This is a genomic window from Bacillus sp. WC2507, from assembly GCF_052656125.1.
On sequence record NZ_JBQXPN010000001.1, the window covers coordinates 4,942,672 to 5,000,342 of the forward strand.

50 protein-coding genes (2 of these 50 only partly in view) are annotated in these 57,671 nt (G+C 35.6%); 15 read left to right on the top strand and 35 right to left on the bottom strand.

Annotated elements, in window-relative coordinates:
• The 7 genes from ACUN28_RS26115 to ACUN28_RS26145 all read right to left on the bottom strand — a co-directional run.
• A protein-coding gene (locus tag ACUN28_RS26115) for an ABC transporter permease subunit (protein WP_016089290.1) crosses the window boundary here: on the bottom strand, positions 1-888 show its 5' portion. The gene continues 48 nt to the left of window position 1, outside the view; the window shows 888 of its 936 coding nt (coding positions 1-888); the start codon lies at positions 886-888; its stop codon lies beyond the left edge, outside the window.
• 2 nt (positions 889-890) lie between these two features.
• Positions 891-2,375: a ribose ABC transporter ATP-binding protein RbsA gene (gene rbsA, locus ACUN28_RS26120; RefSeq protein ID WP_016089291.1), complete on the bottom strand. Its 1,485-nt coding sequence runs from the start codon at positions 2,373-2,375 to the stop codon at positions 891-893.
• Positions 2,376-2,393: 18 nt separating this feature from the next.
• On the bottom strand, positions 2,394-2,789 hold the full coding sequence (gene rbsD / locus ACUN28_RS26125; protein WP_016089292.1) for a D-ribose pyranase: 396 nt from the start codon (positions 2,787-2,789) through the stop codon (positions 2,394-2,396).
• A complete protein-coding gene (gene rbsK / locus ACUN28_RS26130) occupies positions 2,786-3,682 on the bottom strand; it encodes a ribokinase (RefSeq protein WP_016089293.1) in 897 nt (298 codons plus the stop codon). Before rbsK ends, rbsD begins: the two co-directional genes overlap by 4 nt.
• Positions 3,683-3,695: 13 nt before the next feature.
• Positions 3,696-4,667 (bottom strand): ribose operon transcriptional repressor RbsR, encoded by a 972-nt coding sequence (rbsR, locus tag ACUN28_RS26135; protein ID WP_016089294.1) that lies wholly within the window; start codon positions 4,665-4,667, stop codon positions 3,696-3,698.
• Between the two features lie 141 nt (positions 4,668-4,808).
• Positions 4,809-6,422 carry an MDR family MFS transporter gene (locus ACUN28_RS26140; protein WP_016089295.1) on the bottom strand — a complete coding sequence of 538 codons (1,614 nt, stop codon included), beginning with the start codon at positions 6,420-6,422 and terminating at the stop codon, positions 4,809-4,811.
• A gap of 19 nt (positions 6,423-6,441) precedes the next feature.
• The gene (locus ACUN28_RS26145) at positions 6,442-6,900 is read right to left on the bottom strand and encodes a MarR family winged helix-turn-helix transcriptional regulator (protein WP_016089296.1); all 459 of its coding nucleotides are present in this window, start codon (positions 6,898-6,900) and stop codon (positions 6,442-6,444) included.
• Positions 6,901-7,171: 271 nt separating this feature from the next.
• Here ACUN28_RS26145 and glpT point away from each other — a divergent pair, with 271 nt between their 5' ends.
• The 6 genes from glpT to opp4A all read left to right on the top strand — a co-directional run bounded on the left by glpT (position 7,172) and on the right by opp4A (position 14,429).
• The gene (glpT, locus tag ACUN28_RS26150) at positions 7,172-8,521 is read left to right on the top strand and encodes a glycerol-3-phosphate transporter (RefSeq protein WP_016089297.1); all 1,350 of its coding nucleotides are present in this window, start codon (positions 7,172-7,174) and stop codon (positions 8,519-8,521) included.
• 283 nt (positions 8,522-8,804) lie between these two features.
• A complete protein-coding gene (locus ACUN28_RS26155; RefSeq protein WP_016089298.1) occupies positions 8,805-9,824 on the top strand; it encodes an ABC transporter ATP-binding protein in 1,020 nt (339 codons plus the stop codon).
• Positions 9,811-10,737, top strand: a complete 927-nt coding sequence (locus ACUN28_RS26160; RefSeq protein WP_016089299.1) for an ABC transporter ATP-binding protein — start codon at positions 9,811-9,813, stop codon at positions 10,735-10,737. The genes ACUN28_RS26155 and ACUN28_RS26160 overlap by 14 nt, the downstream gene beginning before the upstream one ends.
• A gap of 14 nt (positions 10,738-10,751) precedes the next feature.
• Positions 10,752-11,717, top strand: coding sequence for an oligopeptide ABC transporter permease (gene opp4B / locus ACUN28_RS26165; protein ID WP_033659623.1), 966 nt, complete (start codon positions 10,752-10,754; stop codon positions 11,715-11,717).
• A gap of 18 nt (positions 11,718-11,735) precedes the next feature.
• The gene (locus ACUN28_RS26170) at positions 11,736-12,641 is read left to right on the top strand and encodes an ABC transporter permease (protein ID WP_016089301.1); all 906 of its coding nucleotides are present in this window, start codon (positions 11,736-11,738) and stop codon (positions 12,639-12,641) included.
• 12 nt (positions 12,642-12,653) lie between these two features.
• Entirely contained in the window at positions 12,654-14,429 is a 1,776-nt protein-coding gene (opp4A, locus tag ACUN28_RS26175) for an oligopeptide ABC transporter substrate-binding protein (protein ID WP_016089302.1), read from the top strand.
• Between the two features lie 100 nt (positions 14,430-14,529).
• On the opposite strand, the gene ACUN28_RS26180 is transcribed toward opp4A, so the two are convergent.
• The 4 genes from ACUN28_RS26180 to ACUN28_RS26195 form a co-directional block, all read right to left on the bottom strand.
• The gene (locus tag ACUN28_RS26180; RefSeq protein ID WP_080118098.1) at positions 14,530-14,655 is read right to left on the bottom strand and encodes a DUF4027 family protein; all 126 of its coding nucleotides are present in this window, start codon (positions 14,653-14,655) and stop codon (positions 14,530-14,532) included.
• A 199-nt stretch (positions 14,656-14,854) separates the two neighbouring features.
• Complete coding sequence (locus ACUN28_RS26185) at positions 14,855-15,277, bottom strand: universal stress protein (protein WP_016089304.1); 423 nt, start codon at positions 15,275-15,277, stop codon at positions 14,855-14,857.
• 65 nt (positions 15,278-15,342) lie between these two features.
• Positions 15,343-16,794 (bottom strand): SulP family inorganic anion transporter, encoded by a 1,452-nt coding sequence (locus tag ACUN28_RS26190; RefSeq protein ID WP_016089305.1) that lies wholly within the window; start codon positions 16,792-16,794, stop codon positions 15,343-15,345.
• A gap of 305 nt (positions 16,795-17,099) precedes the next feature.
• Positions 17,100-18,353 (bottom strand): cell wall-binding repeat-containing protein, encoded by a 1,254-nt coding sequence (locus ACUN28_RS26195; RefSeq protein WP_016089306.1) that lies wholly within the window; start codon positions 18,351-18,353, stop codon positions 17,100-17,102.
• Positions 18,354-18,527: 174 nt separating this feature from the next.
• On the opposite strand from ACUN28_RS26195, the gene ACUN28_RS26200 reads away from it, so the two are divergent.
• Both ACUN28_RS26200 and ACUN28_RS26205 read left to right on the top strand, forming a co-directional pair.
• Complete coding sequence (locus tag ACUN28_RS26200; protein ID WP_016089307.1) at positions 18,528-19,205, top strand: response regulator transcription factor; 678 nt, start codon at positions 18,528-18,530, stop codon at positions 19,203-19,205.
• An 11-nt stretch (positions 19,206-19,216) separates the two neighbouring features.
• Positions 19,217-20,587, top strand: coding sequence for a sensor histidine kinase (locus ACUN28_RS26205; protein ID WP_016089308.1), 1,371 nt, complete (start codon positions 19,217-19,219; stop codon positions 20,585-20,587).
• Positions 20,588-20,809: 222 nt separating this feature from the next.
• Here the strand turns inward: ACUN28_RS26205 and ACUN28_RS26210 are convergent, their stop codons facing one another.
• Both ACUN28_RS26210 and ACUN28_RS26215 read right to left on the bottom strand, forming a co-directional pair.
• Entirely contained in the window at positions 20,810-21,232 is a 423-nt protein-coding gene (locus ACUN28_RS26210) for a hypothetical protein (RefSeq protein ID WP_016089309.1), read from the bottom strand.
• A 206-nt stretch (positions 21,233-21,438) separates the two neighbouring features.
• Positions 21,439-21,960, bottom strand: coding sequence for a dihydrofolate reductase family protein (locus ACUN28_RS26215; RefSeq protein WP_016089310.1), 522 nt, complete (start codon positions 21,958-21,960; stop codon positions 21,439-21,441).
• A gap of 105 nt (positions 21,961-22,065) precedes the next feature.
• Between ACUN28_RS26215 and ACUN28_RS26220 the strand changes: the two genes are divergently transcribed.
• Entirely contained in the window at positions 22,066-23,019 is a 954-nt protein-coding gene (locus ACUN28_RS26220; protein WP_016089311.1) for a helix-turn-helix transcriptional regulator, read from the top strand.
• 28 nt (positions 23,020-23,047) lie between these two features.
• Here the strand turns inward: ACUN28_RS26220 and ACUN28_RS26225 are convergent, their stop codons facing one another.
• From ACUN28_RS26225 to ACUN28_RS26300, 16 genes are all read right to left on the bottom strand, one after another.
• Positions 23,048-24,493, bottom strand: coding sequence for a DUF4367 domain-containing protein (locus tag ACUN28_RS26225; protein ID WP_016089312.1), 1,446 nt, complete (start codon positions 24,491-24,493; stop codon positions 23,048-23,050).
• Positions 24,459-25,016 carry an RNA polymerase sigma factor gene (locus ACUN28_RS26230; protein ID WP_016089313.1) on the bottom strand — a complete coding sequence of 186 codons (558 nt, stop codon included), beginning with the start codon at positions 25,014-25,016 and terminating at the stop codon, positions 24,459-24,461. The genes ACUN28_RS26225 and ACUN28_RS26230 overlap by 35 nt, the downstream gene beginning before the upstream one ends.
• Before the next feature lie 181 nt (positions 25,017-25,197).
• Positions 25,198-25,632: an HIT family protein gene (locus tag ACUN28_RS26235; protein ID WP_000388965.1), complete on the bottom strand. Its 435-nt coding sequence runs from the start codon at positions 25,630-25,632 to the stop codon at positions 25,198-25,200.
• A gap of 62 nt (positions 25,633-25,694) precedes the next feature.
• Positions 25,695-26,072, bottom strand: a complete 378-nt coding sequence (locus tag ACUN28_RS26240) for an OsmC family protein (protein WP_016089314.1) — start codon at positions 26,070-26,072, stop codon at positions 25,695-25,697.
• Positions 26,047-27,474 carry an amino acid permease gene (locus ACUN28_RS26245; RefSeq protein WP_016089315.1) on the bottom strand — a complete coding sequence of 476 codons (1,428 nt, stop codon included), beginning with the start codon at positions 27,472-27,474 and terminating at the stop codon, positions 26,047-26,049. The genes ACUN28_RS26240 and ACUN28_RS26245 overlap by 26 nt, the downstream gene beginning before the upstream one ends.
• Before the next feature lie 204 nt (positions 27,475-27,678).
• Positions 27,679-28,323: an amino acid ABC transporter permease gene (locus ACUN28_RS26250; RefSeq protein WP_000345969.1), complete on the bottom strand. Its 645-nt coding sequence runs from the start codon at positions 28,321-28,323 to the stop codon at positions 27,679-27,681.
• A complete protein-coding gene (locus ACUN28_RS26255; protein WP_016089316.1) occupies positions 28,324-28,980 on the bottom strand; it encodes an amino acid ABC transporter permease in 657 nt (218 codons plus the stop codon).
• A 100-nt stretch (positions 28,981-29,080) separates the two neighbouring features.
• Entirely contained in the window at positions 29,081-29,911 is an 831-nt protein-coding gene (glnH, locus tag ACUN28_RS26260; RefSeq protein ID WP_016089317.1) for a glutamine ABC transporter substrate-binding protein GlnH, read from the bottom strand.
• 12 nt (positions 29,912-29,923) lie between these two features.
• Positions 29,924-30,652 carry an amino acid ABC transporter ATP-binding protein gene (locus ACUN28_RS26265; protein ID WP_016089318.1) on the bottom strand — a complete coding sequence of 243 codons (729 nt, stop codon included), beginning with the start codon at positions 30,650-30,652 and terminating at the stop codon, positions 29,924-29,926.
• A 136-nt stretch (positions 30,653-30,788) separates the two neighbouring features.
• Positions 30,789-32,249: an alanine/glycine:cation symporter family protein gene (locus ACUN28_RS26270; RefSeq protein WP_016089319.1), complete on the bottom strand. Its 1,461-nt coding sequence runs from the start codon at positions 32,247-32,249 to the stop codon at positions 30,789-30,791.
• 158 nt (positions 32,250-32,407) lie between these two features.
• A complete protein-coding gene (locus ACUN28_RS26275) occupies positions 32,408-33,379 on the bottom strand; it encodes a phosphotransferase enzyme family protein (RefSeq protein WP_016089320.1) in 972 nt (323 codons plus the stop codon).
• 23 nt (positions 33,380-33,402) lie between these two features.
• Positions 33,403-34,089, bottom strand: coding sequence for a CPBP family intramembrane glutamic endopeptidase (locus ACUN28_RS26280; RefSeq protein ID WP_016089321.1), 687 nt, complete (start codon positions 34,087-34,089; stop codon positions 33,403-33,405).
• Between the two features lie 197 nt (positions 34,090-34,286).
• Complete coding sequence (locus ACUN28_RS26285; protein WP_016089322.1) at positions 34,287-34,886, bottom strand: TasA family protein; 600 nt, start codon at positions 34,884-34,886, stop codon at positions 34,287-34,289.
• Between the two features lie 258 nt (positions 34,887-35,144).
• Complete coding sequence (locus ACUN28_RS26290) at positions 35,145-39,386, bottom strand: S8 family serine peptidase (RefSeq protein WP_016137024.1); 4,242 nt, start codon at positions 39,384-39,386, stop codon at positions 35,145-35,147.
• A 403-nt stretch (positions 39,387-39,789) separates the two neighbouring features.
• On the bottom strand, positions 39,790-40,431 hold the full coding sequence (locus ACUN28_RS26295; protein WP_016089324.1) for a response regulator: 642 nt from the start codon (positions 40,429-40,431) through the stop codon (positions 39,790-39,792).
• A 1-nt stretch (position 40,432) separates the two neighbouring features.
• Positions 40,433-42,265: a GAF domain-containing sensor histidine kinase gene (locus tag ACUN28_RS26300; RefSeq protein ID WP_016089325.1), complete on the bottom strand. Its 1,833-nt coding sequence runs from the start codon at positions 42,263-42,265 to the stop codon at positions 40,433-40,435.
• A 352-nt stretch (positions 42,266-42,617) separates the two neighbouring features.
• Here ACUN28_RS26300 and gerKA point away from each other — a divergent pair, with 352 nt between their 5' ends.
• Genes gerKA through ACUN28_RS26315 form a run of 3 tightly spaced genes read left to right on the top strand, consistent with a single transcriptional unit; the run spans position 42,618 to position 46,312 of the window.
• A complete protein-coding gene (gene gerKA / locus ACUN28_RS26305) occupies positions 42,618-44,120 on the top strand; it encodes a spore germination protein GerKA (RefSeq protein ID WP_016089326.1) in 1,503 nt (500 codons plus the stop codon).
• Positions 44,101-45,207, top strand: a complete 1,107-nt coding sequence (locus ACUN28_RS26310; RefSeq protein ID WP_016089327.1) for a GerAB/ArcD/ProY family transporter — start codon at positions 44,101-44,103, stop codon at positions 45,205-45,207. Before gerKA ends, ACUN28_RS26310 begins: the two co-directional genes overlap by 20 nt.
• On the top strand, positions 45,188-46,312 hold the full coding sequence (locus ACUN28_RS26315) for a Ger(x)C family spore germination protein (RefSeq protein ID WP_016089328.1): 1,125 nt from the start codon (positions 45,188-45,190) through the stop codon (positions 46,310-46,312). Before ACUN28_RS26310 ends, ACUN28_RS26315 begins: the two co-directional genes overlap by 20 nt.
• Positions 46,313-46,344: 32 nt before the next feature.
• Here the strand turns inward: ACUN28_RS26315 and treC are convergent, their stop codons facing one another.
• The 3 genes from treC to treR form a co-directional block, all read right to left on the bottom strand.
• Entirely contained in the window at positions 46,345-48,006 is a 1,662-nt protein-coding gene (gene treC / locus ACUN28_RS26320) for an alpha,alpha-phosphotrehalase (RefSeq protein WP_016089329.1), read from the bottom strand.
• A gap of 13 nt (positions 48,007-48,019) precedes the next feature.
• Positions 48,020-49,447, bottom strand: coding sequence for a PTS system trehalose-specific EIIBC component (gene treP / locus ACUN28_RS26325; RefSeq protein WP_016137023.1), 1,428 nt, complete (start codon positions 49,445-49,447; stop codon positions 48,020-48,022).
• Positions 49,448-49,587: 140 nt separating this feature from the next.
• Positions 49,588-50,298 (bottom strand): trehalose operon repressor, encoded by a 711-nt coding sequence (treR, locus tag ACUN28_RS26330; RefSeq protein ID WP_000987247.1) that lies wholly within the window; start codon positions 50,296-50,298, stop codon positions 49,588-49,590.
• A gap of 446 nt (positions 50,299-50,744) precedes the next feature.
• Between treR and ACUN28_RS26335 the strand changes: the two genes are divergently transcribed.
• Positions 50,745-52,142 (top strand): amino acid permease, encoded by a 1,398-nt coding sequence (locus ACUN28_RS26335; RefSeq protein WP_016137022.1) that lies wholly within the window; start codon positions 50,745-50,747, stop codon positions 52,140-52,142.
• A gap of 31 nt (positions 52,143-52,173) precedes the next feature.
• Here ACUN28_RS26335 and ACUN28_RS26340 read toward each other — a convergent pair whose 3' ends face one another.
• The 3 genes from ACUN28_RS26340 to ACUN28_RS26350 all read right to left on the bottom strand — a co-directional run bounded on the left by ACUN28_RS26340 (position 52,174) and on the right by ACUN28_RS26350 (position 54,963).
• Entirely contained in the window at positions 52,174-53,877 is a 1,704-nt protein-coding gene (locus ACUN28_RS26340; protein ID WP_016089332.1) for a putative bifunctional diguanylate cyclase/phosphodiesterase, read from the bottom strand.
• Positions 53,878-54,372: 495 nt separating this feature from the next.
• Complete coding sequence (locus ACUN28_RS26345; protein ID WP_016089333.1) at positions 54,373-54,714, bottom strand: hypothetical protein; 342 nt, start codon at positions 54,712-54,714, stop codon at positions 54,373-54,375.
• 30 nt (positions 54,715-54,744) lie between these two features.
• Entirely contained in the window at positions 54,745-54,963 is a 219-nt protein-coding gene (locus ACUN28_RS26350) for a hypothetical protein (protein ID WP_016089334.1), read from the bottom strand.
• A 183-nt stretch (positions 54,964-55,146) separates the two neighbouring features.
• Here ACUN28_RS26350 and ACUN28_RS26355 point away from each other — a divergent pair, with 183 nt between their 5' ends.
• Complete coding sequence (locus tag ACUN28_RS26355) at positions 55,147-56,676, top strand: cardiolipin synthase (RefSeq protein ID WP_016089335.1); 1,530 nt, start codon at positions 55,147-55,149, stop codon at positions 56,674-56,676.
• 127 nt (positions 56,677-56,803) lie between these two features.
• Positions 56,804-57,671, top strand: partial view of an ATP-binding protein gene (locus tag ACUN28_RS26360; RefSeq protein ID WP_016089336.1) — the 5' portion only. 26 nt of this gene lie beyond the right edge of the window; only the first 868 of its 894 coding nucleotides appear in the window; the start codon lies at positions 56,804-56,806; its stop codon lies beyond the right edge, outside the window.

Below are 57,671 nucleotides of genomic sequence, written 5' to 3' on the forward strand. Positions count from 1 at the left end.
TCCTTTTACAACTTGTTGGAAGAAAGAAGATACGCCTAATAAATTTAAACCATTATTTAGTACACCGATAATAAGTACACCGATGAATGTACCAACAATCCATCCTCTTCCCCCAGAAAGACTTGTTCCGCCTAATACAACTGCTGCAATTGCATCTAATTCGTAAGAAGTACCTGCAGTCGGCTGTGCAGAATCTAGTCGTGATGTTAAGACAATACCTGCAAGCGCTGCCAAAATTCCGGAAAGACAGTAAATCATTACTTTAATTCTCGTAACATTAATACCTGATAGTGCTGCTGCTTCTTCATTTCCACCAATTGCAAATGTACGGCGACCAAATGTCGTTTTCTTCAAAATAAAGTACAGTACTGCGAAAGCGATCATCATTGTAACAGCTGGTACCGGAATACCGAGAAAATAACCGCGACCAAACATTTGGAACATTAAATGATCCCCAAGACCAGTGATCGGACGTCCGTCCATATAAACAAGCGTCAACCCACGAAAAATAGTCATTGTTGCTAAAGTTGCAATAAATGGAGCTACTTTTCCCTTCGCTATGATGATACCGTTTACAATTCCCATTACAAGACCAGCTAATAATCCAACTGCCATCGCAAGGAACGGGTCCATGCCACTTGCCATCATTCCAGCAACAAGTGCACTTGATAATGCTAAAATAGAACCTACCGATAAGTCAATACCCCCTGTTAAAATTACAAAGGTCATTCCGAATGCAATAAGCGCATTAATCGATACTTGACGCAGTATATTAAATAAATTTGGAATTTCAATAAATGCTGGATTTAAAGCTGTAATTACTACAATAATTAATACTAGTCCAATTAAAGACCCAAGTTGTTGTAATACATTCCCCTTCTTAGCCATCCTTACTCTCCCCCTGTAGCTAGTGCCATAATAGACTCTTGTGATGCCTCATCTTTCTCTAAAATGCCGCCGACTTTTCCTTCATGAATAACAAGAACGCGATCACTCATCCCTAAAACTTCTGGAAGCTCAGATGATACCATAATAACGGCATCTCCTTGCTCAGTAAGCTTATTCATAATAGAGTAAATTTCTTTTTTCGCTCCAACATCAACACCCCTTGTTGGCTCATCTAAAATAAGTAGCTGCGGGTGGATACCTAACCATTTTGCAATAACTATCTTTTGCTGATTTCCACCAGAAAGAGATTTCACCGCTTGCTCTCCACTAGCTGCTTTCACATTAAGAAGTTTCATCATGTCCGCTGTAAACTGTTGTTCTAGTTCGTTACTTAAGACACTTCCCTTTGAAAGACTTTCTAAATTCGGTAAGGCTAAATTTTCTCGAATTGAGAAATCTAACACTAACCCTTCAGATTTTCTATCCTCTGTAATGAATGCTATTCTTTGTCTAATCGCATCTATCGGACTATCAATCTTTACTTCTTGTCCATTTATAAGAATTTGGCCAGAATCTAAAGGTTCGTATCCAAATATTGCTTTCATAATATCTGTACGGCCAGCTCCCATCAAACCAGCAACACCAAGGATTTCACCTTTTCTAACTTGAAACGAAACATTTTCAAACTTCCCTTTTTTCGTTCCGTTACGCATTTCAAAAATAACATCGCCAATTTGACTATTTCGTTCTGGGTAACGTTCACCAATGCTGCGCCCCACCATCATACTCACTACTTCATCAAACGATGTTTCTGGAATTAACCTCTTTCCTACGTATTCCCCATCACGTAAAATCGTAATAGCATCACATATTGAAAAAATTTCTTCCATTCGGTGTGAAATATAAACGAACGAAACGCCTTCTTTACGTAATTTATTAATAACAGTAAACAACGTTTCAATTTCACGATCTGTTAATGCAGCTGTAGGTTCATCCATAATAATAACGCTCGCGTTTGTCATTAGCGCTTTCGCAATTTCGATAATTTGCTGTTGTCCAACCGATAACTCTCCTGCCAACATCGCGCCTTTTACATGTAAACCTAACTCCGCTAGTTGCTGCTGCGCAATCGCGTTCATTTGACGCGTACGTAAAATACCTGTCTTCCCATACATTAACTCTTTACCGAGAAACATATTTTCAGCTACTGTTAAGTTCGATAATATGTTCAATTCTTGATGTATAAATGCAATACCGTACTCTTCAGCTTCTTTCGCATTTTTAAAAGTTCGTTCTTGTCCATCAATCTTGATTGTTCCACCATCTTTTTTGTATACACCTGTTAAAATCTTCATGAGCGTTGATTTACCCGCTCCATTTTCCCCCATCAATGCATGGACTTCCCCTGTTTCAATCATAAACTGTGCATTCTTCAAAACAGGATTGCCATTGAACGCCTTTGAAATATTTTTCATTTCAATACGCATTCCCATCACTTCCCTTTATTAAAAAATCACGCCTGCATGTAAAATTACATTGGCATAAGGCGTAGCCTCTCCTGTACGAATAATCGCCTTCGCTTTCTTCGTGTGCTCTTTAAATTGTTCATGCGATACATATTCAAATGCTGGTTCTATTAATTTCAGCTCGATCTCTTGATTTACTTCCGCATTATTATTAATGACTTCTTCTGCTAACGTTACTTTTTCAATTGCCATATCATCAGCTACCACTTGCAATACGTCTAAAAAGCTAGGTTTTCCAATCTCAACAGCTAAATCAATTCGTTTTACTCCGTCAGGAATTGGTAACCCGCAGTCTGCGATTACAATCGTATCTGTATGCCCAAGTGAAGCAAGGACTGATGCAATCTCACTGTTTAATACACCGTGCTTTTTCATCCGACAATCACCTGCACTTCACGTACTCTATCTCTCGTTGGCATACCGCCCTGTGCTCCAAGTTTCGTTACAGAAAGACCACCAGCAACATTCGCAAAACGAATTGCTTTTTGAAGTGTTCCTCCTTCAGAAAGCGCAACTGCTAATGCACCATTGAATGTATCACCAGCTCCAGTCGTATCTACTACATCAACAGCGATGCTAGGAACATGTACAATCTCCGTACCATTATGGAAACGAACACCTTTAGAACCTTCTGTCATCAATAGTTTATTTGGATATTTAGCCAATAAATCTTCAATTGGTGATATGAAATCATCTAATACGATGCGGCACTCATGTTCATTTGGTGTAATATAAGTTGCCTTTTCTAAAATATCTTCTGATAACACTTGTGCTGGCGCTGGATTTAACATAACTGGAATATTATGCTCCTCACAAATAGCCAATACATATTTTACTGTTTCAAGTGGAATCTCTAGTTGAAGAACAACCATATCTGCTTTTATAAGAAGATCTTTTGAACGATCTACAACCGACTCATTTACAAGAGCATTCGCCCCTTGCACGACAACAATACTGTTATCCTCTTCTGCTAAAACGATATGAGCAATTCCTGTCGCCGTATCTGTAACCGGTACCACATAGTCGATAAAAACGCGTTCGTTCTCTAAATTGTTCCTAACTACAGTTCCATAATTATCGTTTCCAACTGCTCCAACCATCGCTACATTTGCACCTAATCTAGCTGCCGCAACCGCTTGGTTGGCTCCTTTCCCTCCTGGAATTGTATGAAATGCTTCACCAATTACTGTTTCTCCTGCTTTCGGACGTTTTTTTGAAACAGCCACTAAGTCCATTGAAATGCTACCTACTACTGCAATATTTGGCATCTGTTTCATCTCCTTACTTCGTTGTATTTCGTTCTATAATTTCAATCGGTAAACGATAGTGTTTCTCTTCTAATGCGTTCCCTTCCATCTGCTCTAATAACAGCTCTGTTGCAATTTTCCCCATTTCATAAATTGGCTGTGCAACAGTTGTAATAGATGGATACATCATTTCTGTTAAAGAAATTCCATCGAATCCGATAATTTGTAAATCATCTGGAATAGAAATCCCCTTTTGAAGTGCAGCCTTTACAATACCTATTGCAATTAAATCATTCCCTGCAACAATTCCATCAATATGTGGGTATTCTTCTAATAATTCCACCGCTACACGCTCACTATTAGCTGGATCAAATGTACTCTCTGCAATCATATAAGAAAGATTATTTTTCGTAATAACGTCTACAAAACCTTCAAAACGTTCATTCGCTGTACTCACATCACGTGGTCCACGAATATGTGCAATATGTTTGCAACCTTTGTCTAATAATAACTTTGTAGCAGCCTGACTTCCCGCATAGTTATCTGCATATACAGTAGGAATACGCTCATTAAACATACGGTCAATCGCAACGACTGGTACTGACAAACTCATGTAATTAACACTATTTTGTGGATTTGTGGCTACAATAAATCCATCCACATTATTTTGCCTAAGTACATCAATATATTGCTTTTCTTTCTCTAAACTCTCATCAGAGTTACAAAGTACAACTGTGTATCCTTGCTTATGCGCTACATCTTCTACGGCACGTGCAACTTCTGGAAAGAATGGATTCACGATATTTGGAACAACTAAGCCAATTAAACGAGATTTTTTATTATACAGTGAACGCGCTACTGTACTAGGTTTATAATCTAGCATCTCAATCGCTCGTTCTACTTTCTTTAATGTATCTTCATGAACATATCCATTTTTATTTAACACTCTGGAAACGGTCGCAACAGATACTCCCGCTAATTTTGCAACGTCTTTAATCGTACTCATTCTCTTCCCTCTCCGTTTCATGTAACCGTTTACAGAAAATAATATAACGTATTTCTAGAAATACGTCAATCATTTCTCACAAAAAAGCTTTTAAGGTTATACTCAAAAAAAAAAGCACCGCCATAAGGCGATGCTTTTTCATTACGAATATGATACCGTTTGTTCTTTTTCCTGTGCAGCAGGCTCTTCAGCGCCTTTTTTACGATCTGATAGTTTAATCTTCTGTAAGAAAATCGTAAAGATGGCACCCACTACTATGAATACTAATCCTGTTAAGAATACAGTATGAAGCGAGTCTACTAAAGAGTTTTTCAAAATTGGTACAATGCTGTTAGCGAATGCTTCTGGCATTTGTTTTAATGCCTCTGGACTAAATAACATCGAATATAAACCTTGTGGATCTGTATGAATCATATCTTTAAATTTTGTTACCATTTGTCCCGCTTCTTTCGGGAATGTATCTAATACAGGTACTAAATTCTTTGTTAATGTTGTACCTGAAGTATTATTCATGATTGATCCTAAAATTGTAATACCAAATGTTCCACCGATTTGACGGAAGAACTGACTTGATGATGTTACGACACCAAGATCTTTTTTCGGGAAGCTTTCTTGTAACGCTAATGTTAATGTTGGCATTACAAGACCCATTCCTAAACCGATAACCATCATATAAGAAGTAGCAGTTAGTTTAGTTGTGTGCATATCCATCGTTGTTAATAACCAGAATCCTCCAGCCATAATAAGCATTCCTGTAATAATTTGTGGTTTTACACCAACTTTTAATACAAGTTGCCCGCCGATAATACTCATCACAATCATTGTAATCATCATTGGCGTCATAATTGTACCTGATTCAGCAGCACTTACTCCTACAATTCCTTGCATGAAGAATGGTACGAACATAATAGCACCGAACATTCCAATACTCATAAAGAATCCAATCGCATTTAGTAATGTAAATGTGCGATTTTTAAAGAAATGCATCGGTAAAATTGGTTCTTCTGCTTTCGTCTCAACGATAATAAAGCTAACGATACCAATTACAGCTAATGCAAATAACCCGATAATTTGCCAAGAATCCCATGGGTAATCTTTTCCACCAAACGTTAATGCAAGTAATAAACTTACAACACCGAGAATCATCGTAAAGATTCCAGCGATATCAATTTTAATTGGTCCCGTTTGTTTATGTGATTTTAATCCCATTGCGATAAAGATTGTTGCTAAAATACCAACTGGTAAGTTAATGTAAAATACCCATCTCCAGTTCACTGCGTCTACAATCCAACCACCAACTTGTGGTCCAATTACAGAAGCAAGACCGTATAACGCACCAAAAATACCTTGCCATTTCGCACGTTCTTTTCCCGTGAACATGTCTCCAATAATAATCATAGCCATTGGCATCATAATACCGCCACCAAGACCTTGAATACCACGGAAAATGATTAATTCTGTCATACCATTTGCCATACCACATAACGCCGAACCAACCATAAAGATAACTAGCCCTGTTATATATACGTTACGACGACCAAGTAAATCCGCTAATTTACCTGCAATTGGTACAACTGTCGTTGATGTTAACATATAAGCTGTTGTTAACCACGTCATTAAGCTTAATCCGCCTAGTTCACCGACGATACGCGGCATTGCTGTACCAACAATTGTTCCATCTAATGCAGCAAATAGCATCGCGATTATTAAACCGATTAACAGCAACTTTCTATTTATATTTTCTTGTTGCTCCATGTAATCTCCTCAATTCCTCTTAGTTATTCTCTTTTTTCTCTTGTGTCCCGCAAATAATTGTTTCTAACTTCTCAAAAAGACGTAATAAATCTTCTCTTTCTTGTAACTCTAAGTGTGAAAAATATTTTGCAATATGCTCATTACGAGCAGTCATTGCCTCTTCTACTCTAGCTTTCCCCTTTTTTGTTAACTCAATGACGACAACACGACGGTCATCTTTGTCGTGATAGCGTTCTACAAGCTCTTGATCAATTAGACGATCGATCATCACTGTAATTGCACTAGGCTTTACATACATCTTTTTTGCTAATTTTGTCGCTCTTGAAGCTCCATAATGATCTAAAATCTTTAAAATATAAAACTGTGGTGGTGTAAGTCCTGTTGCTTGCATTTGTTCTAATAACTCTGTCTGCATTTTCTTTCCAATCGAAAAGGCAAGAGCTTGAATTTTATCGATATGCGTCATATCATTTGGCATGTTATCCACCTCTTATTTAAACAATAAAATATTTAACGTATTTAAATATTAATCCCGCGAACAAAATCCGTCAACACTTTTTATTTATAAAAACGTTTACATTTTTATCACAAAGTTGTATAATTTTCGTCGAAGTTAATATTGACAGTCACGGAGAATCGGAGTACAAGGCTATGAATCATAAAAAAGGGAACTTTTTTATATTTCATGGCCTTTTTATATTCTTCTGAACCACAACACTTCGAATTAATTAGGGGAGGATTTTCATTTTATGTTTTTCACACAATTATTTAAACCTGCGCCCCACGCGGAACGCTTACCAGCTGATCGCGTTGATAGCGAATACCGTAAATTACGTTTACAAGTATTCTTAGGTATCTTCATCGGGTATGCAGGTTACTACTTTGTTCGAAAAAACTTTTCACTAGCAATGCCATACTTAATCGAACAAGGCTTTAGTAAAGGAGAACTTGGGGTTATCCTTTCAGCAGTATCTATCGCTTACGGATTAAGTAAATTTCTTATGGGTATCGTATCCGACCGTTGTAATCCTCGCTACTTTTTAGCAGCTGGGCTATTTTTATCAGGTATCATTAATATTATTTTCGGCTCATTTTCTTTCATTACAACGAGCATCATACTTATGTTTGTCCTTCAGTTTTTAAATGGATGGGTACAAGGTATGGGCTGGCCTCCTTGTGGCCGTACGATGGTTCACTGGTTCTCTATTAGTGAACGTGGTACAAAAATGTCTATTTGGAACGTCGCTCATAACGTCGGCGGCGCACTTATGCCTTCACTCGTTACATTAGGCCTATATTTCTTTGCAAATGACTGGAAGAGTATTTTTTACTTCCCAGGTATTCTTTCAATTTTAGTTGGTATTTATGTGTTAATTACGATGAGAGATACACCTCAATCTTGCGGATTACCTTCTATAGAGGAACATACTGGGGAATATCCATCAGATGAAAAAGTAAAAGATCGAGAACGTGAACTTTCAGTAAAAGAAATTTTATTTACATACGTACTAAACAATAAATTTTTATGGTACATCGCTATTGCGAACGTTTTCGTTTATTTCGTACGTTACGGCGTTGTAGACTGGGCTCCTACTTATTTAGTAGAGGAAAAAAGTTTTACTCATAGTAGCTCTCGCACAGCTTACGCTTTATATGAATGGGCTGGTATTCCAGGTACACTTCTTTGCGGATGGATGAGTGATAAACTGTTTAAAGGGCGCCGCGCACCTGCTGGTATTTTATTTATGGTCGGTGTATTCATTGCCGTTCTCGTTTATTGGCTAAATCCTGCCGGTCACCCAATCATTGATAGTATCGCACTTGTTTCCATTGGATTTTTAATTTATGGGCCTGTTATGTTAATCGGCCTACACGCATTAGACTTAGCACCGAAAAAAGCTGCTGGAACTGCAGCTGGTTTAACTGGGTTCTTTGGTTACCTAGGTGGCGCTACTTTTGCTAGCGCAGCTATGGGCTTTATTGTAGACGCATTTGGATGGGATGGCGGATTCATTTTACTCCTTGCTTCTTGTGTGCTCGCAATGTTCTTCCTTGCCCTTACTTTAAACACAGGATCTGCAAAACAAAAACAAGCTTAAGTACTAATATTATTCTTATCAAAAAAAGAGAGGCTGTTCTTTCCAGAACACCTCTCTTTTTTCTACATATAAATCTTTTTTCTTACAAAAGATTTATTCTCCTCTTTTTATATGTTAGCGTTTTCAACTAACTTCAATCCCCTATATAACAGCATTCAATCTCTGTATAAAAAGATTTTTGAATATTTTCTCAACTTATGCTTGTCAAACATTGTCAATTTATATTAAAATAACAACAACATACAAAATATTTAGTCTTTTCAGAAAAGATGGAGGGATAGCCATGAAGAATCCACTTCTTCGCATTGAAAACTTACAGACTTCCTTTCGCATACAAGATCACTATCATGCAGCAGTTGATAATGTTTCGTTAACTGTCCATGAAAATGAAATTGTCGCGATAGTTGGTGAATCGGGTTGCGGAAAAAGTGCACTTGCCCTTTCTATTATGCGACTGCATAATGAAGCAAATACAAAATTACAAGGGCAGCTTAACTATAGAGATAAGGATTTACTAACTATGTCGACCGCAGAAATGAATAAAGTACGCGGATCAAACATCGGTATGATTTTCCAAGAACCTCTTACAGCACTCGATCCTCTTATGACAGTTGGAAAACAAATCGAAGAAAACTTAGACTACCACACAAGCCTTTCAAAAGCAGAAAAGAAAGAACGCACCTTAGAACTACTCCATCAAGTTGGTATTCCAAAACCAGAACTTACATATAAACAATACCCACATGAATTATCTGGCGGAATGAGACAAAGAATTGTTATCGCAATTGCAATTGCTTGTAACCCAGCACTCATTATTGCGGATGAGCCAACAACGGCACTTGACGTAACCATCCAAGCACAAATTTTAGACTTACTAAAGTCTATTCAAGAACAAACAAAAATGGGCATCATTTTAATTACACATGATTTAAGTGTTGTTGCAGAAACAGCTGATCGTATCGTCGTTATGTACGCTGGACAAGTTGTAGAGACAGGAAAAGTTGAAGAGATTTTTAACAACCCTCTTCATCCATATACTCGTTCTCTATTAAACTCAATTCCATCTGCATATGCTGAAAAAGAAAAATTACATGTAATTCAAGGCGTGGTTCCTTCGTTAGCGAAGCTTCCTCGTACAGGCTGCCGCTTCCAAGCTAGAATTCCATGGATTAGACCTGATCAACACGAGGAAAATCCAATTTTACATGAAGTAAAACCAGACCATTGGGTACGTTGCACTTGCTACAAGCATTTCAACTTCCAAGATAAGAAAGGAGATGACGTAACTCATGGCACTGCTTAAAGTAGAAGATTTAAAAGTACATTTCCCAATTAAAGGTGGTTTCTTCGGACGCACATTAGATTACGTACGTGCTGTAGATGGTGTAAGTTTTGAATTACAACCGGGTGAAACATACGGAATCGTTGGTGAATCAGGAAGTGGAAAATCAACAACAGGTAAAGCGATTATGCATTTAACGAAAGCAACAGAGGGTAGCATTCATTTTAATAATAGAGATTTAACAAAATTAAATCGCTCAGAACTAAGAGAACAACGAAAAGATATTCAAATGATTTTCCAAGATCCATATTCATCATTAAATCCCAAAAAACGTGTTCTCGACATTATCGCTGAGCCTCTTCGAAATTTTGAGAAACTCTCACCTGATGAAGAACGTAGAGCGGTTCAAGAATATCTTGATAAAGTTGGTCTAAATCCAGAGTCAATTTATAAATATCCACATGAATTTTCCGGTGGGCAAAGGCAACGGATTGGTATTGCACGCGCTCTTACATTAAAACCAAAGCTTATTATTGCTGATGAGCCAGTATCTGCGCTTGACGTGTCTGTACAGGCACAAGTATTAAACTTCTTGCAAGATTTACAAGCTGAGCTCGGACTAACATACTTATTCATTAGTCATGATTTAGGTGTCATTCGTCATATGTGTGACCGCATCGGTGTTATGTACCGCGGACGAATTGTCGAAGAAGCAACTAGTACAGAAATTTATAATAATCCGCAACATATTTATACGAAACGCCTAATATCAGCCATTCCTGATATTCGTCCTGAAAACAGAGAACAACAACGTAAGCTCCGTCAACAAGTAAGCTCTGAGTATGAGAAATCATACGAAAATTATTTCAATGAAAACGGTCGGGCTTATGACTTAAAAGCAATCTCGCCAACGCACCGGGTGGCATTACCATAAGGGAGTGATAAAACATGTGGAAGTTTATATTACGGAGATTTTTAGTAATGATCCCGCAATTATTCGTGTTAAGTGTACTTGTCTTTCTACTAGCTAAAGCAATGCCAGGCGATGCCTTAACTGGCAAAGCAATGAATCCAAAAGCGGATCCAAAAGTGATTGAAGAACAACGTGAAAAGCTTGGATTAAATGACCCAGTTACAACACAATATGTTCGCTGGATTAAAAATGCAGTTCAAGGTGACTTCGGTATTTCCTATGCACACAAAATGAAAGTAACCGAGTTAATTGGAGAACGACTTGGAAATACAGTATCTTTAGCACTTGTCATTCTTATTCTTACTTATTTAATTGCCATACCACTGGGAGTTATAAGTGGGCGGTGGAATGATACATGGGCTGATCGACTCATTACCATTTACAACTATCTAGGTTTTGCTACGCCATTATTTATATTTGCACTCGTTATGCTCTTCCTATTCGGATTTAAGTTTGCAATATTCCCAACCGGCGGTAGCGTAGATCCTCAAGTTGCAACAGGTACATTTGCTTACTATTTAAGCAAATTGAATCACATGCTACTACCAGCTTTATCCGGAGCATTAATTGCAACAGTTGGTACTGTTCAATATTTACGAAGCGAAATTATTGATACGAAACATAAAGATTTTGTGCGTACAGTAAGAGCAAAAGGTGTTCCAGAATCAAAAATCTATTCTAGACATATTTTACGAAATTCATTCTTACCAATTGCAGCCTTCTTAGGCTATGAAATTACAGGATTAGTTGGCGGTGCCATCTTTTTAGAAAGTATTTTTAGCTATCCAGGAATTGGACAACTATTTATACAATCTATCTCTCAACGTGATTTTAGTGTAATAACTGCACTCGTTATGTTTACTGGATTTGCAACGTTACTTGGAACTCTTCTTTCAGATATTATTCTAAGCATCGTCGATCCACGTATTCGTATTGATTAATGGAGGTGAAGAAACATTATGTTAGCAAAACCCGAAAAACAAACTGAAGTTATTCATTACGAAAAAAGCCCTTCCGGTTTCTCTATTATGTGGCGAGAACTTCGTAAAGATAAATTAGCAATGTTTTCACTTTTTTTCCTAGCAATCTTATTACTAGCAGTCTACGCAACATCTTTTATTATGAAACAAGAAGATATTGTACGAGTTGATTTATTCGCTATTTATGCTCCTCCCTCTGCTGAACATTTGTTAGGAACAGATTACGGAGGACGCGATATTTTCGGTCAACTTATTATTGGTACACGTAACTCATTTACAATTGGATTAGCAATTACTATTCTTTCTTGTTTAATTGGTCTTTCAATTGGATTAATTGCCGGTTATTTCGGAGGAACTATTGATAATATCATTATGCGCGTTATCGACTTTGTTATGGTTTTACCATTTTTAATGCTTGTAATTGTATTTATTACACTTGTTCCTACGTTCAATATTTTCACTTTCATTTTAATTATGAGCGTGTTCTTATGGACAGGAAAAGCTAGATTAATTCGCTCAAAAGTATTAACTGAAAAAGAACTCGATTATGTCTCTGCATCTAAAACTTTAGGAACACCAAACTGGAGAATCATTCTTTTCCAAGTACTACCTAACTTAAGTTCAATTATCATTGTTAGCGTTACATTAAATCTTGCTGGAAACATCGGTATTGAATCTGGTCTAACTTTCTTAGGATTTGGTCTACCAGAAAGTACACCAAGCCTTGGTACACTTGTTAGTTATGCTAGAAATCCAGATGTATTACAAGAGAAATGGTGGATTTGGTTACCCGCATCAATCATGATTTTAACATTGATGCTGTGTATAAATTTTATTGGTCAAGCGCTACGTCGTTCGGCCGACGCAAGACAAAGAAAAGGATAAGGGGTGGAAGAAATGACAAATAAGCCAAAGTTTTTCAAAGTATTAAGTACACTTGCGGTTTCAACATTACTACTTTCAGCATGTGGGGGCAGTGGTGGTAGTGAAAAAACGAGCAGTACAAAAAAAGTAGATACAAATAAATTTAGTGCATCTGTTAAAAATGATAAAAAGGAAATTAAAGATGGTTCATTAACATATGGTCTTGTTTCTAACACACCATTTGAAGGTCTTTTGAACTTCGCTGTATATGAAGGGGATCCTGATAACCAAGTCATTACAATTTTCGATGAATCTTTATTATCAAATGACGAAAACTGGGAATACACGAATGATGGTGCTGCTACATATGAAATTTCTAAAGATAAAAAGACAATTACACTAAAAATCAAAGATAATGTAAAATGGCATGATGGAAACCCTGTTACTGCTGAAGATTTAGAATACTCTTATCTAGTGATTGGTAGTAAAAAATATGCCGGTTCTCGCTATGACACTCAAATGCAAATGATTGAAGGTATGGAAGATTACCACAATGGAAAAGCCGAAAAAATTTCAGGTATTAAGGTAACGGATCCGAAAACAATCTCGATTACATTTAAAACACCGAACCCTTCAGTGAAAACTGGGCTTTGGACATACCCTCTTCATAAGAAATATTTAGGAGATGTACCAATTGAAAAATTAGCGGAATCTGACAAAATCCGTAAAAATCCAATTGGTTTCGGACCTTTTAAAGTGAAGAAAATTACGCCAGGAGAATCTGTTGAATTTGAACGTTTTGATGATTATTATGGTGGAAAACCAAAACTGAAAAGTATGGTTTTAAAAGTTGTTAACCCTTCCGTTGTTAACGCGTCCTTAAAAAATGGTGATATTGACATTGCTGAAGTAAGTGCAGATCAGTATCCAAATGTAAGTAAATTAAAAAATGCACAATTAGTCGGTAAAACCGATTTATACTATAGCTATATCGGTTTTAAATTAGGCCATATGGATAAAGAAAAAGAAGAAGTAGTGATGGATAAGGAGAAATTTAAAGATGTTCGTGTACGTCAAGCAATGGCGTATGCTATTGATCGAAAAGAAATTGGTGAAAAATTATATCACGGCCTACGTTATCCGGCTAACTCACCAATCCCACCATCTCTACCAAAATATCATAACAATAAAGCTGGTGCCTATGATAAAGATGTAGAGAAAGCTAAAAAATTATTAGATGAAGCTGGCTATAAAGATACGAACGGAGATGGATTCCGTGAAGATCCGAATGGTAAAGAATTTAAAGCTAATTTCTTATCAATGAGTGGTAGCGATGTAAGTGAACCACTTGCAAAATTCTTTATTCAATCTTGGAAAGACATCGGCCTAAAAGTAGAGCTTCTTGATGGTCGCTTACATGAATTTAACTCATTCTACGATATGATTAAAAAAGATGATCCAAAAGTTGATCTTTTCGCGGCAGCTTGGGGAACTGGATCTGACCCAGACCCTTCTGGTATTTGGGCTAAAGATGCAGCATTCAATTACCCACGTTGGGCTACTGACAAAAACACAGAATTATTAAAACAAGGTATTTCTCCAGAAGCTGCTGATGAGAAGTACCGTAAAGATGTCTACGACAAATGGCAAAAATTAGTTCATGATGAAGTACCATTAATTCCACTTCATTATAAATTTGACTTAAAAGGTGTAAATAATCGCGTAAAAGATTATAAATATACACCAGAAGATCAATACAAGTGGGGCAAAGTTAGCGTAACAAGCGATAAAGCAGAAACAGAGAAATAAGAAAATAGCTCCTGGCACTGAGATATATGCCGGGAGCTATTTTTTATTTATAATCCTTCTCTTGCTATTTATAACAACCAATTCCTTCCCTACTCTAAGATTAAAAGATTTGATGAATCATCTTTATTACAACAGCTAACGTAACAGATACCGCAAATCCCCCTAAACAAATTAAGCTTACCCCTTGACTATATGATAAATTTTGAAATGATTTCATTGCTTCCATCCTCCCTATCTCCCCTTTGATACTCTTATTTTACCAATGGGAAAAATTTCATAACATCGATTTTTCTGACAACAAACTTACAAATTTGTAAGTTAATATTTTTTTAAACTTATATATCTAGTATGCCCACCCACTCTCCCTTTATACGGCAAAAAAGACCCCGAATTATATCAAGGTCTTAGTTACGTTCTATTTCGTTTTACTTTATTATCATCACCGGACATTTCACACGCTTTGCTATTTTATGACTGACACTACCAAGTACCATTTCTTGTAATGTATTTAATCCTCTGCTTCCAGCAATTACAAGATCTATATCCCCTGTATTTACATATTGAACAATCGTATCTCCTGGATCGCCATGTAATATCGTAATTTTATAAGAAATGTTCTCTTTCTTTAATAAACCTTCAATCTCTTTTAATTTATCTTTTCGACTAGCCGATATTGTTTCTAGATCTGTTTGACCTTGTATAATATCTGATTTTGCCGTTCTATTATCTACTACGTACACAACTTCAATATTTGTTTCTTCGCTACATTTCGCAATATATGTTGCATGTTCCGCTGCTCGAAGTGCATGTTCAGAACCGTCACATGCTAATATAATTTGTTTGTACATATGCTGAATCCCCTTTTCGTTATCCTACCCGTATTATATAATAAAGCCCCCTAAAAAGGAGGCTTCTAACTAGCAATTCTTTTATTATAAGTAGCTAAATTTGAAATAATCTTCGAGCTTCGTTCATTTAATCCCGTTATACTTACTTTCACACCACTTTGTTCATACTTCATGATAACTTTATCAATTGCAGCTACTGCTGAATCATCCCATACGTGTGCGTGAGTAAAATTCAACTCAATTTCTTTTACATCTTCCTCAAATGTAAAATTATTTATAAAGTCTGCTGTAGATGCAAAGAAAAGTTGACCATGAATTTCGTATATTTTCTTATTTTCAATATATAAATGTTTCACGTGAATCTTTGCCATATTGAGTGCAAATAAAACCGCACTAATTACTGTTCCGATAATTACACCTAATGCTAAATTATGTGTAATTAAGACAATCACAACTGTTACGATCATAACAAATGCGTTTCCTTTTGGTACTTTATGAATCGTTGTTACAGAGTTCCAATCAAATGTTCCAATTGAAACCATAATCATAACTGCAACTAAAGCTGCCATCGGAATATGAACGACATAATCACCTAAAACGAATAGTAATACGATTAAAAACCCGCCTGCTACAAATGTCGATAAACGACCGCGTCCACCTGATTTAATATTAATAACAGATTGTCCAATCATTGCACAGCCTGCCATTCCTCCGAAGAATCCAGCGACAATATTTGCAAGACCTTGTCCACGTGCTTCTTTATGTTTATTACTTTCTGTATGCGTCATATCATCCAAAACTGAAGCTGTTAATAATGACTCTAGTAAACCGATAATTGCAAGCATAACTGCGTACGGTAAAATGATCCCTAATGTCTCAAGTGTAAAAGGCACGTCAGGAATGCTAAAGAACGGTAATTCTTTCGGCAGGCTTCCCATATCTCCTACTGTTTTCAACTGTAATCCGCTCATAAGTGCAATACTTGTCACAATAATAATGGAAATAAGTGTAGACGGGACAGCCGTCGTAATACGTGGAAATACATATATAATTATAAGTCCTAATGCGACAAGTGCATACATTTGCCAAGTTGCATTTTTAAAATGTGGCAATTGCGCTGTAAAAACTAAAATTCCAAGTGAATTTAAAAAACCACTCATAACAGATTTCGGAACAAACTTCATAAATGAGCTCAGTTTGAACACACCAAAAATAATTTGGACAATACCTGTTAATATTGTTGTAGCAAATAAATATTGCAAACCGTGATCTTTAACAAGCGTTACCATTAGTAATGCCATCGCACCTGTTGCAGCTGAAATCATCCCAGTTCTTCCGCCAACAAATGAAATGGTAACTGCAATACAGAAGGCTGCGTATAACCCAACGGTCGGATCCACACCTGCAATAACAGAGAAAGCAATCGCTTCAGGGATTAACGCTAAAGCAACAACAATTCCTGATAGTACGTCCCCTCTCACATTGGAGAACCAATCATTTTTTATCGTTTGAAACAAAATACCACTCCTCTACTCTTTTATCCCGCATTAACGGGCAGTAAGACCCCCACCTCAAAATTCAGCGGAAGCAAAGAAGTTAGGTGGGGATCAACTGCCCATAAAAGCCCGATTGGTTCAACTAATAATCAGTGGGGGATGAACAAAACCCCCACTGATTAAAGTTTCACTTTATCATTTAATTTTCTCCATAAGAAAATCTAAGCCGACTGCACGAAGGCTATTATATAACGAGTAGAGGATTTTGCGCTATGTAAAAGTTTCCTAAAAAAAGACGCTACCTTCTAGCGTCTTTTCTCATTTCATTAATGTCCACCGTGCCCTTGGCCACTTTCCTGAACAATCTCTAACCTCTCATCCAATATACCTTGTGTTTCAAATGAAATATCACTCGTACTTCCTAATAAGAAGCCGTGGTTATATGGTCCCAGCGTTGGGTCATCTTTAAACTTCGGCTGAATACTAGCAAGGAATTCATACACTGGTTGTGAAGCTTTCCCTTCTTCTAACAATACAACAGGTGCGTGTTTACCCATATGTGAAAATGGTGCCCCTGCAACTGCTAAGTCTGGTGTTTTGCTTGAAACAAATGATAAACCGTGACCTGGTTTTGTAAACCCCCATCCAAATTTTGTTTTTTCATCTTTAAATTTCGCAAATGCAATAGAATTCTCTACTGGAGTCTCTCCACTAATACGCGTTACTTTCCCGTATTTACTTAACTCTTTTTCTACTTCTTTTGAAACGATTTTTTCTGGTCCTAGTAAATATATATTTGCTTTATCTTTTCTCATCTTTAATGCCACTATCGTCGCTTCTGGCACTTTATTTTTTTCTGTATAGAGTAATGGTTCTGGCATATGAGAAATCCAGTTTACAGCCGGTGTTGTATATAAACGCCCTTCTTCTTCCGATGAACCGATAATAACACTATTTGGATAACTTCCTGTTATATCGGCATATTCTTTATCCACATCTTTAGCAAATGTAGCTGGATCCGTTTCTTTTATTTGCTTTACTTGATAATCTTTTAATTGCTCAAGGATTGATGCACCTACATCCCCCATCACCATAATTTGTGTTCCATCTTTCGTTCCGATCGGATTTAATCGTTTTATTTCTTTTAGCGTCATTTCAGGTACCTTTTCTTTTTCTATAAATAAAATCGGCCCGTTATTCGGATGGTGAATAAGATCCGCACTTGCAATACCTAATTGCCACTCGTTTACTGGTACTAAAATAATAGCGCCTGGCTGATTCTCTTTATGCGTTGCTGGCCATATCGTTTGCGAAGTTAATACTGCCATTTGCATAGGGTCATTTGTATTTAATCTCGTTACATTTTTTAAACTCGTCGTTAATACATCATTCGATGCCCCCTTATTCATTTCTTTCGGCGCACTTACCTCCTGCTTCATTTTCATTTTCATTTCCTTTTGCTCTGTTTTCTTCTCTTCTTTAGATTCATGATTTTTATGATCTGTGTTCGTTTGCCCACACGCCGCAAGACCAGCCGCCGCAATTATTGTTATCCCTAAAATTCGGGTCATCTTTTTCACTATACCGCCTCCGTATGAATCGTTTTCGAGCCAATATGATTACCTAAATTAGAATTTCACCTTTACAATAACAAGCAATTCTGAAGAAATTATGCAGATGCATTATAATCTGCACCATTTCTTCATGATTTTGACTTACAATTTAAATAATAACTACAAATGCGGAGGTACTCTATGGTCGATATACTACTCGTAGATGATGAGCCGAGAATGCTTGAATTATTAACACTTTATCTTACTCCAATCGGATACAACTGCATATGTGCAGTATCCGGTGAAGAAGCTATTTCACATATAGAAAATCGAAACTTCAAGTTTGTTTTACTTGATATTATGATGCCAAAGATGGACGGATGGGAAACGTGCAAAAGAATTCGATCATTTAGTAACGTTCCTATCATTATGGTAACTGCTCGTGATCAAACGGTAGATGTCATCCAAGGATTAAAACTTGGCGCAGATGATTACGTGACGAAACCGTTCCATGAAGAGGAGCTTTTCGCAAGAATTGAAGCTGTTTTAAGGCGAACGAATCAACACGCACAAATCCAATATCACGGCATTTTATGGGATGAGGCAAAGCATTTCGCTTCTGTCCATAATGAAGAACTTCTTCTCACTCCAATCGAATTCTCTTTACTCGGATTATTTTTACGTCATGTGAACTACGTATTAAGCCGCGATCAGCTCATTGAACGAATTTGGGGATTAAATACAAATACAGAAGATAGAACAGTCGATTCACATATTCGTAATTTGCGTGATAAATTACGAAAAGTAAATTTTCCTATTGATCATCATTTAAAAACTGTTTACGGAGTCGGGTATCGATGGATTGATACTCTAGATTAAGGAGCAAAACGATGAAGCGAATATCTATTCAACTCGGATTTTATTTTTTAATTGTTACACTTTTAATCGAAAGTGTTCTATTTGTCTTGCTTTATTATAGCCTTGTCAACAATAGAGTAAATGAAGAAATGACAGCTTTATTAAAGCGCGGAAATAGTCACCGAGATGTCCTTGAAAAGTATTTTGATAAGCAAACAATCTCCCATGTTGCCCTAATGGAATCCGAAGCTGAAACCACTGTTGTTATTACAAATGCAAATAAGGATGTACTAGCTAAATCCAATGAAATAAATACTACTATAAAAAAGCATATTGAAAAGATGCAAACACGGACAGATCATGAGGGAGCAATTATAGAGAATCATTGGAAAACATCTAATTATATATGTACAATTAGCCCAATTATAGTGGCAGGAAAAACAGAAGGCTACGTATATATGTTTCTCGGAACGAAATCAATCGAGGAAATGGTTAACGGGCTAACAAGACAATTCATTATTGCTGGAGTCATTACTTTTCTATTAACAGCCATCACCATCTTTCTATTATCACGGTTGTTAACAAAACCATTGTTACACATGAAACATGCCACTGAAAAAATGAGTAAAGGCGACTTATCTGTTTCATTAACAACTACTCGAAATGATGAAATCGGTGAACTAGCATCATCAATTCAAACGCTCGCAAATGATTTACATTATATGAAAACAGAGCGAAGTGAATTTCTAGCAAGTGTTGCTCACGAATTACGAACACCGTTAACATACGTAAGAGGTTATGCTGACATTGCTTTAAAAGAAACCACATCTCCTGAGCAACGTTTGCGATATTTATCTATTATAAAAGATGAGTCTGATTACATTACAAACTTAGTTCAAGATTTATTTTCACTTGCACAAATAGAACAACATAACTTCTCTATTCAAGTAAAAGAAGTACATTTACACACCTTCCTTACTCGCATAGCCGAAAAAGTAAACGCCATGTATAAAGAAAGACATATTAAAGTTTCTTTCTTTTGTCCTCCTACACTGGTAGTAAGCTTAGATGAACAGCGATTTGAACAAGTTATAGTGAACATTTTAAATAACGCTTATAGACATTCAAACGAACATTCTCATATAAACATTTCTGTTACAGAAGAAAATAAATGTATTTCCATTACAATTGAAGATGAAGGTGAAGGTATTCCGCCTGAAGACCTCCCTCACATTTTCGACCGCTTTTATCGAGTTGACAAAGCTAGATCACGCTCTACAGGCGGAACTGGTTTAGGACTATCTATCGTGAAAGAAATTGTAGAACTACACGGCGGGAATATTACTGTAACGAGCGAAGTCGATCATGGGTCTTGTTTTATCATTTCATTATCATCTATATAGAAATACAACTATCATTAATTAACCTACAAAATTACATCATAATTGACATATGAAAACGCCCAGAGCAGAAAAAACTCTGAGCGTCTTTTATTGTCTTATTGAATTAAATTCTCCTTTAACTTAAATAAAATTAAAGACAAAACTTAAATAAATTTCTAAACATATTCATTTCACACTCTTTATTCTAAAAAGAATCTTTAATTCTACTTAAAGTAACACACTTTATATTTGTAATGGTTTATAAGCCAATGCTTTATCTATAATTTCTCTGGCAGTTAATTCTTCATCATTCCAAAAAATATAATCACTTATTTTAGGGTCAATAACAGACGATATAACCATGTCCAACCAAATTGCCAGCTCCCATTCTTCTCCTTCTGTATCCATAAGTTTTTGAACCAAGGTAACTAACTCTTCTCTATTTAACTCTCCTAACTTTATATTTTTATGATTAATAGCTCTTTTTACAATGTATTCTGCACCGTAATCAGCAAAAAATAATTCTTTTGCACGTGGATAAGGAACACTCTTTTCAAATACAGTCAGTTTATGTTCAAAATCTTCTCCAAAATCTTGTAGCTCTTGAATTTCTAAAACTAATTTTAATAGTTTCTTTTCATCCAATTCCTCACTCCCTTTATTCAAGACAACCACCTCAGTAATCTAATTACATTTCTTCATAATTTCCATATTCATTTCAACATAAAATTACAATTTCCCTTTTGAATTATCGAAATTAATATGTTATCCCTTATGTTAATTGATATGTTAAAGACAGATAAATATTGATATAACTAGGAATAAGAATAGACCAAATCAGATGTGATTTGGTCTATTCATTGGTAGGTTATTCACTTTACCTCATAATATAAATTTACAAATTGCCCAAAACGTTTCGTATCCGTCAAAGTTAAATTAATTTCTGGATTCTTTTCTTTAAATAATGGAACACCAGAGCCTAATATATGCGGTGTAATCGTAACAACATATTCATCAATTAGGTTATTCTTAAAGAATTCTCTCAGTAGCTCTCCTCCACCAACCATCCATATTTTAGATCCTTCTTGTGCTTTTAACCTTTTAGTAAACTCCACTACATCTTCATTTACGAACTCAACGTTTCCGTCTGAGCCTTTTTCTGAACGAGAAAAAACATAACATGCTTTATCTAAGTACGGGAATGTTTCCGTATGCTCTACTACATAATCGTACGTTCTTTTTCCCATAATTATTGTATCAATCGTTTCATACATTTCCGTATAACCGTTATCTCCCTCTCCTTCTGTTTCCATTAACCACTCTAAATCATCATTTTCTTTCGCAATATATCCATCTAAGCTCGCCGCAATAAATAAAACTATTTCACGTGACATATTTTTTCCTCCTTATATCTCATCTTGATAACATATGATGTAAACAATATACTAACAATAAAACATGACACTTTATGTCATGTTAAAAAGAAAAAGGTGATACATTTGTCAAAAGCTAAACGCTTATTAGATATTCTTATATTTGCTTCTGCCAAAAAGACATTTACAGCTCAAGAAATAGCTGATGAATTTAATATTTCCGTTCGTACGGTTCATAGATACATTTTAGATTTAAGTGATATGGGATTACCCATTTATGCTGAACAAGGTCGTAATGGAGGATATAAAGTATTAACAAATAGGGTCATTCCACCTATCTTATTTACGGAAGAAGAAGCGGTCTCCATCTTTTTTGCCTTTCAATCTTTAAGCTACTACCGAGACCTGCCTTTTAATACAGAGATCAATTCTGTTACACATAAACTGTATAGCTCTCTACAACATGATGCGAAGACGAAAGTTGATAAAATACGTTCTTATATCGCTTTTTGGAATCCAAAGAGAACAATTGATACACCTCTTTTAAACGAAGTATTAACAGCCGCTATTGAAAATAAAAATTTACACTTTCAATACGAATCTAAAACAGGAATAAAAACAAAACATGTTCATCCTATCGGTGTATACGCTCATGATGGTCTATGGTACTTACCATCCTATGACTTCAGCAGAAAAAAAGTATTACTGTATCGCGTTGATCGTATTCTTTCTATATTATCAACAGAAGAAAATGAAGAGACGTTCATGAATTTAGAAGAATGGTTCGACTCGAGCTCTAACATAGTACACATTCCTACCCAGTTACATGTCTCATTAACAGCAGAAGGTGTGCGCCAATGTAAAAGCGTTCCTTACCTTGAAGAATTCGTGGTAGGAAACGAAGACGGGACAGGATATATACATTCAACAATTGATAAAGGTGAAATCAATTTTATTACCCCTTTATTTTATAGACTTGGAAAAGATGCACGAGTTTTAGAGCCAAAAGAATTGATAGATAGTTTACGTATACGTGCGAAAGAAGTTTTACATATGTATGAAGACGAAAAAAGCTGCTAGATATAAGCAGCTTTTTGTTTATTTGTTCCTATTGTTTTGACTGTTGACGAATATCAATCCACCAACGATATGACGCATTCATATTTTCAGTACTTCCATTCCCTCTGTAATGGAAAGCATCCAAAAAGATTGAATCTAGTTTATCTTCATCTACAAAATAACCTAAGTTAACTTTTACCGTTTCTCCTGGTCGGATACTGCCAATATTGTAGAAGCTTTTCCCATCTCCGTGAGGCTCTAAATAATCAACTTCTCCCGTCATAATACGCGTTGCTTCCATTCCCTCTTCTTTAGCGTATTTCCATGCATTCCCTTCAAATTTAAGCTGCTTTATGGATGGATGCATATAGATTTCTTCTGTCGCCTGTTTACCAATATTTCTCACTGTAGTTGTCAAGTAGACAAATTTAACATTAACTAATTGCGAATCTACTAATGTATCAATTGAATCTTTACCATTCCCTAATTTATATACATCCCGTCTGTACGATAGCAGTTTTCCCGTCTGATCTAAAGCCTTCTTCTTGCTTAATATCCCTAGGCCAAGTTCATTAAAGTTCTCTTGTTTAAAATCTTTAATCGAATCAAAAACTTCAACTTTTTCTATCACATATTCAATTTGGCTGTTATCCATAGATATCGTTACTGGAACCTTTTGCCCTATATGAAATAGTCGTTTGCTATCTTTTTTCAAAGGAATCACTTTAGGTTTTTTAGGTTCATCTGCTTGGCTAAAATATTTTTTATCATAATTTGATATATGTGATGCCTTTTCTTTTGACGTGGGCTCAAGTGAAATATTCCCTAAGACATCTATCATTTGTTCTTCATTTATATCTGATCCAATAAAGCTTTCTAACATAATCCCTTCTTTCTCAAAAAAGAGAAAAACCTTCCTATCAAACATTACATTGTTGTTTCCAGTTTCTTTATGAACAATTACTGCTTTCTTGCCACCTATCTCTTTTTCTTTGTAGCTTTTTGAATATAAAGTTTGAAAGTCCGCATTTTCCCCTACTCTCCAAAGACTAAATGAAAAGCCTCCATTTGCGTCGTTATCTTTAAATGAATATTTCATAGCACTGTCATCAATTGCTTCCATATTTTCTGGCAATTTACCAATCTTCAACTTATACCACTTGTCACTCTTTTTCGAGTCATTGTTTGTTACTGAAACATTTACTTCGTAATTTTGTTTTTGGACAATCATATTATAGACTTTCACTGCCCCAAAAACGGTTGTCGGCATGCCAATCAATAAGCAAGCAGCAGCGATTAACATACGATGTTTTTTACGTTTTTTACGCTTTTTCTGCGGTTGTCCATCTTTCAGCTTCATTTCCTCCATAAACAATTTCTTTTTGCGCGTATATGTATGTGAAAATTCATGCTGTTCTTCGAGTTTATCAAAATCATCTAAAGCAATTTTTTCAGCAAGTTCATATATTTCTTTGGAGTTCTTTGAATTCGTCATGTTGTATACCTCCTATCATATTTTGAACTCGTTTTCGAGCGCGTTCAAACTGCTTACGGACATTGGCCTCCGTTATCCCCATGACACTTGAAATTTCTTGATACGTTAAGTTATAGAAGACTTTGTACTTAAACACCTGTCTGTTCGATTCATTTAACTCTTTTAGCAATGTATCAATTTGAACCTCAGACATTTTACGTTTTTCCCAATCTTCAATATTTTCATCTACTGCTTCTGTTGATTCTCTTTCATATTCTTCTAAGAATGTTTCATGTCGTTTATTTTTCCGATAACTATCAATCGCCTTGTTTTTCGCGACCCTCAAAATGTAGTGTTTAAGCTCTTCAGTGCTCAAGCTATGGAGCTTTTCCAAGTTCTTATAAAGAGTAATAAACGTCTCTTGAACCGCATCTTCAGCCTGCTGAATATTATTTAAAATAGAATAAGCCACATAATAAATTTTTTGTTCGTACAACTCATATAGCTCTTCCATCTTTTCATAATCGTTGTTTGTAACTTTCATATAATTCCTCCTCTCACTCTATATAACGAATGAGCGCTATACTTTGTGACACTGCAAAATCTTTTTATAGATAAAATTTAATAATAGAATAAACAAAAAGCTCAATTTCTCTATTGTAACTGAGAAATTGAGCTTTTTGTTTATTGTAATTTTCCTGACTGCCCCGTTAAAAACAACTCTCTTACGCCTTTTCAGTAAGCAGCATTTGCTCTATCGCTTCTTTTAACAAATTCTTTGTCTCTTCCAAGTTATAATTCTTCTTTTCTCCTAGCTGTACCGTATAAAACTCAGCAAACGAGCGCTCTTTATATCTTGGTACGACATGCATATGGTAATGTGTTAACTCGTTAAAGATTCCACCATTTTGGCAAATTGTAATTCCGTCAGGTTTATATAATGCCTTAATCGATTTTGCAATCAGCTTAGAAGCATCCATAATGGATTTTGCCACAACATCATCTAATTCGTCTACTTCTACAACATGTTGCTTTGGCACAATTAAAGTATGTCCTGGATAGAAAGGTTCATGATCTAAAAAACATGTTACATAGTCATCTTCATATATTTTATATATAATTTCTTCTTCGTTGGCTAATTTACACCCTAAACATTCCATCATATTTCCCCCTTTATTAAAAACATAAAAACGTGAGAGCCGTATTCTCACGTTTTTATGTTTCATTTTATTAGTTCAATTGTTTCCGTAACCTTTATACTATCTTTTACAGATTGAACAATCGTACAATTTTTCACTGCAAGTTGCAGCGCCTTGTCCAACTGCTCTTCTGTAATGTTTTGTGCCTTGATTTTATAGTGGAAATGAACACTTTCAACTGGTTTTGATACAGCTTCACTTCTACCAATTTCAGTCTCAATTGTAAACGTATCGTATGGAATACGTTTCTTTTCTAAAATTGTTCGGAAGACAATTGCACTACATCCTGCGATAGAAGAAATGAGTAATTGTAACGGTGAATACCCGTTTTCTTTTCCAATCGCTAATTGACCATACGATAAATCTGCTTCTATATCATCGTGTTTGATTGTTAGTTTCATTTGTTTTTTCCATCTCCACTTTCATCGGGTTCTTCCGTTTCTTACTCATATAATAATATATATAGCAGAAAATGATAAATGGAATACCACAGTATAACGCCATTCTTTGTTCAGGAATAAACGCTAAACTAATAACAACGATGCTATTTGTAATTAAAGCTAAAATTGGAACAATCGGGTATAGTGGTGTTCTATACTTTAAGTCCTCTAACTTTCCTCCGCCTTTTATATACTGACTTCTAAAGCGAAGTTGCGATAAAGCAATAATGATCCAACTTGAAACAGCCGATAAACCAGCTATCGATAATAAGTACATGTATACTGTATCTTCTGCAAGGAAACTTGTGAATAGAGATAACCCAGCTACCGCAATCGTTACGACTAACGCTGTAATTGGAATACCACGCTTATTTACTTTCTGGAAAGATGTTGGTGCCATTCCTTCATTTGCAAGTGACCATAATATACGAGTTGCCGCATATAAGCCTGAATTCGCTACAGATAGTAACGCTGTAATAATAACGAAGTTCATAATATCAGCTGCGTATGGAATACCGATTTTATCAAATACAACTACAAATGGACTTTCAATTACCCCTGCTTCTTTCCAAGAAATTAATCCTACTAAAATCGTCATTGTTAAAATGAAGAATAACATAATGCGCCATACTGTATTACGGATCGCACGTGGAATTGTTTTTTCTGGATTTTCACTTTCTCCCGCTGCAATCCCGATTAATTCTGTTCCTTGGAACGAGAAGTTAACTGTAATCATTGTAAGTAATACGGCAGCTAGTCCATTCGGGAATAACCCGCCATCGCTTACAAAGTTAGAGAAAAGAGGTGCTGCTTCTTTTCCATCGTATGGTAAAAACCCTAATAATGCACTACCACCAAGAACAACAAACGCAAGAATTGTAACTACTTTAATACTAGAGAACCAAAACTCTAATTCAGCATAACTCTTCGCTGAGATAGCGTTTGAAGCATATAAAATAACGCCGAATACGAGACACCATACCCAAACATCAACATTCGGAAACCATCTTTTCATCATTAAACCGATTGACGTTAACTCTAAACCTACTGTCACTGCCCAGCCAAGCCAATATAGCCAGCCAATCATAAAGCCCGTTCCTGGTCCAATAAACTTCGTCGCATACTTTTGGAAAGATCCTGAAACTGGCATTGCTACCGTTAACTCTCCAAGACAAAGCATTGTTAAATACATAATAAATCCGCCCACTAAATATGAAAGGATGGCTCCCCCTGGTCCAGCCTGATTAATGGTGTAACCTGAACCTAAGAAAAAACCAGTCCCGATTACACCACCTAGTGCGATCATAAATAAATGTCTACTCTTCATCGTACGATGTAATTTCTCATTCGTTGGTTGCTGCATCTAAATCCTCCCCCTACCGATACCCCTATATCTTGTTAAAATTTTCTGATAATAAAAATATACACGAAAGCGATTACAATTTCTATATAAAATTAAAACTTTTCTGATAAAATAATATAAAAAATCTAATTATTGCAAGATTTAGATTCTATTTAGAGGAAAATAAGGAGAAACAAGGAAAAACCCTTACATATATTGTAAGAGTCAACGAAGTTCTAATCTTCTCGATAAAATTGATAAACTATAATTTACGATAAAGTACATACAAGCTACTACTATAAACGTTGGAATCGTATAATTTACATTCTGTCCGCTAATAATTTGGGCATTATGCATAAGCTCTGGCAGTGATATAACAACTGCTAATGATGTATCTTTCAGCAATGAAATAAACTGACTGACAAGCGGCGGGACCATTCTTCTTAATGCTTGTGGTAAAATAATATGCCACAACGCTTGAACATACGTTAATCCTGAAGATCTTGCGGCCTCAATCTGTCCTTTTTCAATAGATAATAAACCACTTCGAACAATTTCAGATATCATCGCTGCTTCAAATATTGTTAAAGCAACAATTACGGCCGTTATAATTTCTAATTTCAAGCCTGCTTCTGGAAGTGCAAAATACGTGAAAAATATAATTAAAAGTAGTGGTAAGTTTCGAATCACTTCAACGATAATCCCTAATATTTGTGAGACGACAGGTATTTTCATGTAGCGCAATATCCCTATTACACTACCAATAATAAAACTAAGTACAATCGCGACGAGCGCTACCTCTAACGTTATAAGCAATCCTTTTAATAAAAATAGAATATGATCACCTGTTATGGCTCCCTTAAAATCCATTTACACCGCCTCCTTTGCCAAGCGTTTTTCTAAATAACGCACTAGCATACTGAGCGGAATTGTTAATATTAAATAAAACATCCCGACAAATATATAGACATCGAACGTAACAAACGTCTTCGTTGAAATTAAGTCCCCTTGATACATTAAATCTGTCCCAGCAATAATTCCGAGTATAGAAGAATTTTTAACTAAATTGAGAAATTGATTTCCTAGAGGAGGAATTACGATTTTCATCGCTTGAGGTAAGACAACATAATACATCGCCTGTACATACGTTAACCCTGAAGACCGTGCTGCTTCCATTTGTCCTTTCGCGACTGATAAAATGCCTGCCCGAATGACTTCCGCAATAAAAGCTGCAGTATACACAGTAAGCGTAACTGTTCCTGCTACAAAACCATTTAAAGTGATTCCTATTACAGGTAAAGCGAAATAGAATATAAATGCAATTAATACGAGTGGAATATTTCTTACAAACTCCACAAAAGCTGATCCTATCCAATTTAAAATACGAATAGGTGCAATACGCATTACAGCCAAAATTAAGCCTAAAATAAAGCTTCCTATTAATGCAATTACACTAGACATAACTGTATATTTAAAGCCTTCTAAATACATATCAATGTTATTTGTTAATATAGAAAAATCAGGCACATATTCTCCCCTCTTTCTTTACAAGAAGAGGATGAGCATCCCTCATCCTCTCACTCTTACTATTCACTAGGAATAAAAACCCACTAATTAAAGTTTCACTTTACTTCTCCTGTTTTTGACCAATCCATTTTTCATACAATTTATCGTATTCCCCATTCGCTTTCATATCTTTTAGTAAGCTATTAATCTCTTTCGTCAAATCATCCGCACCTTTTTGCACCGCAATTCCGTACGGTTCATCCGTGAAAATTTTCCCTACAACTTCATAATTTGAATCTTGCTTTGCCATTCCGTAAAGAATTGCGTTATCTGTCGTTAAAACATCACCTTTACCCGCTTTTAACGCTGTAAATGCCTCACTATAATTTTCAAATTCTAATACAGTCGCTTCTGGTGACTTTTGACGAATGTTATTTGTAGATGTTGAGCCTTTTACAGCTAATACTTTCACACCTTGTTTTATATCATCAATACTCTTAATATTGCTTCCTTTTTTCACAAGTAACGATTGCCCTGCTTTAAAATATACATCTGAGAAATCAACCTCTTTTTTACGTTCTTCCGTAATTGTCATCGTCGCGATAATTGCATCAATATCACCATTTTTTAGTAGTGGTATACGCGTTTTAGACGTTACTTCTTTTAATTCTAGTTTCTTTTCATCTCCGAGAATTTTTTTCGCAAGTGCCTTCGCGATATCAACATCGAATCCTTCTACCTGCCCTGTTGAAGGGTTTTTCAATCCGAATAAATTCGTATCATTCTTCACCCCAACTGCTAATTTCCCGCGCTTTTTAATTTGCTCTATGGCCCCGCCTTGCTTCGTATTCGTTTCTTTCGCCTCATCTTTTTTACTGCCACATCCAGCAACGATAAGTACGAATAAACAAGAGAATACGATTAAGGTAAATAACTTTTTCATTTTAAGCATGAAATTCCTCCTCTAATGATTTAACACTCGGCTTAAAAATAAACGAGCTCTTTCTTGTTCTGGGTTTGCAAAAAATGATGCTGGTGTTGTATCCTCAATAATTTGGCCCTCATCCATAAATAAAATCCGATCTGCTACTTCTCGCGCAAATCCCATCTCATGTGTGACAACAACCATCGTCATCCCTTCTTTAGCTAGCGTTTTCATAACATCCAGTACTTCCCCGATCATCTCCGGGTCAAGAGCAGACGTAGGCTCATCGAATAGCATAATTTCCGGCTGCATTGCGAGCCCCCTAGCAATAGCTACCCTTTGCTGTTGTCCTCCAGATAATTGATGCGGATATACACTAGCCTTCTCCGGAATTCCTACTTTCTCTAAATAAAACATCGCTGTTTTCTCAGCTTCCTCTTTTGAAACTTTATTTACTTTAATAGGTGCTAGTGTAATATTTTGAAGAACCGTTTTATGTGGATATAAATAAAAATGTTGAAAGACCATCCCGATATTTCGGCGTAATTCATTCATATCCGTTTTGACATTGTGTACCTCCGTATTTTGTACAATTAACTCTCCATCTGTAATTGTCTCTAGCTGATTTATACACCGAAGCAACGTGCTTTTTCCTGATCCTGAAGGCCCAACCACTACTACCACTTCACCTTTTTTCACTTGCACATTAATATCTTTTAAAACTTGAAAATTGCCATAATATTTATTTACATTACGAAATTCTATCAACATACTCCCCCTTCCCTTAACAAAGCATGTACATTCTTTTTATATTCAAAAATAGGCAAAAAAATAACTACCTGCCTCATTTTCCCCATAAAAAAAAGCAAAGGGATTTCCCCTTTGCTTTTTCATTTCTATTCCATTAAGATACTTCTTCTTTCTTATCTTTGCCGTATTCATGCTCCCAGAAATCAGCATTTTTAATACCTAATGGTCCTGGGTCGAATACTGGATCTTTTCCTTCTTTTTTCTGCTTTTCATAATCCTTTAATGCAACTAATGCAGGTTTTTGTAATAATAAAATCGCAATGATATTTACCCATGCCATAATTCCTACACCGATATCACCTAAAGCCCAAGCTGTTGCTGCTGTTTTTATACAGCCGTAGAATACAGCTCCTAAAAATACAAATTTTAGTACCATAGACAGCCAAGGACGGTCTTTATCACGATTTAAGTACGCGATATTCGTTTCTGCAATGTAGTAATACGCCATAATTGTTGTAAATGCAAAGAATAGTAACGAGATTGCAACGAAACCGTTTCCAAATCCAGGGAAAACAGATTCTACCGCTGCCTGTGTATATCCCGGTCCTGGCTGAGCACCATTTAATTTATTTACAATAAAGTTTTTTCCGCTTGCATCAAATACGTTATACATGCCTGTAATAATCATCATAAATGCTGTTGCTGAACAAACAAATAATGTATCAATGTAAACGGAAAATGCTTGCACTAAACCTTGTTTAGCTGGATGTGATACTTCCGCTGCTGCTGCCGCATGTGGTCCAGTTCCTTGTCCTGATTCATTGGAATAAATACCACGTTTTACTCCCCAAGAAATTGCTAAACCGATAATACCACCGAAAGCCGCTTCTAATGCAAAAGCACTTCTTATAATTAACATAAATGCTTCTGGCAATTTTTCAATATTCATAGCAACAATAACGCAAGCTACTAAAATATAACCAACTGCCATAAACGGTACGACAACTTGTGCAACGTTAACGATTCGCTTTACGCCACCGAAGATGATAATAGCTAATACAACAACTAATAAAGCCCCTGATACGGTAGTGTTAATTCCAAAAGCTGTTTCTAAACTTACGGCAATACTATTTGCTTGCACACCTGGCAATAAAAGCCCCGTTGCAATAATTGTCGCTGCAACGAATACTAATGCATACCATTTCACACCTAAACCTTTTTCAATGTAATAAGCAGGTCCACCACGAAACTGTCCTTGATGTTTCGTTTTATATATTTGCGCGAGTGTTGATTCCACATAAGCTGATCCTGCTCCTAAAAAGGCTACTGCCCACATCCAAAATACAGCTCCTGGTCCACCGAATGCAACCGCTGTTGCTACCCCAGCTATATTCCCTGTCCCAACGCGTCCTGATAACGAAAGTGCTAACGCTTGGAATGAAGAAACACCAGCCTCTGATTTTTCTCCTTGAAATGTCAGCTTCACCATTTCTCCTACATGCCTTACTTGTAAAAACCTCGTTCGAATGGAAAAATATAACCCTACTCCTAAACATAAATAAACAAGTGCTGGACTCCAAACAATATTATTTATCCAATTTACGATAGCTTCCAATATTCCCCCTCCTTCTTTATAAAGAATATTCTGAATATATATAAAATTATAAGTGTATACCGAATCTAGGACAATATTATTTTAATAAAGTAAACATATTTTTGTATAAAAAAACAAAGTATATATTGTTTTATATACTTTGTTTTGAACTGAATGTATTATATATTCACAATCGCTTCTTTTTTTATAATTCTTTCATGAAGTTGTTCAGCTAATTCTCTGAAATGATCTGGCATATCTTTCCCTTTAAACTTCTTCTGGAGCGTCCCGTACAAACCTATATCGCGTAAACGTAAAAATAATGGTAATGATTCATACCAACTATCCGCAAGCTTATGTTCATATTCGTACCCTTTTCTTAACACTTGTAACTGTTTACGAGCGAATGTCGTCTTCTCCTCCACTGTCCAAGGTGTAAAAAGAACAGAGTAATAAAGAACCATTGCCAAATCATGAATGAAGTAATTATAAGCCGCATCATCAAAATCAAAGATTGTTAGCTCTTTACCATCATAATGAAAATTACCGGGATGGATATCACCGTGCATAAGGCCGAACGTTTCTCTTTCAATGGGAAGAGCCTTTATTTCATCCATTAATACCGCTGCAATCTTTTTCACTTGATCATCTTCTAATTCATTAACAATCCCACTTTCGTCTTCTTCCCACGTATCACGATAATCTGTTTTAGGGTAGTTCATTGTTAGGCGATGCAGTTGGCCAATCGCCTTTCCCCATGCTTCAAAGTAAGCATCTCCCCAATAAGGCGATCCTTCCCCTTTTACTTGCTCACCTTTTGCATATGTAAATAAAGAAGCGAAAAAGAAAGTTTCATCCTCTGCTCTAATTTCTTCTACAAGGTTTTGAGACGCTGAATAAAGAGGCCCTGCTACCTTTGCCCCATTCTCCGCAACATATCGTAAAAAATCTAATTCAGCTTCGACTTCTTTTTTTGAACGATGAGAAGAATGGGTTAAACGCAATACGTAATCTTTACCACGATCACCCTTCGCCTTAAAAATATAATTTTCAAAATCTCCAAGCGGCTTCTCTTCCACTGTTACATAAAATGCCTTTGCTGCTCTTGCTAAAATCTCTTTTGTAAAAACTCGTTCTACAGCTATTTCCATATATATCCCTCCTATATATCTTCTTAATTCGACATAAATGTTAAAAGTACTGCTATGAAATTGAATAGTGCGTGGGCAATCATAGCTGATAAAATAGAATTTGTTTTCTCATATAACCATGCAAATACTACCCCACTCAAAAAGTTCACCGGTAATGTGTTATATGTGGGAATATGGACAACGGTAAATATGATAGAACTTATAAACATACCGCCCCACATGCCATACCTATCACGAAAAAATGTATAAAAAACACCGCGATATAAAATCTCTTCATAGATCGGTGATATAATGGCCGCTCCAATTACCGCGATACAGAATGAATATATTGATTTATCATTTTGGACCGTCTCCGTTTTACTATTTTCAAAAGAAATGCCGACTTTCTCCATTATCATTAATACAGCAACACTAACTACAAGTAAGAAAATAACCGCTCCAACTGTCCATAAGAAATCTTTCCATGAAAGCTTCCGAATTCCAATATCTTTCCACGACAGGTTATATCTTTTTATACAAAAAAGATAAACTACAGTAGTAAAGATCACTGCCATTATAAATCCCATTAATACTCCAGCATATAATGAGTTACCTATTATTTTTAAAGCGTAGTCATAAAAAAGAGATTCAACAGTTACTGGAACAATAATAAATACAAACATAAATAAATATAAGATTTCTTTCCATCCCCACATATACCTCAAAGTCATCTATACCATCCCCTATACCCTATTTTCTATAGTATAAAAGATGACGTAACGTAACTTTCAAGCTTATTTTTCCAAACAGCCCAAGCATAATTTTCTCACAAAAAGAAAAAGGTTGATTCACTAAATCAACCTTTACACTATTAAAAGTTCTATTCATTAATTCTTCATCAATTGATTCTCGTATATAACATTTATTTTTATTTCTCTTCACCTTTTGTCTGCATTGAATTGAAAGTCCAATTTAATTTTAATGAATCTCCTTGAAATACATTTTGCTCTTCATCGTTATCTACAAATGTGAACATTACATAAAAAGTATCATCATCACCAGGAGCAAGTCCATTTCCTTCTCGGTCTACAACACCTTTTTGTACAAGATTAGGAATACTTCCGTTTTGCGTAGCTACCTTTAATTCAGATAATGTAGTAGACCAAATTGGAACTTCATTTTTATCCAAATTCCACAAGAAATCAACTCGGATATGATCACCAAAATCAGCATTTCCATTATCTCCTTTTGCATCGATTACACTGTAATCTGTCAGGAGTTTCACATCTCCTATTGCTAAGGTTCCTTTGTTAATTAATTGAAAACCGCGCTCCATTTCATCACCTGGTTTCAGATTGTCGACATTAATAACAACTTCAGGATTCACACTCAAATCTAAAGTACCCGCTGCAAACGTGTTTTGTGATACTTCCTTATCACTAAAATACGCATATGTTCCCCCACCAATTAAAGATAAGCCCAGCGCTGCAGTTATGACACCCATACCAAGTTTTTTCTTCATACCCATTTCACAAGTCCCCCTATTTTTAAAGTTCAAACTACAAACCTTATTTCCATCCCACAAACAATAATCATTAAGCAACTACCTTGTCCCATAACGAAAGAAAACTAACTTTAAACTAGTTACTTCTTGTGCCCAAACAACTATTACTTTTAAAATGACCGGTAATATTACCAAGAATCATTACCGGTCATTCGTTAGCCAATCTCATTTCATTTACTATTCATTGCCTGATTACTTTATTTACCCTAGAAGTTTGTCCACTTATTTTTTGGGTTCTAAACCGATAGATCGTAAGATTTTATCTAACGTCACTGGCCCTACATTTTCTTTCGGTTTCTGATTTCCTTTGGCATCTAGACCCTTTTTCAAGAAGTTTTTCTCAATAAAACGAATATCCGTTTCATCTACAACACCATCTTGATTTATATCTCCATCTTTTACAGATACTTTTCCTTTTCCATATGACAGAGCTGCTATTCTAGCATCTTGAATATCCACCATTTTATCGCCGTTTACATCACCTGCAAGGTTATCATCCATGTCAGCTCTAAAGTTTTGTCCCACTAATTCTCCATCCTGCATTTTCCCTATTTTTGTTGTTAATTTACTATTTAAATGACCTGGCATTTCTACGAAGATATCATATTCTTTATCGCTTACTGGAACACTATGAATCTCAAATTGCCCATTTTCATTAATCGTTCCTGTATATTTCTTTCCATCCTTGCCAACTGCGTACACTTTTGCTCCTAGTTTTGTATAGTCTTTCTTACCTAAATACCCCTCTTCATTTAAGAAAGCTTCCGGACCAATATAACCTGTAACCGTTGAATGTTTCGAAACAATAGCAAAAGATTTATCTTTAAACACAGGAATCTCAGTGCCTTCTGATGCACCAGCTTTTGTATAAGAGAACTTATCTGCTGCAAATGCAGTTAAATCATTAAAGTATTCATCGCTCGTCATCTCGAATGTAACATCTAAAAATGGTGTGTCTCCATCTAATCCTTTAAATTCTTTTCCTTCCAATGACGCGCCAACTTTCACCTTGTTTTCCCAAGCTCCTTCTTCACTTACCTTCGGATCTTCTAATTTAAGGTTCAGTCCATGTTGTTTTACATATTCCGTAAGTGCTGGATTTGGTTTCACATCTGTAAATTTAAAGAACTGCTTGTAATAAGGAATTTCAAATGTACCTGACATAAGCTGTTTTACATTATTGAGATTCAAAGTTAAAGTAATTTTCTCTCCTAATTTGATTTTATCTTTGTCATAACTTGGAACAGCGTATTCTGTCCCTTCTTTTACAAAGACATAATCTTTATATCCAGTTGCCATATTCCCTGCAGTGGCAAGGTCATATCCAAATAATTTTAAATTTAACGGCTCATTTATTTCCTCTGGAAGTACTCCAAATTTAAAATCACCATTTGCTTGAATTGTATTTAACCAACCTGATGGGAAGGCTGAGTTTTGATAATATACGATTTGATTCGCTTTTTGATCATACTGCAAGCCTTTTGCCTTTAATGTATCTACTGTAGAATCATAAATATTACCATGCACCCATAATGCACGTTGGCCGTCTTCTTCTTTAAACATGGAATCATTGACTTCGTGTATACCAGGTTGTACATCCTTAAATCTCATTTCAGGTATTACATTATCAATGATTATGCTATCGCCTTTTGTATACGATTTTCCTTCTTTATCATATCCAACGAAGTCCAATTCGTAATCTCCATCAGGCAACATAACAGGTTTATCCCCAATTGGGTGAGCTGGATCCCCTGTGAATGGAAATACATACCCTCCCATACCAGAAAACATCATATATTCAACATTCGGTGTTAGACTACTTGCATTAAGTGTACCAACGACTCCTAATGCCTTCCCTGTCTTTCGGTCCTTCACAACTGCATCAATAGTTTCAAGAGGGCTATTTAATTTAAATGCCAACGGCGAACTTGGTCTTTCCATAAATGGATGGAATTTAGATGTATCTGTTGCCATTGCATCTCTCAGTAAATCTACAGACGCAATCCCTTTTTCTGTGAATTTAACTGCAAATGGTACTTGATATACTTCTTTTTCATTGTTTTTATTTGAAATATGAATATATCCCTCATATCTACCAAATTCAGCGTTTTCTGGAATGATAATTTCAGGGCTAATTTCCTCTGATGTACCAGGAGCTACTTTAATAGAATCTGGTACGTTTAGCTTCACACCATTCTTTGCTGCATCTTGTACCCCTACACTTGTAGGTGAAAATTCTACCTCTAATTTAAATTCTTTCCCATCTGTTTTACTGCTGTTCTTAATTGAGACTTTTCGACTATCTTTAATAGGCCCATTTTCAATTTGATTTTTATACCCAAACGCAATAGAACCTGTTTTTTCTTCAATTTCTACTTCTTCATCATCTACAACATTTGATGTTTTATCGATAACCTCGATAGATGTATCTGCATGAACTGCACGATATGCATCAATTCGTCCTGAGCCCACCTCAAATACAGAACGCTCTTCTTTTAGGTCAACTGCGGTATTCATAAGTGCTTCTTTTACTTCAAATGGACTATAGTTTGGATGTTCTTGTAAAATAAGTGCCGCTACTCCTGCAGTATGAGGAGTTGCCATAGATGTACCTGACATACGTCCATACGCTACCGGATAATTTTCTCCATCTTTTGGATCATTAATATATTCAGGAACAGTTGAGAAAATAGACACACCTGGTGCTACAATATCCGGCTTAATATCATCTGTCTTAGTTGCAGGACCACGGGAGCTGAAATCAGCTAAGTGATCTCCCTCTGTTTTTATATTACTAAGTTCTCCAAATGCTAACGACACATCTCCATGTACAGCTTTTGCTTGCAATTTCTCACCATCTACTTTTGTTAAGCGGAACGATGGAATAGATGAAGTACTTTCCCCAAGATAACTTGTAATTTCTCCATCTACATTGTTGTATACAATTACCGCCTTTGCGCCTGCTTCCTTAGCATTTTTAATTTTTTCATCAAATGTAAGCTCACCGCGTTGAATAAGAGCTAACTTTCCTTTTACATCTTTCCCTGTAAAATCATCTGTTTTCCCAAGCCCTGCATATACAACCGATAAGGATTGCCCTTTCAAATCTTCAATCTTATCAGTAAAGCCTTTTCCAAGTAGCATCATTTTATCTACATGTACATCACCTGCATCGGCGGAAAACGTTGGGATAGTCATTGCAGCGTCACTTGCTCCAACTGTAATTGGAAGTGCTGCTGCACTAGGTGATCCAATGGTACCTTCTCCCGGACCACTATTACCTGCTGCTACTACTGTAACAACACCAGCTAACATCGCATTGTTCACTGCGACAGAGGTAGGATATAAAGGATCATTAATAGATGCTCCTAGTGATAAATTGATAACATCCATATCGTCTTTCACTGCTTTATCAATTGCAGCAAGAATACCGCTTGTTTGTCCACTTCCATATGGACCTAATACGCGATATGAATATAAATCTACATCTGGAGCAACGCCCTTCACTGCATAATCCACACTATTCTGTTTGTCTGCAGCAATTGTCCCAGCTACATGCGTACCATGGGATGTATAATATGCACTTCCATCATAAATCTCAGGATATCCCCCAGAATTTTGCCAATCCTTATACGTTGTCTCCATTGGATCAGCATCATTATTAACAAAGTCCCATCCTTTTATTGAGTTTGGATCTATTTTGCTTGGATCCTCACCTTGTTTTGCACGATATCCTTTATATGCATCTTTCAAATCCGGGTGGTTGTAATCAATACCGGTGTCCAGTACACCTACCTTAATTCCTTTACCTGTTATTTTTTCATCGTGCAGCTTGTCCACACCAATTTGTGGTACACTATCTGCCATTTTTGGTTCAACAGCAGTCTTAGCTGTGTCTTTCGGTAAATCAATTTTAACCTCATGATCTTCCCATACGCGCTTAACGATACCAGTACGAACTAAGTCTTCAATCATATTCGCTGGTAAAGAAATCGCTACACCATTAAAAGCATTCTTATATTCTCTTGTTATTTTTGCAGATTTTAAATTGGTCCCTTTCTCTTTATTCTTTTGAAGCTGTTCAAGCTCTGCTTTAAATCCTTTATGTGATGCCTCTACCTTTTGTTCCGCATTTGAAAGAGCTACCTTTTTCCCTTTAGCCGCTTGTTTTAATACCTCAATTTTGCTAGGTGCTTGCTTAAATTCTATAATCACATTCACATTATTAGGACTTGCTGTATTGATACCTGGCGAAATAACAAAACCTGGTTTAGTATCTAACGTTTTTAAGGCATTACGTTGTTCCTTTGTAAGGCCTTTTAAGATAGCATTTGCATCATCAATTCCAGTTAAAGTAGACGTATTTACCTCTTCCGCTAATACGTTATATGGAATTCCTTGAGACAATAACATTCCAACTGTTAACGTTCCAATAAGAATCTTTCCAAATTTCCCTCGTTTCATATTGCATCTCCCCATTATTAATATTATTTTTTGAAACAAATTGATTCTTACATTCCTACTTAGCATTGGAAACTCTATCAATCTTAATCTTTTGTATCATGAAAGATTTCCAACACTACTACCATCCCCATGCCTCATATAGCTACTCACTCACTTTACTCTTTCTATAGGAGCCCCCCATCATTTATTTTCAACAAAAGATTTTCATGAAATGAATTATTAATAGGATTAAAATGTAATTCTATTTTTATTGTTACACATTTTGATTATTCCGAAAATTAACCAAAAGGAGTATCTTTTCTCTAAGGATTCTATGCCTACATAGTACAAAAGAACTATCTTGTCCTTTATTCTTTGTGATACAGAATAAAGCAACACGATAGTTCTTTGATAGATTTCTTATTTAATCTAGCGGAACCAATTGATTTCGAACTGCATAAATCACTGCTTGCGATCGACTTTTCACATTTAGTTTTTTAAAAATTTTATTGATGTGAATTTTAACTGTTTTATCACTAATATATAGAACTTCAGCAATTTCTTTATTACTAAGCCCTTTTACTAATTCAAAAAGAATTTCCTTTTCACGTTCCGTCAGTTCATTTTCATTTGATTCTACTTTCATTTTTTGCTGATGATATGTAATCAATTTTTTAGTCATACGTGGATGAATAACTGAATCGCCTCGATATAACATTCGAATTGCTGCTACTACCTGCTCCGATGATGAATCCTTCAATAAATAACCATCAGCACCGGCCTGAAGTGCATCCATTAAATACTCATCATGCTCATACATTGTAAACACAAGTACTCGGCAATTCGGATATTTTTTTTTCACTAACTCTGTAGCTTCAATTCCATTTTTCCCTGGAAGATTAATATCCATCAAAATACAATCTGGTCCGCATTCTTCGAATTTCCCCAATACTTCATCCCCAGAGCTAGCTTCTCCAACCACTTTCATATCAGATTCATCCTCTAGTATGCTCCGAATTGCGTCCCGTAAAAAAGCATGATCATCTACTACTAATATTTTAATCATTTTACGCACCCCTTGTTTGTGAATCTGGAATTAACAGTGTAATTTCTGTCCCTTTTCCTACAGAACTATCAATCTGTAAAGTAGCCCCTAGTTGGTCAGCTTGTTCATTCATATGTAATATACCATAATGTGGCTCATTCTTCGTTTTAACCATAGACTCAAATAGTGAAAAGCCAACTCCATTATCCTTAACCCTTAAAAGCACGTGTTCACTTTGATAGCTGAGTAAAACATCAGTCTTTTCTGCTTGTGCATGTTTTACGATGTTTTGCAAACTCTCTTGTAATGTATCAAAAATAACTCTTTCTTTTGAAAAACTAAGCGCACGTGCATGACCTCTTTCATGATATGTAATATCTAGTTCATATTCTTGTTTTAAAGATTTTATTTTACTTGCTATCGCCTGCTTAAGCCCTAATTGTTGTGTCGGATATGGTTTTAAAGCATAAATAGAATAGCGAACTTCTCCTAGGCTCCCTCTTAAATCTTTTATACTTTTCTCTACTACTTGCTGCATATCTATTGGTTTATCACGGTATTTTTTCTGCGCGGATTCTAGCTGGAATATCACCCCAGCTAATGTTTGTGCAATACCATCGTGAATTTCTCGTGCGATTCTATTTCTTTCTTCTAAGATCATTCTTTTTTCCTGCTCAGAAATCAATATCCTTGTTTTAACAACGTTAGCTAATTGGTTAGAAAATGTAGCTAACGACTGTACATCTTCCGGAAAGAAACCCGCATTTCTACTTTTCCCTGCAACAAACATTCCGACTAATTCACCATTTACTATAAGAGGAAAATATACAAGTGAGCGTATAACACTATCAAATATTTCATCTCCAGGAGCTGTACCAATTTTCCAATCATTAAATACAAGATTTTTAGAAAGTTCCTCAAAAGCCCTAAACTTTTCTGAATAATCAGATATATCAGAGCGCACTTTCCCATCTTTTAATAGAATATTCCAGTTCCCATCATCTTTTGTCCATATTACATATGCTTGTATGCCAAAAAAACCTTTAAGTGCTTGTTTAATATGTTTCAAGTTTCCTCCGGTTAATCCTCGACTAATTTCGGTCGTAATAAGAAATAACTCATATAATCGTTCTTTCTCCATCCTTATCCGTACAGAAAAAGAACTAATAACGGAAGTTGCTACAAGTGGAAAAAAGAAAAACAGTACTGTAATCTCGTTTACCTCCACACTATATGTACCAATTAATACGTGCATCAGTGCCGCATAAGAGAAACCAAAAGTTTCGCAAAGAAATACCGTTACAGTTTTTTTATACCACTGATAGATTGAATATGGCTGCGGAAGGAGTATCATTAACAAATCGTAAAAACGATTGTTGAAAAAACCAAAAAACACGCAAAATAATAACAAAGATATTAAATTTCCATACAGAACTGATATATCTATCTCGTTAATTAATAAGGACATACATTTGTTTGAAAACCATTCGGCCAAGATCAAACTAAGTGCATGCTGAGTACTATTAAATAACATTCTTTGTATCGGTGAACGACGATGCAGGTGAATAATTAGCGTTATGAGTACAATAGCAACAATAGTTATATGAATTCCAAACTGCCAACTCATAGCATAAATGATCGGAAAGGTAAGCGAGCTAGTCCCTCTCCAAAATCTTACAGGAAAATACTCTGCAATCCCCATAAATAGTAACAACAATATTAGTATTGTTGGATGAGAAGGGATTTTAATTTCAAGTAAAGATATAGTTATAGTAACCAAACCAAGTAAAGAAATAAAATAAAGATAAGTACTAGCAATCTTTTCTCTCATAAAGATAGAATTTACCTCCTTCAAAACAACCCCTTCTTTCTTTATAAAACTTCATTTTCTCTATTATCCAATAAAAAACCGGCACTGGCAAAATGGAAGAACCTCCACTAGCCAATCACCGGCTGTGTACTGTACCTAAAAAGGCAAGACACAATACTAGTATTATAAATCGCTTTTCTTAAACTTCCTATTCATCGAATGATGTAATTATGCATACCGCTAGGTTTACCCCCTTATAGTACAAAAGATATATATTAATATCGCAAATATATACGTTCTTTCCATCCCCCCTACTTTTCTAAATAATCCAAGCATAATTTCCTCAAAAAAAACAAAAATTAACAGAAATAATTTCAATGTAAAGGAGATGGAAAGTATGGCCGAACAGAAGAGCTCACAACAAGATAATAACAAAAAGCATATGTTCCCATCACTTCCGGAGAACATTAATTACATTGAAAATAAACTTTCTCATTCTGATGATATAAAAAAATTAGATCTCCCTTTTCAAAATGGAAAAGGAACAATCTTATATATCGAATCTTTAGCCGACCCAAATTTAATTCATCAATTAGCTCTTGAGCCTTTATTAACTCGGTCAGATTTGTCTTTAGATAAAGCTTTTTCCACATTAAATATGAAAAAAGAAACAAATTTAAATTATGGTGTGCAGCTTTTATTACAAGGTAAATCTTTATATTTTCATGAACACGTCGACAGTTTTTGTATTTTCGAAACAGCTCTATCTTTAAAGAGAGATATAACAGAACCTGATAATGAAGGGATTGTCCGTGGACCGCATACTGGTTTAGTAGAAGATTTAGCAACCAATTTAGCTTCTATTCGTAAACTCATAAAAAGTCCACATGTCGTCGTTAAATATTTCACACTTGGTGAAGAAATGCATACGAAAGTGGCCATTGCTTATATGCAAAACATAGCTAATGACGATCTAGTTACAGAAGTAAAAAGAAGGTTAGAAACGATTAAGACAGATGCACTTATGCCTCCAGGATATATACAAGAATTTATAGAGGATACGTCTTTCTCACCCTTTCCGCAACAATTAAATACAGAGCGTCCAGATAGAGTCGCAGCAAATTTAATGGAAGGACGAGTTGCTATTTTATCTGATGGAGATCCAACTGCACTTATCGTTCCTGTTACGTTATTTGCTTTCTATCAATCACCAGATGATTATAATAACCGCTGGATTGTCGGTTCTTTCATCCGAATGATTCGCTTAGTCAGTTTCTTGATTGCCTTTCTCTTGCCCGCTATATATATCGCAACAGTTGCTTTTCATCCTGATGTGTTGCCGCTCGAACTTGTTTATACGATTAAAGCTTCATTAGAAAAAGTGCCACTTCCTCCTATTTTTGAAGCTCTCTTAATGGAATTAATCTTTGAATTATTACGGGAAGCTGGTATTCGCTTGCCAAGCCGAGTTGGACAAACAATCGGTATTGTAGGTGGTTTAGTAATTGGTGATGCAATTGTAAAAGCCGGTCTCGTTTCTTATACAATGATTATCGTTGTAGCTTTAACTGCAATCTCATCTTTTCTTGTTCCATCAAATGATATGAGTTCCGCAGTTCGGATTCTTCGTTTTCCGTTAATGCTCCTTGCTGCCATATTCGGTTATGTAGGAATATCATTCGGTCTCATTATAACTTTCGTTCATTTATGCCAGTTACATTCATTTCATACCCCATATCTTTCTCCTGTCGCTCCGATGCGGATAAAAGATATGAAAGACTCTTTTGTACGACTACCAATTTGGTCGTTTTGGGAACGACCACATGATTCAAAACCGAAAAAAATGCAACGACAACATGTAACGAGAGAGGATGAGAACGGTGACAAACACGCAAAGTAAAATTTCACTTGTTCAATTTACCTTTTTCGTTATTCAATGCCAAATCGGAGTTGGTATACTTTCTCTACCAAACCGTCTTCACCCAATAGCGAAAGGTGGCGGATGGATTTCTGCTCTCATCGCTGGTCTTGCAATTCAACTTATTATTTTACTTATGTGGCTTTTCTTAAAACGATTTCCTGATGCAGATATGTATGAAAGTATTTGTATACTATTTGGGAATAAGTTTGGAAAACTATTAGGTTTTGCTTATGTTTTTTATTTTACCCTTATCGGTATGACGGTTATGTTAAATGCTTGTAATGTCATTAAAGTTTGGATATTACAAGCAACTCCTTGGTATGCCACCCTCATGCTATTTACAATAGCTTGTTGTTACATAGCTTATAATACGTTCAAAGTCATCGTACGGTTTTACGTCATGGCTTCTATTCTCATTTTACCAATGACTCTTTTAATTGCCCTAGGGCTTACACGAGCTGATTTTTCTTACATTTTTCCAATTACAGAAGCCGGATGGTGGAATATTATTCAAGCATCAAAAGAAACCATTACAGCTATGTATGGTTTTGAGATTATTCTTATCGCTTTCCCAAAAGTAAACGGGAGTTCTGTGGCAAAACTGAAAGCAATTTCTATCGCTAATGGATTTGTAACTCTTTTTTATACTTTTACTGTTTGGATTTGCTTTATCGTATTTAGCCCAAAACAAGTTGAGCTTATTCCAGAGCCAGTTGCTTACTTATTACGCTCCTTACATATCGGGATTATAGACCGAACTGATTTACTATTCATACCAATATGGATGATAACAGTTGTCGCTTCTATTGCTAGTTATTATTATGCTGCTTCAATCGGAATTGGACATATATTCAACCTCGCTAATTATAAAAAAGCTGTTCCAATCGTTGGTATTATTGCCTTTAGCGTAGCCCTATTTATAGATACACCTGAAGAATTAAAAGTAATTGCAACTTTCACTGATAAGTTCACCTATATTTTCATCGTTGTCCTCCCTCTTTTATTTCTACTTTATTCAGTAATAAGAAAGAAGAAAGGAGAACAGTATGTTCAAAAAAAGAGTTAAATTACTTTTTATATTATGTACTAGTTCCCTCCTTTCTGGCTGTTGGGATCAAGAACCATTAAGAGAAGCAAGATTAGCTTATAGTATTGGATATGATATTACAGAAGAGAATAAACTTCAGCAAACACTTGAAATCGTAAAAAGTTCCAGTAGCGAGCAGTCTTCGTTTGCGAATGAAGTACATTCTGCAATCGGACTTAACATAAGGGATTCAAGCGATGCCCTAAAAAAAAATGTAACTGGAAACATTCGATATTTTAAATATGGCGTTCAATTATTAGGAACAAAAATTCAAAAAAAAGGTATACTTCCCTATTTAGATGTCAGCTTTCGGGACCCAACAAATCCAACTGCTTTAGTAAAACTTATTTCAGTAGATGGTGACACATCCGAGATACTCAAAAAAAAGAAAGTAGGGAATTTACTGATTGGAGATTTCCTAAAGAAGAAAGTGAGAAGCTTAGAAGATATGAGTGTGTTTCCAAAAGAAACTTTAGAAACAGCTGCTACAAAAATGTTAGATCCGGGTAAAGATTTCACCCTTCCTTCTATAAAAATAAAAGGAACAGAGGTTATTACAAATGGATTAGCTTTATTTAATAAAGACAAATTAACTGGACATCTCCCCCTGAAACAAGCTGTTTTATTCGTGTTATTAACCGGAAAAATGGGAACAAGTGCCCGTATAACCCAAAAACTTACTAGCGATGAATCAGAGAAGACATCTGATTATTTAACAATGGAAGTTAGTAATCGAAAGTTAAAACGAGACTTACAAATAACGACAGATAAAAAAGGAAATGTATATGCTCACATTAAGCTTCAACTAAAAGTTATAGCCCTTGAGGCTCCAAGAGATAATATTTACAAAATGGAAGAAAGGAAAAAATTAAACGAAAAATTATCTAAACAACTTACAAAAGAAGCAAAACAAATAACGAACAGGTTACAAAAAGCAAATTGTGATGCTTTCGGTATCGGCAGACACCTTATCGCATATCATCCTGAGTTATGGAAGAAAAAAAATTGGAATAAAGATTATGCAAAAGTAAAATTCAAACCTGAAGTAGAAGTAAACATTTTGTATAGTGGTGTCTTAAAATAAAAGGTTGTATGCCACGCGGGCATACAACCTTTTTATTTCGTATATCGATAGACAATTGATTCATATGGTCTTAAGTTCAGTTTTGTAATATCCTTGCTGAAATCTTTATAATTCGACAGTAGTATTTCTTGTTTCATTCCACCTAATGGAACATGAGCTGGTACAGCATACGTTATTTCTTCTCCGTAGAAGTTATTGATAACAAGTAGTACTTCATTCTCTACAGTACGTGTATATGCCCAAATCTTAGGATGATTTCCATCTAAAATAGCATATTCCCCTTCTGTAATTACATCATACGTTTTTCTAAGTTCTATTAACTTTTTATAATGATAAAATACAGACTCTTTATCTTCTAATGCCTTCTCTACGTTTATTTCTGTAAAGTTTTCAGCCACTGAAATCCAAGGTGTACTTGTTGTAAAACCACTGTTCACCTTTTCATTCCACTGCATCGGAGTACGAGAGTTGTCACGAGATTTTTGTTTTAAAATCCCTATAATCTCTTCTTTTGATAATCCTTCTTCTCGCTTTATATCGTATATATTTAACGATTCCACATCGCGATATTGCTCAATGGACTCGAATTTAGGATTCGTCATACCGATTTCTTCGCCTTGATAAATGTAAGGAGTTCCTTGCAACATATGCATAGCAGTCGCTAACATTTTCGCAGATTCATTTCGGTACTTTCTATCATCACCAAAGCGTGACACTATGCGAGGTTGGTCATGATTACACCAGAATAACGCATTCCATCCTCGACCCTTTTGCATTTCAATTTGCCAATTAGACATAATCTCTTTTAATTTAATGAAATCAAAATTAGCTTGCGTCCACTTATCTCCATTCGGATAATCTACTTTTAAATGATGGAAACTAAACGTCATACTTAATTCATTACGCTCAGGGTTTGAATATTTGATACAATTATCAATTGTCGTAGATGACATTTCTCCAACTGTAATTACATCTTTCCCTTCAAAAACATTTCGGTTCATCTCTTGTAAATATTCATGAACGCGCGGGCCATCTGTATAATATTTACGCCCATCACTTGTCGCCGTACTTCCGTCATCATTTAAGAACTGTTGATCTTTTGAAATTAAATTAATAACATCTAATCGGAATCCAGTTACCCCTTTATCAAGCCAAAAACGCATCATATCATATACTTCTTCACGAAGTTTTTCATTTTCCCAATTTAAATCAGCTTGTGTTTCATCAAATAAATGTAAATAATATTGCTCTGTCTTCTCATCATATTTCCAAGCAGACCCGCCAAACTTAGATTGCCAATTATTTTTTTCATCACGCCAAATATAGTAATTACGATATGGACTATTTTTATCTTCCTTCGCTTCTTTAAACCACTTATGCTCCGTCGAACTATGATTGACAACGATATCAAGCATAATTTCAATATTACGTGCCTTTGCTTCTTCTAAAAGCTCTTCAAACTCTTCCATCGTTCCGTAAGATGGATCAATGCTGTAGTAATCACTTACATCGTATCCATTATCATTTTGTGGTGATTGGTATATCGGTGTTAACCAAATATAATCTACTCCGAGTTCTTTTAAGTAATCTAGTTTCTCTGTAACCCCTTTTATATCACCGGTTTCTTTATTGTAATAGCTATTAAAGCTCTTCGGATAAATTTGATAAACTACACTTTTATGCCAATCCTTCATGTTTAACTTCCTCCTACTTCTGTTTTACTCGTTTTGCAAATAACCATGTTAACGTAAATGGGATTACAACTGCGATAATCATTCCTACAATAAATATCGGAATCGATTTCGGAATGATAGAAATAAATGCTGGTAATCCACCAATTCCGATAGCAGGTGCTAATACACCATTTAACGTAATGAATATCGCTGCCACAGCCGATCCTATAATCGCTGCATAGAACGGGAATTTATTTCGTAAGTTTACACCAAACATAGCTGGCTCTGTAATACCGAAATATGCTGAAATTGCTGATGTCGATGCCATACTTTTATCATTTTGATTTTTAGAAATCCAGAACATCGCAAGTGCCGCACTACCTTGCGCAATGTTAGAAAGAGCAATCATTGGCCAAATGAATGTACCACCGTGCTGTGCAATTAATTGTAAGTCAATTGCAATAAACATATGATGCATACCTGTAATTACGAGCGGTGCATATAATGCTCCAAACAATACCGCTCCAACTACTGGTACTGTTTCATATATACCTACTAATCCAACTGTTAATAAATCTCCAATATGACGTGTAACCGGACCAATAATCCCTAATGCTAACACACCTGTTACAACAATCGTTGTAATTGGTACAACTAATAATTGAATTGCATTTGGCACATGTTTCTTTAAGAAAATTTCCACTTTACTTAATACAAATGCTGCTACTAAAACCGGTAAGATTTGACCTTGATACCCTACCTTTTCAATTTGAAATAATCCTAAAATATCGAAGTACTCAATCTTTTGTCCCTCTAAACCAGTCGCGGCTTTTCCATAATCCCACGCGTTTAATAAGGCCGGATGAACAAGCATTAATCCCATAACGATCCCTAATATCGGACTACCACCAAAACGCCTCGTTGCTGACCAACCGACAAGTGCTGGTAAGAATACGAATGCTGTATTCGCCATCATATTAATTAAATCCCAAAGCCCACCTAAGTTTGGATACACATCTAATAAATTTTTACCTTCAAAAAATAAGTCCTTTGCCCCTAATAGATTATTAATCCCCATTAGTAAACCAGCTGTTACGATCGCTGGTAATATCGGCATAAATACATCTGAAAATACTTTTACAAACTTTTGAGCTGGATTTAACTTTTGGTTTCCAGAGTCTTTCACGTCAGCTACTGTCGCTTCCTTCATACCTGCAAGCGTTATCAATTCAGCGTATACACGATCTACGTCCCCAGGGCCAATTACAACTTGAAATATCCCAGCGTTATGAAACGCTCCTTTCACTAATGAAACAGACTGTAATTTATCATTATCTATTTTACTTTCATCTTTTAAAGCGATACGGAGCCTCGTTACACAGTGCGCAGCTTGTTCAATATTGTCTTTCCCACCAATATACTGCAACACTTCCTCTGCTGTTTTACGATAGTCTTTCCCCATATTCCCGTCCCTCTTTTCTTTATTTGATACCGTTTACAATTACATATTAACTCGTATATATAAGTTAGTCAACACTCGTATATACGAGTTTGTGATTTTTTTATAAAAAAAGAGATGAAACGTTATTTCGTTCCATCTCCTTATTTTCTCCGCGCCACATCCGAAAAATGAAAAATATCTAAGCGGTGGCGTGATTCTGTATATTCGAACTGACTTCCATCATAGAAATGCGTAAAGTTTTTCACAACAACAACATAGTCTGTTCCATTTAAATCTAAATACTTTCTATCGTCCTCTGTACATGGCTGCACTTCAATTACCCTTTGTGAGTAACTAATATGAAGCCCTAGTTCTTTCTCAATGTATTTATAAATGGACTCCGCTGCAATTTCACTCGTTAATCCAGGAATATATTCCGATACAAAATGATTGATATCCAAAATTACTTTTTCTCCATCAATATTTCGTACGCGCTTAATATGATCTATTTCTGTTTTCTCTTTCACATTTAATAGCTTTGCAACCTCTTTTGTCGCTTTTACTTTCTCTATTTCCACGACTTTTGTAATACAATGGCGTCCTAAACGTTCATTTTCTTCTTGGAAACTTACAATACCACCAAAGTTGAATTCAATGTTTTTTCGCTTTAAAACAAAAACACCTTTTCCATGTATTTTTTGAACATATCCACGCTCTTGCAATAAATCTACTGCTTTTCTGACCGTACCTCGACTTGCTTCATATTGCTTCATTAATTCTGTTTCTGATGGGATTTTGCACCCCTCTTTTAATTGTTTATTATCAATAGACTTACTGATTTCTGTATAAATTTGTTCATACTTACTCATCATCTACAATAGCCCCTTGTCACCTTCTAATTCTATATGTATTATACCATGCTACACTCTTCTGCCAATCTCTCACTTATTTTCCAGTATAGGAAAAATACAGGTAAATATTTAATCTCTAAAACGTATTTTTATAAAAATTTTTATATTTTTCTTTTCATTCAAAAAAACATGTAGTATACTAACTTCAAAATCAGAGGAGAAAGGGAGCAAAGAACTATGCTTACTTATACAACTGTAGTTACATTTGCACAAAAACATCATCATCATACGTAACCCTTGAAACCTAGCGGAAAAATTACGCGTAGGTACAAGGGTTATTCCCGTTGTACCTACGTGAGGCAAAGAGCCATGTAGGTATTTTTTATCTACATGGCTCTTTTTTTATTGCCAAAAAGCTAGTAAAAAATGATGTTTAAGCAAAACTTACTACAAAGGAGTTAACAAAAATGGAAACGAAAAAATGGGGATTATGGATTTTAACAGCTTTTGTGATCGGAAATATGGTTGGCGGTGGCGTATTTATGCTCCCATCAAATTTAGCACAAGTATCAGGTCCAATGGGTTCTACACTCGCATGGAGTATTACAGGTCTTGGCGTATTTATGATTGCACTCGTATTTGGAAATTTAGCAATTCGGAAACCAGAATTAAAAGTAGGACCACAAAGTTACGCTCAAGCGATGTTTCCTTCAAAAAAAGCAGGGAAAGTTGCAGGATATAGTATGGCATGGGGATATTGGGCTGCGAACTGGGCTGCAACGGCATCTGTTATTATTTCCTTTGCTGGATATTTATCAACATTCTTTCCAGTTTTACAAAGTAAGCAAATTCTCTTTTCACTCAACGGATTTTCACTAGAACTCGGAAAAGGACTAACTTTCCTCGTATGTAGCCTTATGCTATGGGGAATTCAATATATTCTTTCTCAAAATATTGATCGAGCTGGAAATATGAATCTTCTTGCTACCATTGCAAAAATTATCGGATTTACAATGTTTATTGTAATCACATTATTCATTTTCAATGCCTCTAATTTTGGAGACGGTCAAACATTTATGAATGAGGCAGGACAATCAATTTCGTTAGGTGGACAAATCAATTCAGCTGCTATCGCAACACTTTGGGCATTTATCGGTATTGAATCTGCTGTAATGCTTTCTAACCGTGCTAAATCTCAGCGCGATGTAAAAAAAGCTACCATTTTTGGATTAATTATCGCTCTTCTTATTTACATGTCAATTACTTTACTTACAATGGGAGCTCTTCCACAAGATGCTTTAAAAGAGTCTCAAAAACCATTAGTAGACGCATTAAATTTAGCAATTGGCAATAAAGGTGCCTATATCATGGCTTTACTTGCACTTGTATCTTTATTTGGATCTACCGTTGGCTGGATCGTTGTTAGTTCAGAAGTACCTTACCAGGCAGCCAAGAATGGACTTTTCCCTAAGTTTTTCGCGAAAACAAATAAAAAAGGTAGTCCTTCAAAATCATTATTTATTACAAATGTGATGACGCAAATTTTCTTATTCTCAACGATTTCTGGCACTGTGTCAGAAGCCTATAATTTCGCTATCGTTGTAGCAACATTAGCTTATTTAATCCCATACCTTGTTTCCACGCTGTACCAATTCAAATTGGTTATTACAGGAGAAACGTATGATATAATGCCTGGCTCTCGAATAAAGGATGGAATCATTACTACACTAGCATTTGTCTACTCTATTTGGGTTATCAAAACAGGAACTGCTGATTTAAAAACGTTCTTCTTAGGAATCGGATTGTTTGTATTAGGTCTTATTCTTTATCCAGTATTAATGAAAGACTCAAAAAAAATGAATTAAAAAAAGAGAAGCTACTGGCTTCTCTTTTTTATTAAAAATCTGTAATTAACTTTTCTTTTAACTCTCCTATAGATAAAGGTCTCGCATAATAAAATCCTTGTACGTAATCACAGCCCATAGATTGTAATAAACTTTCTTGCTCTACTGTTTCTACCCCTTCAGCAACTACTGCTAAATTTAAGCTATGGGCAATTTCAATAACAGATTTTACAATCGTTCGCTCTGGCTGTGCTTGATCATAATGAAATTCACGAATAAAGTTACGATCAATTTTCACTATATCCAGTGGCAGTTGCTTTAAATAGTATAAGGAAGAATAACCCGTTCCAAAGTCATCTAAAGCAATTAAAATACCCATATTTCTTAATTCTTGTAATGTAGCAATAATATAATCAAAATGGCGAACAGCGATACTTTCCGTTACTTCCAAAATTAAACGATTCGGTGGAAAGCCAGTTCTCCTTAAAATGCTACGTACAGATAAAATAAAACGCTTTTGCATTAATTGTTGTATGGATAAATTAACAGATAACCTTAGTCCTTCTTCGTAATCTGGCAATGTTTTAAACAAGCGACATGACTTTTCTAATACCCAGTCTCCTAATTTTATAATAAGTCCAGATTCTTCAGCTACTGGAATAAATTCGCCTGGCGAAATAGGCCCTTCTTCTGTCGAACAACGTGCTAAAGCTTCAATACCAGTATATTTCTTCGTTTTCAAATCAATAATAGGCTGCAGTACCACATCTAATTCTTCATCACGAATTGCCTTTTGCAAAGCGAATTCAATTTTCATTCTACGATTTATTTTCGCACGTAACTCATCTGTAAAGAAACACGCGGCATTTCTACCTTGTTCTTTCGCACTGTACATGGCTAAATCCGAATTTTTCAATAGTGTTTCTACATCTTGTCCGTCTTGCGGATATGAGCACAGTCCTAGACTAGCTGAAATGTATACTTCATGACCTTCAAGCATGAATGGTGCCTGAAAGCATGACAACACAGATGTCGCTAACTGCCTCATCTCATCTTGTGTATGATTTTTTGTTAACAGCACAAATTCGTCGCCACCCAGCCTAGCCAGAACATCTTTCTCTCCTAGCACATAATGCAACCGTGAAGCAACTTCGCTTAAAAGTAGATCTCCTATCATATGACCTAGCGTATCGTTTACTAATTTAAAACGATCCAAATCAAAGTAAATCATACCAAATTCTTTTTTGTCTGCAATCATCTCGTTTACAGTCGTTATTAACTGCAATCGGTTCGGTAAACTCGTTAAAGCATCATGATACGCAAGCTCCCTATAACGACTTTCGCTTACCCGCAACCTCCGTTCTGCTTCTTTCCTACTACTAATATCATTTCGGATCGCAATAAATTGATATGGCTCTCCTTTTTCATTTAAAAATGGAACAATTGTTGTTTTAACCCAATAATATGTACCATCTTTTGCTTGATTTCGAATCTCACCTCTCCATACTTTTCCGCTCAAAATGCGCTTCCATAGAATTTGAAAAAATGTTTTCGGGTGATATCCTGAATTTAAAATACGGTGATCTTTCCCTATTAACTCTTCTCGTGTATATTTGGAGATTTCACAAAACTTATCATTTACATATGTAATAAGACCCTTTCGGTCTGTAATCGCAACAATTGAAGACTCATCTAATGCTAACTTTAAATCTCGCAATGAAGAGTCATATAATGCATGACCTCTTTGTTCTAGCATGCGCATCTCTCCTTGCTTCCTATCTGACTAAAACACAACTTGTTTCTCTTCATAGAAATAGAGATATTTCATTTCTTAATAATAGCTATTTGCATTCATCATATTTTGAAATATGCCGATTAAAATAACATAATATTATTTGTAATAAAAAGCAATATAATACCGTTTCAATTATAAATAGTAGTTTCTTATCGCTATATTGATCTTACTTTATTATACCTTATTCATTCTCTTACATTCCTTTATAACTAGCTCTATACAACCACTGTTTCCTATTAATCCCGCTCACATCTAACCCTCTTTACTTTACTAGCGAAATAGAAGTTCGAGCACACTATACAACTATTCACGGATAATAATATAAAAATTAAAATTAGTATATACGTTTCCGAATTACAATAATAAAATATTAACATATTTACACCTTTATTTTGGAAATATTTTATAAATAATTACTTTATTAAACTAAAAAAAGAGGAAAGCCTCTTTTTTAGTTTAATACGGATATGATATTTGCTGATAACCCGGATATGGCGTTGGGTATGGTGCTGGGTATGGTGCCGGATATGTTACTGGGTACGGTGCTGGATAGTAGCCTCCACTTGCTGCACCCGTTAATGCGCCAGCCGTAAGCCCACCTAACACACCTCCAGCAAAACTTCCAGGAAAGAATCCACCGCCCCATGAGCCGCCACCCCAGCCCCATCCGCCTCCGTGATGGTGGTGATGATCATAGTGATTATGCCCTCCATGGTGGTGATGTCCACCGTTATGGTTGTGCCCCCCATGAGGATGATGATTACGATAATACAATCCGTTATTTTCTATATAATTCATATTTTCCCTCTCCTTTTCCATCTTCTCATCTTAATAGGTATTGTATGAATAATACGGATCTTGTTGGTAACCTGTATAATAAGAATAATCCGAGTAATACGGATAACCATATCCGCCATAACCAAACCCAGGGCTGAGTAATGCACCTGCTACAAAACCTGGGAAGAAACCTCCACCAAAAAATGGTGTATGTCCAAAACCACCATGAAAACCTCCGTGACCGAAACCACCAATTGGACGACCATACATTTTATCCATCCTCCTTTTCTCTTTAAAAACGTAACAATACACTGTATGTAGGACAAATGCGGAAAGTATGGGGATATACCTACATTTTGTAAAAAATAGAAAACACTTTATAATAAAAATGTCACAGTACATCTGCTATTTAGGAAGTCTATATTGAAGAAAGATTAGAGGAATTATATAGAAATGAAGAAACCTATCGTCCAATTACTATTAATATTTACAATTGTATCTATCGTTCTTTTCCTATTAAATACATCGTATATTTCGTTATATACATTTGTCGGCGTTCTCTGGTCCATCACAATTGTAGGAATTTCATTTGTTATTTTTATCGAAAATAGGTCTCCTCAAAGTACCTTAGCGTGGTTTTTAGTATTAGCACTTCTTCCCGTTATAGGTGTGCTTTTATACTCTATTTTCGGGCGTAGCCGTTGGAGAAGAAAAAAGCATCTTCATCGTTCAGAAGAACAAAGAAAATTATTCCGTGAAATATTAGAAGGAAGGCGACTAGAGTTATCACTCAAGGTCCCATTAAGTGAACGCTCTGCCCATTTAACAGAAGTCGTACAAAAATTTGGAGGCGGGCCTGCTGCAGATAGAACAACTACAAAGCTTTTAACAAACGGAGATCAAACATTCTCAGAAATTTTGCAAGCTATCGAGCAAGCAAAACATCACATACATATTCAATACTATATTTATAAATCTGATGAGATTGGTACAAAAGTTCGGGATGTGTTAATAAAAAAAGCAAAAGCTGGTGTTATTGTCCGCTTCCTTTATGATGGATTAGGAAGTAATACGCTAAGAAGACGCTTTTTAAAACCTATGAAAGAAGCTGGGATTGAAATTGTTGAATTTGACCCTATTTTTTCAGCTTGGTTACTTGAAACAGTTAATTATCGGAACCACCGTAAAATCGTCATTGTAGATGGAGAAATTGGTTTTACTGGGGGACTCAACGTCGGTGATGAATATCTTGGCCGTTCAAAAAAATTTCCCGTTTGGCGTGATAGTCATTTAAAAATAGAAGGAAAAGCGTTATATAAATTACAAGCAATCTTTCTAGAAGATTGGCTCTATGCCTCTAGCGGGTTGAATACTTATTCTTGGGATCAATTTATGAATAGACAATACTTCCCAGGTAAAGAAATTTCAAGTGCAGAAGGTGCTGTTCAAATTGTAGCAAGTGGACCAAGCTCAGATGATAAAAGTATTCGTAATACCTTACTAGCTGTTATGGCATCTGCCAAAAAATCTATTTGGATCGCTACACCATACTTTATTCCAGATCAAGAAACTTTAACATTATTACGTTTAAGTGCAATATCTGGCATAGATGTACGCATTTTATATCCTGGTAAGAGTGACAGTATTATTAGCGATCAAGCATCTCAATCCTATTTCACTCCACTTTTAAAAGCTGGTGCTTCTATTTACAGTTATAAAGATGGATTTATGCACGCAAAAATTGTACTCGTTGACGATAAAATTGCAACCATTGGAACAGCAAATATGGATGTACGAAGCTTTGAATTGAATTACGAAATTATTAGTGTATTGTATGAATCTGAAACAGTTCATGATATTAAACATGATTTTGAAGAAGACTTTAAGCATTCCACTGAAATTAAATGGAACTCTTTCCAAAAAAGAAGTATAAAAAAACGAATATTGGAGTCTTTTATGCGACTCATTTCTCCTTTACTATAAGCAATCAATGTACTATTGATTGCTTTTTCTTTTATATTTGTCCTCTCTCCTTTTCTTTGCATACCATATTAAAACAAGTTATCATAAGGTATATTACTTTATGAAAATAATGTTAGGTGGGAAATACATGTTAGAACAATTTCATATACATGCTGATTTAAAACAGCAGCTTTCTACAATTCACGAAAAGAATAAGCAAGAAGCTGGTGAAAATGCACATTTAATTGGAAAGAAAATATATAAAGCATCTGATAACAGCATTATTGAAGATGCCATTACAGCACTTCTTCTTGGCAAAAATATTCTATTAAAAGGACCGACTGGTAGTGGTAAAACGGTACTAGCGGAAACTCTTTCTTCTTTATTCCAAAAGCCAATGCATAGCATTAACTGTTCTGTTGACCTAGATGTAGAAGGTATTTTAGGATACAACACACTACAAACGAAAGAAGGCGCATCTGAAGTTACATTCGTTAACGGTCCTCTTATGAAAGCTATGAAGAACGGCCATTTCCTATATATTGATGAAATCAATATGGCAAAACCTGAAACGTTACCACTTCTTCACGGCGCATTAGATTACCGTAAAATGATTACAAACCCGTTTACACAAGAAGTTGTATACGGTGATGATGAATATCGTGTAATCGCTGCAATTAATGAAGGCTACGTTGGTACAAGTGAACTAAACGAAGCGTTAAAAAACCGTTTTGTTATTATTGAAGTTCCGTACATTCAAGGTGATACATTAAAAGAACTATTATTAGCTGAATCAAAATTAAAAGATACTGCGACAATTGAAAAGTTCGTTGCATTTGCAAGCGACCTTATGCCTTTAGCTCGTGATGGACGTGTAAGTGAAGAGGCAGCAAGTATTCGTGGTATTATCGACGCATGTGATTTAGGCGTATATATTCCTGTTATGCGCGCAATTGAACGTAGCATTATCGCAAAATTAAACGATGAAACAGAACAAATGACTGTCCGTGAATTAG

Bases quoted from the DNA above. Each gene is read 5' to 3' on its own strand.
- rbsA (WP_016089291.1), bottom strand. From the start codon at position 2,375: ATGCGTATTGAAATGAAAAATATTTCAAAGGCGTTCAATGGCAATCCT.
- rbsD (WP_016089292.1), bottom strand. From the start codon at position 2,789: ATGAAAAAGCACGGTGTATTAAACAGTGAGATTGCATCAGTCCTTGCT.
- rbsK (WP_016089293.1), bottom strand. From the start codon at position 3,682: ATGCCAAATATTGCAGTAGTAGGTAGCATTTCAATGGACTTAGTGGCT.
- rbsR (WP_016089294.1), bottom strand. From the start codon at position 4,667: ATGAGTACGATTAAAGACGTTGCAAAATTAGCGGGAGTATCTGTTGCG.
- ACUN28_RS26140 (WP_016089295.1), bottom strand. From the start codon at position 6,422: ATGGAGCAACAAGAAAATATAAATAGAAAGTTGCTGTTAATCGGTTTA.
- ACUN28_RS26145 (WP_016089296.1), bottom strand. From the start codon at position 6,900: ATGCCAAATGATATGACGCATATCGATAAAATTCAAGCTCTTGCCTTT.
- glpT (WP_016089297.1), top strand. From the start codon at position 7,172: ATGTTTTTCACACAATTATTTAAACCTGCGCCCCACGCGGAACGCTTA.
- ACUN28_RS26155 (WP_016089298.1), top strand. From the start codon at position 8,805: ATGAAGAATCCACTTCTTCGCATTGAAAACTTACAGACTTCCTTTCGC.
- ACUN28_RS26160 (WP_016089299.1), top strand. From the start codon at position 9,811: ATGGCACTGCTTAAAGTAGAAGATTTAAAAGTACATTTCCCAATTAAA.
- opp4B (WP_033659623.1), top strand. From the start codon at position 10,752: ATGTGGAAGTTTATATTACGGAGATTTTTAGTAATGATCCCGCAATTA.
- ACUN28_RS26170 (WP_016089301.1), top strand. From the start codon at position 11,736: ATGTTAGCAAAACCCGAAAAACAAACTGAAGTTATTCATTACGAAAAA.
- opp4A (WP_016089302.1), top strand. From the start codon at position 12,654: ATGACAAATAAGCCAAAGTTTTTCAAAGTATTAAGTACACTTGCGGTT.
- ACUN28_RS26180 (WP_080118098.1), bottom strand. From the start codon at position 14,655: ATGGAAGCAATGAAATCATTTCAAAATTTATCATATAGTCAAGGGGTA.
- ACUN28_RS26185 (WP_016089304.1), bottom strand. From the start codon at position 15,277: ATGTACAAACAAATTATATTAGCATGTGACGGTTCTGAACATGCACTT.
- ACUN28_RS26200 (WP_016089307.1), top strand. From the start codon at position 18,528: ATGGTCGATATACTACTCGTAGATGATGAGCCGAGAATGCTTGAATTA.
- ACUN28_RS26205 (WP_016089308.1), top strand. From the start codon at position 19,217: ATGAAGCGAATATCTATTCAACTCGGATTTTATTTTTTAATTGTTACA.
- ACUN28_RS26215 (WP_016089310.1), bottom strand. From the start codon at position 21,960: ATGTCACGTGAAATAGTTTTATTTATTGCGGCGAGCTTAGATGGATAT.
- ACUN28_RS26225 (WP_016089312.1), bottom strand. From the start codon at position 24,493: ATGACGAATTCAAAGAACTCCAAAGAAATATATGAACTTGCTGAAAAA.
- ACUN28_RS26230 (WP_016089313.1), bottom strand. From the start codon at position 25,016: ATGAAAGTTACAAACAACGATTATGAAAAGATGGAAGAGCTATATGAG.
- ACUN28_RS26235 (WP_000388965.1), bottom strand. From the start codon at position 25,632: ATGGAATGTTTAGGGTGTAAATTAGCCAACGAAGAAGAAATTATATAT.
- ACUN28_RS26240 (WP_016089314.1), bottom strand. From the start codon at position 26,072: ATGAAACTAACAATCAAACACGATGATATAGAAGCAGATTTATCGTAT.
- ACUN28_RS26245 (WP_016089315.1), bottom strand. From the start codon at position 27,474: ATGCAGCAACCAACGAATGAGAAATTACATCGTACGATGAAGAGTAGA.
- ACUN28_RS26250 (WP_000345969.1), bottom strand. From the start codon at position 28,323: ATGGATTTTAAGGGAGCCATAACAGGTGATCATATTCTATTTTTATTA.
- glnH (WP_016089317.1), bottom strand. From the start codon at position 29,911: ATGCTTAAAATGAAAAAGTTATTTACCTTAATCGTATTCTCTTGTTTA.
- ACUN28_RS26275 (WP_016089320.1), bottom strand. From the start codon at position 33,379: ATGGAAATAGCTGTAGAACGAGTTTTTACAAAAGAGATTTTAGCAAGA.
- ACUN28_RS26280 (WP_016089321.1), bottom strand. From the start codon at position 34,089: ATGACTTTGAGGTATATGTGGGGATGGAAAGAAATCTTATATTTATTT.
- ACUN28_RS26285 (WP_016089322.1), bottom strand. From the start codon at position 34,886: ATGGGTATGAAGAAAAAACTTGGTATGGGTGTCATAACTGCAGCGCTG.
- ACUN28_RS26290 (WP_016137024.1), bottom strand. From the start codon at position 39,386: ATGAAACGAGGGAAATTTGGAAAGATTCTTATTGGAACGTTAACAGTT.
- ACUN28_RS26295 (WP_016089324.1), bottom strand. From the start codon at position 40,431: ATGATTAAAATATTAGTAGTAGATGATCATGCTTTTTTACGGGACGCA.
- gerKA (WP_016089326.1), top strand. From the start codon at position 42,618: ATGGCCGAACAGAAGAGCTCACAACAAGATAATAACAAAAAGCATATG.
- ACUN28_RS26315 (WP_016089328.1), top strand. From the start codon at position 45,188: ATGTTCAAAAAAAGAGTTAAATTACTTTTTATATTATGTACTAGTTCC.
- treC (WP_016089329.1), bottom strand. From the start codon at position 48,006: ATGAAGGATTGGCATAAAAGTGTAGTTTATCAAATTTATCCGAAGAGC.
- treP (WP_016137023.1), bottom strand. From the start codon at position 49,447: ATGGGGAAAGACTATCGTAAAACAGCAGAGGAAGTGTTGCAGTATATT.
- treR (WP_000987247.1), bottom strand. From the start codon at position 50,298: ATGATGAGTAAGTATGAACAAATTTATACAGAAATCAGTAAGTCTATT.
- ACUN28_RS26335 (WP_016137022.1), top strand. From the start codon at position 50,745: ATGGAAACGAAAAAATGGGGATTATGGATTTTAACAGCTTTTGTGATC.
- ACUN28_RS26340 (WP_016089332.1), bottom strand. From the start codon at position 53,877: ATGCTAGAACAAAGAGGTCATGCATTATATGACTCTTCATTGCGAGAT.
- ACUN28_RS26345 (WP_016089333.1), bottom strand. From the start codon at position 54,714: ATGAATTATATAGAAAATAACGGATTGTATTATCGTAATCATCATCCT.
- ACUN28_RS26350 (WP_016089334.1), bottom strand. From the start codon at position 54,963: ATGTATGGTCGTCCAATTGGTGGTTTCGGTCACGGAGGTTTTCATGGT.
- ACUN28_RS26355 (WP_016089335.1), top strand. From the start codon at position 55,147: ATGAAGAAACCTATCGTCCAATTACTATTAATATTTACAATTGTATCT.